Origin of the sequence: Orientia tsutsugamushi, assembly GCF_900327275.1 — a bacterium.
In the GTDB taxonomy this organism is placed as follows: domain Bacteria; phylum Pseudomonadota; class Alphaproteobacteria; order Rickettsiales; family Rickettsiaceae; genus Orientia; species Orientia tsutsugamushi.
Window position 1 is genome coordinate 2,076,169 of sequence record NZ_LS398548.1, and the last position, 57,671, is coordinate 2,133,839.

Below are 57,671 nucleotides of genomic sequence, written 5' to 3' on the forward strand. Positions count from 1 at the left end.
TGAATAGCATATCACTTACATCTGACAATTGTGGTACATTATTGATAACTAAAGTTTTAGAACTTAATAAGCTTGCAACTATAATTGGTAAAGCTGCATTTTTAGCGCCACTAATATTTATCTCGCCCCTTAATGATTTGCCACCTTCAACTAATATACTACTCACCGATTATTAATTATTTACAATTTTAACGTTATGAACTATTTATGCTTATAATTCTAACGTTATTAGATCAAACTTTACTTTGTATATAAACAAAAAAAGCATAAAAATTACATCGTTATTTTAGTTTTTGGCATTTTGCTGATGTAAAATTATATCAATAATACTTAGAACATTTAAACAATGGTAATATATTTTACTAGAAACTATGCAAAAAATATAGCTTTGGTGCAATAAGATATGCAATATGAAAATGCGTGAGAAGAAAGGATAAGCCTTTCAAATAAGAGCTATAGTATAGCAAAGAATGATATATTTTTTACGTTTTTGATTTTTTAAAATCATAACTCTAAATTATTTTTAGCATTATGAAGAAAGTATAATATCTGAAATTGCTATAATTTTATGCTCTATCTTAATTCAAAAAAAAAATCAAGGTTTTTATTCTATTAAGTTCAAGGTACACTTTTGAGTTTTCTTGAATTATAACTTTACATTGCTCTGTAGATTTGCAATACCTAACATCTAGAATCAGCATGCTTAATAATATTTATTGATAATGATTTTCTTTTTTTTGACTAATGCGAAAACCTTATACTATGCCTTTATGAGACTGTAATACAATCAGCTAGATATTTGCTAACAATGCATGATATTTCAAAAACTATCCTAAGTTACATAGAATATGTGTATTATTTATATAACATGTTATAGTACTTTTATGTATTTGTATATTGACATTGATATATATGCAATCTATATTAACTGAGTATAAATAATTGTTTATGTTTAGTTAATTAATATTAAAAGGTGTCTATGTCTTACTTTTTACGTAGAATTTTTTCAAGAGAAACATATAACTGTGTATCCAAAGCTGTTCAAGCTATACAAGAAGCAAAGCCTGTAGCGAATAGTGCTATAAATCATTATAGTAGCATACATAACGCTATTTATAGTTTTGAGAAAGTGAAAGTGAATCAGTTTGCTAAAAATAGTACTGAAAATAACCCTACTCAATCTATATCAGATTTAACAAAGTATGCTGTTGATTTAGCAGCTCCTATTATATTACAGCGTATTACGAATGCAGAAATTGCTGCAGTAGGAGCAGCAGCATTCGAATTATATAAACAAGATGGCGGTAAAAAATTAGGTGAAATTTTTTCACATGGCGCTAACCTTATATATGATGGCCTTAACCTTGTCTCAAAAGTAGCTCAGTTCGCATTTTATGGAGGGAAAGCAGGTATCAATGCTGCTGGTGATTATATATATACAAATGAACCATTGGATAACGAAATAGAAAAAGGATCGAATGGTGCTGAAAATTTCACAATGCGTGAGATGACAACAACAGAAGATACTGATTTCAGTAGCTTTATAGCAGTAGAGAAAATAATAGAAGATACTCACAATACATCAATAACTGAAAGTATAGAAAATAATTTTTCAATGGTGCTAGATGCTAACGATGTTCCTCTTGCAGGAAGCATGCAGGAAGTTGTTGTATAAGCATAATATAATTCAACATCTAATGATACTCTTTATTATTCCAGATAAAATAGATTTCTAAATGAAAAAATATCTTGCTTTTTAGTAAATATCTAGCTATCATCTTTTTTAGTTTATAAGTTGTTAGATGTTTAGCCCGTGTGATGGAATGGTAGACATAACGGACTTAAAATCCGTGGGACATTAGTCCTTGCCGGTTCAAGTCCGGCCATGGGTACCATAATATAAAATTGCTTAAGAGTAGTTATAGTTGATTCTTAGGTTTTAAGCTGCATCTTATAAATAATAATAATTGTTTTCTGATAAAGCTTATACGTCTTAAAAAGCATTATTTCATCAACTGTTAACCAATGATATATATTACTATATTGCAAGAAAGAAATGTTGCCATTATCTCCTTCCAATAAGTTAGTAAAGGCGCAGTAGTTTAGTTATCCAAGTTTCCATAACCAGCTATATCAAAATGTAACGTATGGATTTTCTGTATTACGCTTTCCGGATAACTTCATATAGCTAAACCACTATAAAACAGTTAGGTTATATATTTTTCGAAAAGTGTGTCTGTCACAGTGATATTTTGTTCTTTAATGGCGGTAACTTAAGTCTAAATGCTACCTTGCTATATCTATGCTAACTTTAAAGTTATTATCATAAAGATATTGTGCTAAGCCTTACCAGTAAATACATCTAAGCTAATATAAAACAGTTATATTATATACTTTTTGAGAAGTGTATCTAGGTCATAGTTATAGCCGAACTATTACAACTGTTTTATAGTAGCTTAGCTATAGCAGGTTATCAGAATTAGCTGATGTTATTCGCAAGAAGCAGGTAGTTGACTTAACTGTTATAAGCATAACAATAATGCTCGTTTCTTATTTTTTGTATGAAAGCGGTAAAACGAAAGAATCTATAGCCTTTTCAGAAAATCGTGAGTTAAGAGAAGAGATTTCTGGAGTAGAGCAGGTTGTAGATTTGAGAGCAAAATAGACAGATGAAATACTTGCTGAAGTCAAAACATTAAAAGATAGATTAGAGAGCGTAATAGAAAGCGGGTATTTAGAAACTACTGCAAAAATTAATAATTTTAACTAAAAACTTGAGATATTAGAGAGTCAGCATAAGCAGAGTATATATAGCCAAGCCACTATAAAACAGGTATGTTATATATTTTTCGAAAAACTTATCTAGATCATAGTTATAACCAGACTATTATAATTTTTTTTGTAGTAGTTTAGCTATACCAGCAGATTCTATACAAACATGTCGCTAGTTTGTAAGGACATTCAGCGCGTTATTATTAAATTTTTTTGTTTGAACTTTATTATTAATTAACATAGCCGTATCAAATGTGTCATTAGAAACATCAATCCCTAAAATTATACTATTCATAACCCGAGTTTGATATAAGAAATATGCCATACTACAGTAAAAGTAAAAATTACAGTACGTTTCACACTTATGTATATTGTGAAACGTACTGTAATTTTTACTTTTTATTGCAAAAAGCGTTCTATTAACTTAAAAATCTTTGCTATAGACATCATAATCGTGTTTCTTTTTATGGCTATAGGAGTTTTTAATATTACCTCTTTATTTTTGCTTTTTTATATTTTTTTTGCATTCAACTATTGGAAGTACTTACTCATTCTGTTCTCTGCTATATTTCTTATATCGAACTTTGGTTATTATAAGTATAGTCAATTAGTATTTGTGCCAATATTTTTTGCCATTTTTTTTCAGTAATTGATGATTAAATTCTGCTCCATATATGAAGATTATAGCTATTATATGAAAGAATAATAATGTAATAATTATGCTTCCTAAAGATCCATATATAAGATTTAATTGACTATAGTAAGCTGTAGATTTAGATAGCATTGTACCACTGAATATCCATAACATCACAGTAATTATTGCTCCTGGTACTACTTCTCTAAATTTTAAATTAGTATTTGGAACAAAATAGTAGATTGTTGATACAGTAAAAAACAGTGTTAGCACAATAAATGTATATCTTAATAAAATCCATATTGGACTTAATGTTTTGGTAAAGACAATTGTTGTTGGTATCTTTCTTAATATTATTGGAGTAAAGACAAATAGTACTATGGTTAAAAAAATGATAATACTTGTTATTAAAAACTGTGTTATACTTAATAGTCTCCGTAACCAATAAGGCGGTGGAGAATTTACTTGATGTACTCTATTCAATATTGTACGTATGCCTTCAACAAACGATGAAGATGTCCATATTGTGCCAAAGATTGCTAGAGTTAGCAAACTTTGGGGAGGATTTTCAAGTATTTCATGTATTCTTGGAACGATAGTTTCTGCAACATTTGCTGGTAAATTACTGAGTAATATAGCAATACCATTTTTTCCTAATTCCGATACCCCTAAGAAGCTACTGGAAGCTAAAAAAAACATCACAAATGGAAAAATTGATAACAATATCATAAAGGCCATATAACCTGCATGCTCAATACCATCATGCTCTATTGTTTTAAAGATAGCTTGTGCTAAACAGCGTATATAACGCCAAATCATAACATGTATTTCAAATTTTTAAATATAATTATATTTGATGAGATTATATATGAAAAAATGTATAACCGCCAGAACTTCTGCAAAAATGCTATAATAAAAAGATAGTACCATTAAACTACCAAAAATTGATGTGTGCTACGAAGCAGAGTATATAAGCTAGCTGTTGAAAGAACAGCATTAAAAATAGTGATATAAAATATTGTATAAAAAATCAAGAAACAAAATTACCATAAGCCTTTCAGGTATAAAAATTTTAAAAGTAATTGCGTTGTTAATATTTTGCCCATAAAAAAATAAGACTTTAAAAGCCTAATATGTGCTGCAATTACTGTTATGTCTGATCTTTTTCTAAGGTAATGATGATACTGAGATTTTACTATTTTACAAGCGGTAATTGCTGCATTACAAATAATAACAGTGATGATAATAGACATCTTTCGAAACTGGTTAAGGTAGTTCAAAATTATAAATGCCAGAGATCAAATTAAATCTAAGAGAGAATCTTTTACGTCTATTTCGATATTTGTCAGCAATAATTTTGAACCGTTTTAGCATACCAATAACGTTTTCACTCACAACTCTTTTTCCTGTCAGTCTAAGATTATTCTTTTTATCATTTCTAGTTAAAGGATTTTTCTTGCTTTTTTTCTTTGGTAATTCAGAATTATTGTGAATTTTTTGTATGCCTTGATATCCTGTATCAGTAATCACTTTTACCTTAGGATGGATAAGAATTTTGGATTTCTTAAATAATCTAAAGTCATGTTTTTTACCGTTAGAAAAATCTGTACATATTACTTGGCGCGTTTTCTTATCTACCACTATTTGAGTTTTTAGTGTATGCCTTTTCTTCTTTCCTGAATAATAGAATTTTTGTTTTTTTTAGGTCTTTCTATAGGAGTCTCAGTAGCATCAATCAAGACTACTTCATAATTCATATCACTCTTCATTATAGCTTTACGACCTGGAAGAGCAAAGTTTGGGTGTTTAACTAGGGTGTCTTCTACCCATTTTACAGCTTTATATGCTGAACTTTCACTAATTCCATAGTTTTGACCTATATGGAAATAAGTACGGTATTCTCTAAGGTATTCTAACACCATCAGCAACTGTTCCTCCAAATTGAGCTTATTTTTACGTCCACCTTTTGATTTCTTAAGACCATCAGCTTTCCTCAAAATATCCACCATCTTTGAAAATGTCCTCTTCCTTACTCCTGTTAATCGACGAAATTTTTCATCCTTTAACTCTTTAATATAATCTAATTTCATTATTACTTCAAATCAGATTTTTATAACACCATTCTACATCATTGTCTAGTTTCGAAAAAAGTCTAGTGATGATAATGTAATAGTTTCTTATCGTTTTGTTACACAAGTTTGATATAATGAGATAGGATAGAGATAGAGGAAATAAGGATTAGAGTAGCAGTTTAACAGGAATATGATAGAAAGAATAAAAAAAGAGAGTTGCAAAAAAGATAAGATAGAGTATAAAGATCTGAAGAATAAAAAATGAGTGCTGAATATGATTCCTCTGGTAGAGAATTTCTGCATAATAGATGATTTTTTGCAAGTTTTTTGAAGAATGAATAAAAAAATATATAGCTAAACTAGTATAAAACAGTTATAATAAGCTTTGCTGCCACTATAGATATACTTAAAAAGTATATTATACAGCTGTTTTATACTGTTTTAGCTATATTAAGCAATTTGCTTAACATTTATCTGATAGAAAAAACTCAAAACGCTTATCCTTACTGCTGTTATGTGTAAATTATTATTCCATACAAATACTGTTACAAATACTGTATTCTTTCCTATCTCAAAACGTTTTGACTATTTTTCAAAACTAATTTTCTCTCTTTCATTTATGTCCAGCGCCTTTTCCAAAATCTATAGTATATGTCATACTAATTACTTTTTCATTACATTTTAACATCTTATTATTATGATTATTTTATAGTAGTTTAGCTATATCATTTGCTTTTTTCCTTTAAAAGTCTCATCAAATTCTCTCGTAATAAGATACCATAACAGAAGTCTACTTACTTTTGTGTGGAATAGTGGTTCAACTCCTATCTATAGTCATTTACAACGAGGTTTAAGCATAGAAAGAAGCAATAAAAATTAATAGAATCCGTTAGTTATAAAGTTATTTTTTGCTACCTTATTCTCTAATTTTAATCTGATAGAAAAGTTTTGTGCTAATATGAAGATGTGAATAAGTATGATAGCTGATCTTTTGTAATAGTAAAGCTATTGATCCTTTTTTATTTGAATGTAATTGCAATAAAAGTGTTTTTGATGCTTATGTACAAGCTATATTAATCAAAGATGCAACCACTTAACAAAATTTAGACCTAATTAAGCATTACTTGTTTAAAGTTAAAAATGACATACGCAAAGTAGCTCACTTATTTAACTACTTTTTTGATGCTGCCTTTTACACTTAAAATATGTAACTACCTTTCAAAATCAAGCTATACTAGCTTCTCTGAACACACAACACTGCAAGTCAATTACTTCAACATAATATCTCAAAACTACAACATTTAGGTTTTAATTATTATTTAGTATCATTATAATTAAATTCAGATATACTTGTCATATTCTTGAGCCAAATATCTCTGAGTTATGTAGACTTAGAAGATTTTTGATTCCGCAAGGATTCTTCAAGTTTTTGCTTAGCCAGCTTAGAATCAAATAACTCAGGCCTATCCTTTGAAACTAGCTTATAGTTAACATAAGTTGCAACTGACATTAACACAAAAAACAACGAATATTTTAACCAAGGTTTTTGATTTATTACTTCAATTAACTTCATCAATTTTGTTTTCATTCCTGTATTCATTTTTGTTTCCATAAAACAATTATCATTTAAGTTCTAAAATTTGTTAAAAGTAGTATTACAATTGACAACATCTCTAAATTCCGCTTATAATAACAACTATATCTATAGTTAAGCTATTTTACACTTGAATCTTAGGTTGTTTTTATAAATGATATTATATAATTTAGTTTAGTTTACAATATTACAGCTTACGGGGCAATACATAAGATTAAATACAATGCTGCATTTGTTAACTTCATTAGAATATCTTCCTATAGTTATATTTTTTGCTATAGCGCTAGCTTTATCGTTTTTTATTATAATTTTACCAAAAATATTTGCTAGCAAAAAATACAATAAGAGTAAGCTAGAGAGTTATGAATGTGGATTTGATACTTTTAGTGAAGCTAGAAGTAAGTTTGATATTAGATTTTACCTAATTTCTATGCTATTCATAATTTTTGATCTAGAAATAGCATTTTTGATACCCTGGGCAGTGAATTTAAAAGAAACAAAAATGTTTGGCTTTTATTCTATGATATTTTTCCTACTGATATTAGTAGTCGGATTTATCTATGAATGGAAAAAAGGTGCGTTAGAATGGGAATAATTCAGGAGTTAAATGTCAGAAAATACATTTAGTGATACAACAAGTATCTATAATCAAAATTTATCTAATCAAGGATTTATCTTAGCTAATCTAGAAAATTTAGTTAGCTGGGCCAGAACACGCTCGTTATGGCCTATGACATTTGGGTTAGCTTGCTGCGCTATAGAAATGATGCAAACAGCAGGTAGCCGATATGACATGGATCGTTATGGAATGTTATTTAGACCTAGTCCACGACAAGCTGATGTAATGATAGTAGCTGGAACACTAACTAATAAGATGGCGCCAGCACTACGTAGAGTTTATGATCAAATGACTGAGCCAAAATGGGTGATATCAATGGGTAGCTGTGCAAATGGAGGAGGATATTACCATTACTCTTATTCAGTAGTTAGAGGCTGTGATAAAATTGTACCTGTAGATATTTATGTTCCTGGTTGTCCTCCTACCCCAGAAGCATTACTTTATGGTATTTTACAATTACAAAAAAAAATCAATAGAACTCAACAAGTCAAATTTAAAAGATAGAGTGTAGTTTATGCAATTACATCACCTTAAAGAACTAAAAGAGCTAGTAGAAAGTCAATTTGCTATATCTAGCATTAGCGCTAAGTTTAATATTACCAATCACGTTGAAGCAATAATCAATAAGGAACAGTTAATTGAGGTTTTAAAATTACTCAAAAATGACAAAGAATTAAAATTTACAATACTAACAGATATTTTTGCAGCAGATTTTCCAGATCGTAATAAGAGATTTGAGATCGTATATAATTTACTTAGTATAATAAAAAATATCAGACTAATAGTTAAGATTAATCTTAATGACAATGAACTAATTCAATCAGCAACACCAGTGTTTAGTAATGCAAACTGGTATGAACGTGAAATATATGATCTCTTTGGAATTAAATTTGCTAACCATCCACATTTAAAGCGTATATTAACAGATTATGGATTTGTTGGCCACCCATTAAGAAAAGATTTTGCTCTTAGTGGATATTCTCAAGTAAAATATGATGATAAGTTAGAAAAAGTTGTATATGAACCTGTAAAATTAGATCAGGAATATCGAAATTTTAACTTTTCTTCTCCTTGGCAAGGGCCAAAATCAACAATTCAAGACTAAGTGATATTATAATGGCATTAAAAAAAAGGTCCAAACACTCTAAAAAATTCAAGTTAAATCTTGGGCCACAGCATCCTGCTACACATGGAGTATTACGGCTAATATTAGAAATGGATGGCGAAATAGTTGAAAGGGCTGATCCACATATTGGTCTCTTGCATCGTGGAACTGAAAAGTTAATTGAATATAAAACATATTTGCAGGCAATACCTTATTTTGATAGGTTAGATTATGTTTCTCCAATGTGTCAAGAACATGCTTTTGCTTTAGCAATAGAGCATTTGTTAAAGTGTGAAGTGCCATTAAGAGCTCAATATATTAGAGTTATGTTTTCTGAGTTAACTAGAATACTAAATCATACCTTAAATATAGCTACTCAAGCACTTGATGTTGGAGCTACTACTCCATTATTGTGGATGTTTGAAGAACGAGAAAAAATCATGGAATTTTATGAAAGAGTTTCAGGATCGAGGTTACATGCTAATTATTTTCGCCCTGGAGGTGTATCGCAAGATTTACCTGAAGGTTTAATTGAGAATATCGCAGATTTTTGCGAACAATTTCCATGTAAAATAGCAGATCTTGAAACCTTGCTTACCGATAATCGAATTTGGAAACAAAGGACAGTAGATATTGGTATTGTGTCGAAGCAGCAAGCTATGGATTGGGGGTTTTCAGGAGTAATGCTTAGAGGATCTGGTGTTGCTTGGGATTTAAGAAAATCACAACCTTATGACCAATATGCTAATTTAGATTTTGATGTAGCTATCGGTAAAAATGGTGACTGTTATGATAGATATTTGATTAGAATTGAAGAAATGTATCAATCAATAAAAATAATTAAGCAATGCATTCAAAAAATGCCAGCAGGAGAAATTAAAACTCAGGATCCCTCTATTTCGCCTCCTAAAAGATCAGAAATAAAAAAATCAATGGAAGCCCTTATTAATCATTTTAAACTCTACTCTGAAGGATATAATGTTCCAGCAGGAGAAGTATATGCGGCAGTTGAAGCTCCTAAAGGAGAATTTGGCGTTTACTTATATTCTGATGGTACTAATCGGCCGTATCGGTGTCGCATTAAAGCCCCAGGCTTTGCTCATCTGCAAGGATTAGATTTTATGGCTCGAGGACATTCACTATCTGATATCATAACCATTATAGCAACACTTGATATAGTTTTTGGAGAAATAGACAGATGAATTCAGCTACAAAACAAGAATTTTCATTTTCCAATGAAACATTAGTGATAGCAAAAAAAATCATTAATAATTATCCAGCAGGGAAAGAAGCAAGTGCAGTTTTAGCAATATTAGACCTAGCGCAAAATCAAAATAATAATTGGCTTTCTAATAGTTGTATTGAATATGTTGCAAATTTACTTAAGATGCCATATATCAAGGTGTATGAAATTGCAAGTTTTTATACTATGTTTAATCTACAGCCAATAGGTAAATATCATATACAAATTTGCTGTACTACACCATGCTGGTTAAGAGGATCAGATGACATAATGAATTTCTGTAAAAAACTATTAAAAATTGAAACTGGCAAAACTTCTCATGATAAATTATTTACAGTAAGCGAAACTGAATGCCTTGGAGCTTGTAGAAATGCTCCAGTAGTACAAATTAATCATGATTATTACGAAAATCTTACTAATGATAAAATCAAAGAAATTATCAATAATCTGCATGCTAAAGATTTACAAAAAAAATCTGAACTAAAACCTGATAATAAAACTGACTTATAACTCAAGAGCAATTATAAATGTTAAATATTGAGGATAAAATTTTTACCAATTTATCTGGTTCTATGGCAGTTGACCTTGCCAGCGCTAAAAAGCGCGGTGACTGGCATGCAACGAAAGATTTGATATTAAATAGCAGAGAATGGATTATTGAAGAAATTAAAAAATCTGGCTTACGTGGTCGAGGTGGAGCTGGATTTCCTACAGGTTTAAAATGGTCTTTTATGCCTAAAAACTCTGAAAAGCCAAGTTATCTAGTTGTTAATGCTGATGAATCAGAGCCAGGTACATGTAAAGATAGGGATATAATTCGTTATGAACCTCATAAATTAATTGAAGGGTGCTTACTTGCAGCATATGCTATTGGAGCTCAAACATGTTATATATATATACGAGGTGAATATTATAATGAAGCTTTAATATTACAAAATGCAATTCAAGAGGCACATGATGCTAGGCTTATAGGGCTAAATTCATGCGGCACAGACTTTAACTTTAATCTTTATCTGCATAGAGGAGCTGGAGCATATATTTGTGGAGAGGAAACAGCTCTGCTTGAAAGCTTAGAAGGGAAAAAAGGGATGCCGCGTTTAAAACCTCCATTTCCAGCTAATATTGGATTATATGGATGTCCTACTACTATTAATAATGTTGAATCTATAGCTGTAGTTCCAACAATACTCAGAAGAGGTGCAAATTGGTTTGCGAGTATTGGCAAACCAAACAATACAGGAACTAAAATTTTTAGCATTTCAGGGCATGTTAATAATCCTTGTAATATTGAAGAAGCAATGGGAGTTCCGCTTAAATATCTAATAGAAAAATATGCTGGAGGAGTACGTGGTGGATGGGATAATCTTAAAGCTATTATTCCAGGTGGATCATCTGTTCCACTGATTCCTAAAAATATCTGCGATACAGTAGAAATGGATTTTGATAGCTTGAAATCAGTAGGCTCAGGATTAGGTACAGGCGGTATTATAGTAATGGATAATAATACTGATATCATTTATGCTATCGCTAGGCTAAGTAAGTTTTATATGCATGAATCATGTGGCCAATGTACACCATGCCGAGAAGGAACAGGCTGGATGTGGCGAATTATGATGAGACTAGTAAAAGGAAATGCATCAGTAAGCGATATAGACATGCTATTAGATGTTACTAAGCAAATAGAAGGAAATACTATATGCGCATTAGGTGATGCAGCAGCTTGGCCTATTCAAGGGTTAATAAAGCATTTTAGGCATGAAATTGAAGATCGTATAAAAAACTTTAATATTCAATAACATTACTGCTTAACTAAGAATTAAATTACTAAGAATAACAACTCTTTTGTGAATATAATTTACTACTTTTGAGAACTCATAAAGTAAGCTTTGTAATAAATGTAGATATTTTGCACTCTTTTTTAATATATAAACAGATAAACAAAATTTTCATCTAATGATTCATATAACTACCTACTTATGATGTATAAATTAGATAGGCAGATGCTAATACATCAAAGAATAGAAACCATCAGCACAATAAGCATATGGTTTTGATGCTTTTTGAATTCCTAAATTTACATTTTTATAAACAAACCTAGAAATCAACCCATACACTGCCTAATATGTTATAGCCATACAAATTATTTAACTTCATCTGACCTAATGATTGCGAGTCAATCTTTGAATTCTCTTTTACACTCAAGCTTGTATAATTACACTCAATACCAAAATGTATACGGCTTATATTAAGTGATACACCTCCTCCAACTAAAAAACCAGGAAAAACAGACATTGGCTCATGTGACATATTAAGACCATACATACTCAAACCTCCAGTAGCGAAAGCAGATACTATATCAAATACACTAATTATATTCCAGTACACCTTAATCATTCCGGCAATACCAGAGATACCGCCTTCTATATCAGAACCTATCTTATGATTACTAACTTTAATGTTTTGATCTACTGCCTCAATATCACCTCCAAATTGAAGATTCTTTATATACTGCCCTCCTACTTCTAATCTTATTGATTGAGTACAATGCATACCAAGAGACATTCCATAAATTGTACTACTTCTATTAGTAATAGCATCATTTATCATTTGAAGATTAGTACGCCAATCATTACCTAAGATATCTCTAGAATTCTCGATACTAAACTGCCCTGTAGGCTTAGTTATTCCCATAGATATTTTTAAATAATAATTTCTACCATAACATTCTATATCTGATGCTACAGATGGAAATGAATAAAGTGATAACATAGTAACAGCTAATAGTACCTTTTTAATTCTTGTATTCATATAATTATTTACTTGACTCTTTGCTAAGATTTTATGGACTAATTTCAAAGAACCTTATTGTACATTTAACTTAATAAAATAACAATCAAAATTTGATTTAATCATTGGCACTAAAAGGAGAATTATGCTTCAAAACACCATAAATAATATTGACTTTTTTATTGCTTTTTTATGCTCAAACTTCATTGCAAATGACTATAACTTCCTTTCAGCATTAAGATATACAGAAAAAGGTGTGAAATGTTAAGGAGTTGATAATTTGCATCCTTCAAAGAGAATTAATGTTATCCGAGCATTCATGCGCAAATATCTGCTAACCGTATCAATTTTTGACTGCAATGTTAATACTGCTATTTTACACTGTTGGATAGAACAGGACTTAATACCTAAATTACCTAATAATTCTGTAATTGTAATAGACAATGCAAGTTTTTATAAAAGCAAGCATTTAAAAACTATGATAAAAGAAGATGGATATATATTAGAGTATTTACTTTCTTATTCTTCTGATTTAAATATTAGACCTCTTTCGAAACTGGTTAACGTAGTTCAAAATTATAAATGCCAGAGGTCAAATTAAATCTAAGACCGAATCTTTTACGTCTATTTCGATATTTATCAGCAATAATTTTGAACTACGTTAACCAGTTTCGAAAGAGGTCTATTATTGAAAAAAATTGTTGCAAGCTAAATCGAGAAAATAAAATATCACTGTGACGTAAACACGCTTTTCGAAAAGTATATAACATAACTGTTTTGTACTTGGTCAGCTATGTAACCTCATATCGCACTATGTTAAACTGTACTTATAATGATTATTCTCATAATCATCTACCATATGCCTTGTATCAAATTGTAGGTTATAAGGCAATGATTTTATTGTTTTGCATAGCTATTAAAAATAAGAAATTGAGCTTTTGCCTCAGAGTAGCTAAATGTTGGTTAACGTTGTATACAAAATACAGATGTCTATATATTTATTTTAAGATAGCTTGATTTTGATTTTTAAATAAGAAATTTATAGATAAATTAATCTTAATTAACTACAATTCAGTTCTCATTCTCAGAATGCAAAAATATAAGGTATTAGCATTTGTTTGAAATCAGCTGTAGGAGTAAATCTTAAGTATGGCTATCTCCAAGATAAAGCTTTTTTTTTCTAGATTGGCTATTCATTTATGGCCTGTGCACCGCCATGAGCTGCAAAAATTTATTCCTACATCTCTTTTAATGTTTTTCATACTTTTTAATCAAAATATTCTGCGTATTCTTAAAGATAGCATTGTAATACCAGAAATAAGTGCTGAAATTACAAGTTTTATAAAAGCATATTGTGTTACACCAACAGCAGCATTGCTTGTAATACTATATGCATATATGGTTAATAATCTAAATTATGAAAAAATATACCGGTATCTAACATTAGCATTTTTATCATTTTTTCTTTGTTTTGCTTTTTGGTTTTATCCTAAAGCAAGTATATTTCACCTAAAAGTTGAAAAAGTTAACGAATTAATGTTAATTTATCCACATTTTAAATGGTATATAGCTCTTGCTGCTAATTGGAGTTACATAATTTTTTATGTATTATCAGAACTATGGCCTAATATATTCTATGCTTTATTATTTTGGCAATTAGTTAATGAAGTTACCACTACTGAAGAAGCTAAACGTTTCTATATGTTGTTTTCATTATTTGGCAATTCTTCTTTGATAGTGGTAGGATTAATTGTAATGCATCTAGCATCTAGCAACTCTATACTTCAGGGATATTTTTTAGGAGTATCAAATAACATATTACTTGTACAGTCTTCAATAGCTATAATGGCAGCTAGCTCTATATGCTCAATTTTTTTGGTACGATTTATTTGTTATAATGCTATACCAAAAACGCAGTTACAGCATAAAATGCAGCATGAAAGAGAAGCGAGGCCAAAAATGAATTTACGTGAAAGCTTCAAGTATATTATTTCATCAAGATATTTATGGCTTATTTTAATTTGTACTGCTTCTTTTGGATTTAGTATGAATTTAGTCGAAGGAATTTGGAAGGCTCAAATTAAAAACTTATACTCTACTACTAATACATATGCTGAGTTTAATGGTTCTTGTGTTGTATGGACAGGAGTAGTAATAATTTTCTTAACAATTATTGGCAATAGTGTACTACGCTACTATAGTTGGTTTGTAGTTGCTATTATTACTCCTATTATTATTATTACTACCGGTACAATATTTTTTATTTTTGTAGTCTTTGATAAAGACATATTATTATGGGTTAATATGCTAAGTTCCGCTCAGCCTATTGCTATAGCTGTAATGGCTGGCGCAATTCAAAATATTATTGCTAAAGGAGCTAAATACTCAATATGGGATACATCAAAGGAAATGTTATATATTCCGCTTGATAAAGAGCTAAAAACTAAAGGAAAAGCTGCTGTTGATATAATTAGTGCTAAAGTTGGAAAATCTTCATGCGGACTAATTCAGTCTTTTTTATTTGTACTATTTCCAACAGCAAGCTATATTTCGCTTTCTCCAGTTTTAATGCTAATTTTTATTGTGGTATGTATAGTATGGATTTTTGCTGTTAAGCAAATTTATTCAGAATATAAAAAAATAGCGTAATTTCTTGATTATTAAATATAGCAAAAGAGATACATTTGTTAATTGTAAGCAAGGCAGAAATAACGAATATTATAAGTTTATTGATTAAACAAGAAATTAATGTTATTTTTTTTGATTAATTAGTATCCAGAAGTTTATTCTAAATCACTATAGGTTATAACTATAAGTATGTTTTAGTATAACCAAGAGATATAATATATGGTTTATAACTTTATTTGTAATGTAATTTAGGAGAAAAATTATGAAGTTATTAAGTTTTAAACATAATTGTTATTTAAGGCCATTATTAATGGTAGTTTTTTTAATGCTTCTGTTGTTTAGTAGTATTGTTAGCGCTAAAGCAGAAGATTCTACTGATCCAATAGGTGAGAAGCTATGTAGTATAGTAAATACTCTAAATGGGAAAACTACAAAAGCAATATGTTTGGTTGCAATCATCTTCTTAGGAATATCAACATTTATGGGAAAGGTGAATTGGAGTACCGCTATGATTACTGTTTCTGCTATTATTATTATCACTCAATCTGCTAAGGTATATGATTTTATTGCTAAGGATAGTACTAATAGTAGTACTCAATGCAACGCAGCAAGTAGTTAACAAAGAGATGAATAGGTTATTTGTTACTTTATTGGAATGTAATGTTAAGAGAAAAAATTATGAATTTATTAAGTTTTAAGTATAATTGTTATTTGAAGCCATTATTAATGCTATGGTTTTTAATACTTATTCTTTCTAGTAGTATTGTTACCACTCAAGGCGCAGACGCTAAGGAGGATCCAATAGGTGAAAAGCTATGTGATATAGTAGGAACTCTGAATGGGAAAACAGCTAAAGCAATATGTTTGGTTGCAATCATCTTCTTAGGAATATCAACATTTATGGGAAAGGTGAATTGGAGTACCGCTATGATTACTGTTTCTGCTATTATTATTATCACTCAATCTGCTAAGGTGTATGATTTTATTGCTGGTAAGGAAGATGGTAGGCCTGCATGCGACAAAAAAAACACATAATTACAAAAAAAGATATATAATAAGTTATTTATTGCTTTATTTGAATATAATCTAGGAGAGAACTTATGAAGTTATTAAGTTTTAAGCATAATTGTTATTTAAGGCCATTATTAATGCTGTGTTTTTTATACTTTCTATCTACTAGTATAATTGTTAGCGCTAGTGGTTCTGCTGATAATAATGATGTAATAGGTAATAAACTATGTGATATAGTAGGAATTATGAGTGGGAAAACAGCTAAAGCGATTTGTTTGGTTGCAATCATCTTCTTAGGAATATCAACATTTATGGGAAAGGTGAATTGGAGTACCGCTATGATTACTGTTTCTGCTATTATTATTATCACTCAATCTCATGCAGTACTAAAGTTTGTATCTGGAAGTGAAGCTAATGATTGCAAAAATACTGTATCAAAGTAAGTTCTAGCAAAAGTGATTTGTGTACTAAACATAGCTAGCAGTAAGGTTGCAATTATTTAATTAATAAAGTTCAGCAAGCTCTCTAAGCGTAGGTACATCATTTACATATACAGAAAGCATATGTAAATGATGTGCTGTTTTTACTTGATGTTAATATTGTTGTGATAATTTTAGGAATAGATCCATCACTAGTAAGTACTGGTTGGGGGATAATCAGTATATCAGATAGCATGGTTAATTATATTGATAGTGGAGTAATAAAAACTGTTTCTAAAGATTCATTAGTACTAAAGCTAGGGCAAATTAGCTTAATGGTAGAAAAATTAATCACCAATTTTAATCCATTTCATATAGCAATGGAAGAGGTTTTTGTCAATAAAAACTATAGTTCTTCTGTTACTTTAATTCAAGCTAGAGGGGCTATAATGTCAGTAATAGGTCGTTATAATATTGATTTTAGCGAATATGCTCCTAATAAAATTAAGAAAGCAATTGTTGGCGCTGGAAAAGCAGAAAAGCATCAAGTTCAACAAATGGTGAAATTATTAATGCATATAAAAAAAGCCATTAGCAAAGATGAATCTGATGCTTTAGCTACTGCTTATACTGCATCAGTAAACCATCAAATTAAAATTATCTAACTATTGCTTTTGATTTATAATTTAATTAAAAATTTACAATTGGGTGATAATATTTATGACAATAAAAATTGGTAATATTGAATTATCTGCTCCAGTTATTTTGGCTCCAATGTCTGGAGTTACTGATCTGCCGTTTCGTAAACTAGTTAAACAATTTGGAGCTGGGTTAGTAGTTTCAGAAATGGTAGCTAGTAGAGCTATGATTCAAGAAACTCGTAGATCTATGATGAAATCTGCTATTATCGAGAATGATATTACTGGATCTTGTGTGCAGCTTGCTGGCTGTGAGCCAGATGTTATAGCTGATGCAGCTAAGATGAATCAAGATATGGGGGCACAAATTATTGATATTAATTTTGGTTGTCCAGCTAAAAAAGTAGTAGGAGGATATGCTGGTTCTGCATTAATGAGAGATGAGTCATTGGCAGCTAAAATATTAGCTGAAACCGTTAAGAGTGTTTCTATTCCAGTAACTTTAAAGATGCGTACAGGCTGGGACGAAAGTTGCCGTAATGCGCACATAATAGCTAAAATAGCAGAAGATTGCGGTATTCAAATGATTACAGTTCATGGGCGTACCAGATGTCAGTTTTATTCAGGTAAATCTGATTGGACATTTATTAGAAAAGTCAAGGAAAGTATTAAAATTCCTGTGGTAGCTAATGGTGATATTACTAGTGTTGATGATGCTATTGATTGCCTTCAAACATCTGGAGCTGATGGAGTTATGGTTGGACGTGGAGCATATGGTAAACCATGGCTATTATCACAAATTTCGCACTATCTAGCTTTTCAAGATTATTTACCATCACCTAGCTTAATAGAGCAAAAACAAATTATTTTAAATCATTATGAATCAATGCTAAGCTATTATGGTACTGAAGCTGGTATGAAAATGGCGCGCAAGCATTTAGGATGGTATAGTAAAGGACTGCCTAATGCAACTGAATTTAGGTCTAAAGTTAGTACTATAACAAGTATAGAGCAGGTGAAGGAGATTATTAATCAATTTTTTCAAATGTAAAATTAATATAATGTTTCATATTATTCACCTATAGATGGATACTTTTTAATTTACTTCTAATAAGATTAGAAATGTTGGCATTAGTATTTATTACTGATATAACTTTTAAGTTACTGTGCAAGCCATAAACTATCTTGATATTTGATCTGCATATTTCAAGCCATTGTGATAGAAATTTTATAATTGCTTGATTAGCTTTATTATTTTCAGGTATTGTATTAATGCTAATATATAAAAAGCTTTTGTTATTTATATGATATAATCCTATAATTTTATTGATTTTAGCTCCTGCTTTTACTTTAAGATTAATGAATATAGAATTTGTTATAGAATCTAAATACCAATAATGTCGAAGTGGATGTGACATATAAAGTAGCTATTTAACTTTTGTTATAGTTTTTTGCAAAGTCAGTATATAATATTTACCGTATTTTTTAAATTAATATTACTTTAATATAATTGATTCAACTGCATATTCCATATACCACTTCGAATAAAGATTCTTATGCGTAATAACTCAACAATAGATCAAGATGAAATAGAAAAGTTCAATACTATAGCCAATGAGTGGTGGAATCCTAATGGAAAGTTTAAGCAATTACATTTAATGAATCCAGCTAGAATTAGATTTATTAAGCAAAAAATACTATTGCATTATAATTTAATTGATAGTATAACAAAGCCTTTTCATGGGCTAAAAATTGCTGATATAGGTTGCGGAGGTGGAATAACATCAATACCAATGGCTAAACTAGGTGCTACAGTTACAGGTATTGATGCTAGCAGTAAGAATATAGTAGTCGCAAAAATGTATGCTAATAAAATAGGAGTGCAAGTTAATTACATTCATAGTTCGATTGAAGAGTATGTAAAAATTAGCAATGAAAAATACGACGTAGTTTTATGTTTAGAAGTAATTGAACATGTAAGTAATATTCAGAGTTTTATTTTATATTTAAGTAAAATTTTAAAGCTTGGAGGTATGCTTATCATCTCAACTATTAACAAAACTTTGAAATCTTATGTTTTTGCTATAGGTTTAGCTGAATATTTGTTAAGATATCTACCAATAGGTACTCATGATTTTAATAAATTTTTGAAACCATCTACTATTAATAATATTTTACTTTCACATAACATGACTTTAAAAGAAATTCAAGGATTATCATACAATCCTATATTGCAGCAATGGCGCTTAACTAATGATATAAGCGTTAATTATATCATGTATATTACTGCAATTTAAATTTTAAGCATCTGCAATAACCATTAAAATCATAATATTTATTCTCAAGTATTAAGCCATTTTTGAAGCAAATTGCACATACCATTTCTGCTTTATTATAACTGCACTCTAAGTATAACCTTCCATTTGAATTTAAAAAACTAGGAATCATAGGAGCTATTTCTTGATAGGACTGAAGCCCATTATTATTACTAAATAAAGCTATATGTGGCTCATGCAACAATGTTTCACGTGATAATATTCTTAATTCAGAATCAGATACATAAGGTGGATTTGCGATAATGATATCATATTTTTCGCCTACATCTAATCCACTGAACCAGTTACTTTGTACTAAATTTAATGACTTTTCCAATTTATATTTTTGGCAATTACGACTAGCAATATTTAAAGCTGATATTGAAATGTCTGATCCAACTCCAATAGCATTACTTAGCTCAAGAAGTAGAGTAATAATTAAGCATCCACTACCAACTCCCAATTCGAGGATTTTTATTGGTGCTGAAGGTTGATAGTTAGCTATCTTGCTATAATCTTGGACTACTGCATCAATTAAAGTTTCAGAATCTGGTCTAGGAATTAATACTGATTTATCAACTATAAAATTCCGACTGTAAAATTCTTTATATCCTATCAAATAAGCGATAGGTAAGTACTTAGTGCGTAATTTTATCAATTTTAAAAATTGATTGTAGTCGCTATTTAATAACAAATGATCGGAATGAAAAAGTATATATTCTTGGCTTTGACCAATTATATGAGCTAGCAGTAGTCTAGACTCAAAAGCAGAATTTGGTATTTCATACTGTGATAGTAAGTTGTTGCCGATCGCAAGAGCATCTTTAATACGCAAACTAGTAATCTACCTTAACAAAATATAAACCTGAAGATGGTGCTGTAGGTCCAGCCATTGCTCTGTTTTTTGCAAATAAGATTGTTTTGATAGCAGCTGGAGATATTTTGCATAAACCAATATAAACTAATGTACCCACTATATTTCTTACCATGTGGTGTAAAAATGATGGAGCTGAAAAATAAATTTGTATTTCTGGATAATTAGTAGTATCTACTTCAATTTTAGTTAAAGTTTTTAATGGGGATTTTGCTTGGCATGCAGAAGATCTAAAAGATGTAAAATCATGCTTGCCAATCAGATGCTGAGATGCATCAATCATATCAATAACATTTAGCGGAGTCTTAATCCACCAAGTGCGATTTTGTTCGATAACTGAAGGAACTGCGCGGTTTATAATTCTATATTTATAATGTCTAGCTTTAGCAGAAAATCTAGCATGAAATTGTAAAGTAGTTATCTCGCAATTTGTTAATATTATACGGTGAGGTTTTAATAAATAATTAACTGCTGACATTAACTTGTAAGCATTATAGCGGCATGGAAGCATTTTTAAGCTGTCAATTGTAGCAGTATTATTCTGCTTGCTTACTTCTTTGTAATCGGTTTCTTTGTTAATATAAGCAAGATCTTTGCTATTATTAGGAGCGATTAAGTCAAAATGTACTACTTGACCTAAGGCATGTACACCAGCATCAGTGCGACCAGCAGCAATAAGATTGACAGTTTGTTTAGTAAATGTTGATATTTTATCTTCAAGTAATTGCTGTATTGATAATCCATTTTGTTGTCGTTGCCATCCAACAAAATTAGTGCCATCATACTCAACAATAGCTTTGTAACGCAACATCAGAAATATGAAATATTTAAAATAATATTCATATATATAACAAATATAAATAAAGTAAATAAAAAACCTTTAATTTTGTTGCATTATAGAGCATTTTATGCTATTAATATAGTTAAATTTCTAATTTAAAATTTATATACTGTGAAAACATATTCAGCTAAGCCTGCAGAAATTAGCAAAAAATGGATTTTAATAGATGCAACAAATTTGGTTTTAGGACGCTTAGCTGCTAAGGTAGCTGTGGTATTGCGTGGTAAAGATAAGCCTACTTATACACCACATATGGATTGCGGAAATAATGTAATTATAATTAATGCAGAACAGGTAAAATTGACTGGTGATAAGTCTAATGCTAAAAACGGTAAATTTTACTATAGACATAGTGGCTTTCCAGGTGGAATTAAAGTTACAACTGCTGGAAAAATACTCCAAAGTAATTATCCTGAACGAATAATACAACTTGCTGTAAAAAGAATGCTGCCTTCTAATAAATTAGGAAGAAAGCAGTTTAGTAATTTATATGTTTATAAAGGGCAAACTCACCCACATGCAGCTCAAACTCCAGTATTATATGATTTTGCTGGCAAGAATAGTAAAAATATTAGAAATCAAAATATAGTTTAATTTATGTCTGACACACTAATTCAAGATGTACATTTATCAGATTTAAGTGCTAGCTTAACTACTGAGCCTAAGATAGTAAAACAACCAGTATTACCTAAAAAGGATAAGTTGGGATATAGCTATGGAACTGGCCGTAGAAAATGCGCAGTTGCAAGAGTTTGGATAAAACAAGGAACAGGTGTTACTACTGTTAATAAAATACCAATAACCAGTTATTTTAAGCGTTTAGCTCATTCTCAAATAGCATTAAGTGCGTTAACTGTTACTGATGCTGCTCAACAGTTTGATGTAAAATGTACAGTAAAAGGCGGTGGACTTTCTGGGCAAGCTGGAGCAGTACAATTGGGCATATCTAGAGCTCTCAATAACTTCAATCCAGAGCTGCATTCTGTATTGAAGAAGCATAAATTGCTAACTCGCGATTCGCGTATTGTTGAGCGTAAAAAATATGGTAGACATAAAGCCCGTAAAAAAACGCAATTTTCTAAGCGTTAATAATTTTATTAAGCTTGTTTTTTACTATTCATCATGTAAACGAGCAGTAGCCTATAGTAAGTAAAGCTTGATGGGTAGCTCTAAATAAAAAAGGATAATTTAAGGATAATTTTAAGTCAAAATGCTGACTTATTTAGGGCGAGGTAGCTCAGATGGTTAGAGCAGTAGAATCATAATCTACGGGTCGGGGGTTCAAGTCCCTCCTTCGCTACCAGTACTTTATTTGCTGTTATCTGCAATTTATATAATGTTATTTTAAAGCTTGCTACAGTTAAAGAATAATCGTATCAAATATATGCTAAGGCAAATTTATTGTTGCCAATTAGGCAATTGCTATTATGAACGATAATGATATTGACCTTGTTAAAAAATTTTGTCTTTATACTTTATCAAATGACAGTGCTAAAATGCAACTATTGCTTTTCAGTGAATTTGAGAAACAATTGTTGTCAATTATAGCTAATAGTAAAACTGCTTTTTCTGGATTAATAAAACTTAGTTGGTTTTACGAACAAATACAGATATCTAAGCATAAAAAGTCATATCTTGGCAATAAATTCATGAATAATATTAATGAAATATATGATCATAACCAAAAAATCATATTATTAGACTTTGTTCGGTTATTTGATTTAGTAGTAGAAAGAAAAATTTTTGATTCACTAGAAGAGTTAAATAATCAAATATTATTGCCACTAGCTAGTATTTACACAAGATTTTTTTTAACTTTAGAGCCTCAAATTGATGCATATTTAAGCATCAGGCAAGTATTTTATATTTATGCAGCACTAGTTTTTATAAGGTTACAAAAATATTTCATTTTTCACCAATGGTATTGCTTTGGTCAGAATCTTAATTCTGACCTTTATGATACATACTTTAACAACCTAATTACAAAGTTATATTCTATACATAAATTATATAATTACAGCTTCAAATTACCAAAGTTGTTAAAATTTTTACTAAAAGCGAATAAGATTTATCTTATTCATTACTTACTGCATATTAGGAAGTATGGCTATAACTGTCCTGATATTAACCAAGGTATTGTTAGAATAAAATTAGCTTTAGCTGTTATATTCTAAGTTCTAGAGATCTAATAGCATTTTCTAGTTATAATAGACTTCTTTCGAAACTAGACAATGATGTAGAATGGTGTTATAAAAATCTGATTTGAAGTAATAATGAAATTAGATCAGATTAAAGAGTTAAAGGATGAAAAATTTCGTCGATTAACAGGAGTAAGGAAGAGGACATTTTCAAAGATGGTGGATATTTTGAGGAAAGCTGGTGGTCTTAAGAAATCAAAAGGTGGACGTAAAAATAAGCTCAATTTGGAGGAACAGTTGCTGATGGTGTTAGAATACCTTAGAGAATACCGTACTTATTTCCATATAGGTCAGAACTATGGAATTAGTGAAAGTTCAGCATATAAAGCTGTAAAATGGGTAGAAGACACCCTAGTTAAACACGCAAACTTTGCTCTTCCAGGCCGTAAAGCTTTAATGAAGAGTGATATGAATTATGAAGTAGTCTTGATTGATGCTACTGAGAGTCCTATAGAAAGACCTAAAAAAAACAAAAATTCTATTATTCAGGAAAGAAGAAAAGGCATACACTAAAAACTCAAATAGTGGTAGACAAGAAAACCAACCAAGTAATATGTACAGATTTTTCTAACGGTAAAAAACATGACTTTAGATTATTTAAGGAATCCAAAATTCTTATTCGTCCTAAAGTTAAAGAGATTACTGATACAGGATATCAAGGTATACAAAAAATTCACAATAATTCTGAATTACCAAAGAAAAAAAGCAAGAAAAATCCTTTAACTAGAAATGATAAAAAGAATAATCTTAGGCTAGCAGGAGAAAGAGTTGTGAATGAAAACGTTATTGGCATGCTAAAACGGTTCAAAATTATTGCTGACAAATATCGAAATAGACGTAAAAGATTCTCTCTTAGATTTAATTTGATCTCTGGCATTTATAATTTTGAACTACCTTAACCAGTTTCGAAAGATGTCTATTATATTAAATTCAGTATCAATTAAGAAATATAGCTTAATTTAGGAATGTAGTTACACACTGCAAAGTGTAAAAAGCAACATCAAAAAAGTAGTTGAATAAGTGATCTACTTTACGTATGTTATTTTTAACTTTAACAAAGTAATGCTCAATTAGATTCAAATCTGAAGAATAAGTTAGTAGATATAACAATTTGCACACTATGGATTCTATTAGCTAAATATTTGCTAATCCTGGATCTCAGATAATACCAAGCGTACAGTATAATTTTAATTTTTATCAGTGCATAACATTCTGCAATATTTCTGAAAAAGTTTTTCATATTTTTAAAAATAGATGCAAAAATATCGCATTATTAGTTATAATTGAAAAATTTTATCTAAAAAAATTATCCAAAAAGATGCTGTAACAGAAATTATTACTGACTTTAAGGCATATTTTCTGATCTAACTAGTAGTAGAGATTTAACTAATCAGAAGTCTTGTGTTAATAGCAATTGCTAATAAGCCAAAACCTTTTCTTAATTAGATTAGAGGCAAAAGGAGGATTGTTAATGAATTAATAAATCATCTTCCTTATATAGTCATCTACAATTAGGTTTGAGCATAGAAAGAAGTGATAAAATAGTTAATAGAATCTGTAGGTTGTAAAGTTATTTTTCTGCTACCTTATTCTCTAGATTTAAATCCGATAGAAAAGTTTTGGGATAATATGAAGATGTGGATTAGAAATCAAATTACTCAATTTAGTAAATTTTATGAATAGACCTCTTTCGAAACTGGTTAAGGTAGTTCGAAATTATTGCTGACAAATATCGAAATAGACGTAAAAGATTAGGTCTTAGATTTAATTTGATCTCTTGCATTTATAATTTTGAACTACTTTAACCAGTTTCGAAAGAGGTCTAATCTATTATCGCTTCTTTCTATGCTCAAACCTCATTATAAATGACCATAGCTAAACCAGTATAAAACAGTTATGTTATTACTTTTCGGAAATGGTGTCTACATCACAGTAATATTTCATTTTTCTTGATTTAGCTTAAAACTATTTTTTTCAATAGAATTTAAATCATAAGAATAAGGAGATAAATACTCTAATATATGTCTATTCTTTTTCTATCATACTTTTTTTTAAATGAGTACTGTTATGAAAACTTGCATTGTTGATTACAACTACAGAATTATTAGGTAATTTCAGAATTAATACTGTTCTACCTAACAGTTAAAAATAGCAGTATTAACTCCAATTTAGGATAAGGGATTAGAAGAGAAAGAATATGAGATAAGATAGGAATTAAGCTTGGAGATAGGATAAGTTGTAAGAGAAGCAATTATATGAACAAAAAGAAATTAATAGGAGAACGATGTCTAATATGCTCTAAGTTTAGTTACTAAAGCAGTATAGTATTAATTATAGTTCTTTAAAGGGTGATTATTTAGAGATGGAAGCGAAGGTAAACTATAAGTTAACAATCTATACTGCTTTGTAAGTAAGTTATCATTCAACATTATGCAACTTTAGAATTAATTAACTTACTTAACCACTTAATCTATACCTTTGCATAATAATTATCTATAGTTTTACGACATAAGTTAAATATATAAGCTATAAATAACTTCAAGTTGTGTTAATTAAGCAACTATTAACTTAAAATTATATTTATACAAAAATGTGCTTATTGCATCTTAATTCTTGAATTAACTAGAGTTTGATATAAAGAATAGATCAGAGAAAAGCATAATAGCTGCTAGTGAGCGATGTAAGATTATGTATATAATTTGTTTGACTACGAGAAAGTGAGACATAAGGTTGCTCAAAGAGAGAGTACAGAGATGTAGCAAGGTAGCATTTAGACCTAAGTTACTGCTATTAAGGTGCAAGATTAGCAAGTGGAATGTACTAAGAGCGATAAGATTAACTAAAGTACTGATCTGGATAGGAATTGGTTATACGAAAGTGAATCTTCGTATGGAAAATATCCTAAATGCAGAAGCAGATACCCAAGATAAAGGCTGTTATAGTGATAAAGCTGAAAGGCTTAAGATTTCTTACCTTCTTTTACCTAAGGTATGTGCAAGTGAAGGTGTGGTAGTTTAGTTATCAACGCTTCCATCACATACAATATCAAACTTAGCGTACGGATTTACTGTATTACGCTTTCATGATAATTTCATATCATTGCCTATAGCATATCAGAAGTTATTGTTTTCAAAGATCCATAATATCAAATTTGGTAATCATTAGACCTCTTTCGAAACTGGGTAAGGTAGTTCAAAATTATAAATGCCAGAGATCAAATTAAATCTAAGGCCGAATCTTTTACGTCTATTTCGATATTTATCAGCAATAATTTTGAACTACCTTAACCAGTTTCGAAAGAGGTCTATTATATAATCCTATTTTCTCATATAATTCTCTTCTACTCTACCTTTTCCAACCTAAGCCTTTCAATCCATGTGATTGCATTAGATGACATCTTGATTTCTTCTCTTTAGTTATATCATTGAATATTTGGTCAATATCATTCCTTTAAATCTTGCTTATCTTTTTTGATTATAAGATGAAGCTCAAAGCCTAAGAACAAGCCATAACTACTTTTACCAATTTTAGAAGTTTTGTTAAAAACTCTATTGCTGGGGGTACGTTTATTATGACAAATTGCTAACTTTGTAGAATCGATGTAATATATACCAGTTTATTCTTCTTTCAAATGATGCATTAATACAGCTAATGTAGCAATATTCTAGGCCACAGTTGTATTATCCTACTATAGCTTGGTAAACAAAAGTATCTTTTATACTTATGACTCAAGTAATATAGATAATAATTTTTATAATCCTTACATGAAGACAAATAAAAATATATCACTACTGTTAATAACTCAGCTAAGGACAACTTTCCATCTCTGTTCCTTTGATTACTACTTGGTATTAATCTCTTTCTCTCCCACTCTTGATATATCTTGTAAAAATTGTCTATTAAATAGTATGCTGTTATAATACATTTTTTCATGTTGGGTTATTCCTTGTTTATTTAAATTTTTTGTATAACTCAACATTCTCTCTTTGTATACCTTTTATTCTCTACATTTCATATTTCCACTTATCCTAATCTGGCGTTTAAAAAGCAAACGACACTTAGTCGAAAGACTATAGAAATTAATAACTGAGTGTATAGGCATTTATAGTCATATACAATGAGGTTTATAGTTATTTACAATGAAGTTTGAGCATAGAAAAAAGAGATAATAGAATCATAAGATTTAGCAAATTGAGTAATTTGATGTCTAATCCACCGCTTCATATTAGCCAAAAACTTTTCTATCGGATTTAAATCTGGAGAATAAGGTGGAAGAAAAATAACTTTACAACCAACAGATTCTATTAATTCTTTAGTTTTTTAGACTTATGAAACGCAGCATTATCTATTACTACAAACTGAGCAGGCTTTAACTCATTAATTAATACCTGTTGCACTCAAGTTTCAAATAATCTTGTATTACATGCACCATTAAATATCATAGGTGCGATTGATTGATTATTAACATAACCAGCTATAATATTTGTGCGCTCGTAATATTTACTGCTCTTTTTGCTGCTTACATGAGTTCCTTTTTTGCTCCACACTCTATCCTTGCATATAGACATTTCAATGCCACTTTCATCTGTGTATATAGTCATTTACAATGAAGTTTGAGTATAAAATATCATGTTGGTAAACTATTGTTGCTTTTTCTATGCTCAAACTTCATTATAAATGACTATACCAAGTTTTCCTTAGGTATAGAACTTATTACTTGTTGATATTTTTCTCTTATTTCTGGTTTTGCTTCTATGTAGGTAAACGTTTTTTTTTGTAACTATAGCCGAACTTTTTCATGTAATAACTCGCTACTCTTATTGAAATTCCAAAATGTTTTCCTGTTTGTGCTAGAGTTAGATTTTAATTTAACACATTTTATTACTTTCTCCCGAAAGTCTTAGCCATATGATTTTGGCATTCTCTTTTCAGAATACTATACTCAAACTTCATTGTAAATGACTATAAGCATAGAGAGAAGCGAAAAATAGTTAATATAATAGAATCTGTTAGTTGTAAAGTTATTTTTCTGCTACCTTATTCTCTAGATTTAAATCCAAGAGAAAAGTTTTGGGCTAATATGAAGATGTGTATTAGAAATCAAATTACTCAATTTGCTAAATTTTAGAATCTATTATTGCTTCTTTCTATGCTTAAACCTCATTGTAAATGACTATAATTACTTTTTCATTACATCTTATTATTATAGTTGTTTAATAGTAGTTTTGCTATATAAGTACAAAACATTTCAAAATATAGCGCGAATGAGCAAGACATCTACAGAATTGTTTTTGAATGTAAGCTGCATATATAGTCATTTACAATGAAGTTTGAGCATAGAAAAAGCGACAATAGCATCATAAGATTTACCAACATGATATTTTATACGCAAACTTCATTGTAAATGACTATAGTTCATGATGGAGAAATTGTGAGCTTTGCTCTTATTCCTTGTAACGTTGATGATGGAACAGTAGTAGAATATTTAGTACGAAAACTTAAAAGATAGCTATTTGTTGATTGTGGGTTATTAGAAAAATGCTGTATCACTTACTAATCAAGGTTTAGAGCTAATCACAAAAATTAGATCCAACATTGAAAGAAAAAGTAATTCATCTTAACAAAAGGCACATTATAGAAACTATTAATGGTCAGTTAAAATATCTTTTCCGCACTGATCATACTTGCTATAGATGCTTTATGAATTTTTAAATTAATGCCTTGTCTCATTGCTTGCTTATGTTTTTAAACATAATAAAATTTCTGTTTCTTTTTCTCCAAGTTAAATTATTTTTCTAGTTCTTTATATTAGCTCTGATTTCTTAATTATATCGAATTCTGGTTAATATAGTGAAATTCTTATACTCTATTTATTAAAAGCATAGTTAGTATCTTTATAGCTAGTATCTTTTTTGGTACTAACTATAATAGATAGTAGCATTCCAATTGATATTAAAGCGGCACCTATACATAACATAGATATAAACGGACGATAATATATTTTAGCATAAACTACATCATCATCTACTTTGCTTAGAACTACGTATATATCATATAATAAAGTACTGTATATATCACTTTCAGGTACTATAATATCTTCAACATAATAATATCTATTCTCAGGCTTAAGTATAAATATTTCTTGTTTATCATTTTCAATCCAAAATTCAGCTATTTGCCTAAAGTAGTTGGCCCCCTTAGCATAGTTAGTATTTCTTAGAGTAATATGCAACCCATTATTGTGAATTGTACTACCGATTTTACCAATAAAATCAGTATCATGCTGAAGTTTAGCATTAAGGCTAATAGATAACATAAGAATACCGAATCCCAAATGGCTAATAGTAACAACTAATACTTTATAAGGAATTTTCACTGTAAAGAAATTAGAAGACTTTATTAAGTGATATAATGACTCTTGAATAAGATATACTGAACAAACTATTGCTAAACTACCAATACTTAAATCTCTATAACTAAAGTAAATAATTACTGCTGATATGCTGAGAGTAATTACAACGCTACAATAATTAGATTTTTGCTTTATCTTATAGATACTACCTGCTAATAAAGCTGTTGGTAGTATAATTGGAATAAAAGTACTAACAAAATAATTATACCCAATTGATATTTTACTACCATAAATTAATTTATAAAATATTGGATAAAAAATAGCAATGAAAATTACTATAAGTGCTGATAACCATAAAATATTACCTAATAATATCAGTAGTTCTCTTGCATTAACTTTTGCATCACTAGAAAATTTACTAATTCGTAAAGTATATAACACTAAACTAGCAAGAGATAAAATGACAAGAAAAATCAATACAAAATATGTTCTTAAACCACTCAAAGAAAAAGAATGTACAGAAGTTAATATATCACTCCTAACTAAAAATGTTCCTAATATGCAAAATAAAAACGTCATAATAGCGAATAAAATAGAACATCGCAGTAGTGTGTTATTGGATCGTGTATATAAAGATGAGTGATGATATATAGTCGCTGATAACCACGGCATCAAAGAAATGTTTTCTACTGGATCGAAGAACCAATATCCACCCCAACCAAGTTCTCGATAGGCCCACCAGCTTCCTAAAGCAATGCTGATAGTTAAAGATAACCATCCAATTTTAGAAAATACAACAGCCTTATCTATTAGTACTGAAGCTTGATTATTATATAAAAGAGCTATAGCGTTATAAACAAATGGTATTAAATAACAAGCATAAGCAAAAAAAAGAACTGGCGGATGAACTACTAATCCTATATCTTGTAATATAGGATTTAATCCTAAACCAATCTCATGACGAGGTAATTTACCTATAAAAGGATTAAAAGCAAAATAAACTAAACTAATAAATCCAAGTATGATAAAGCTTTGGCAAGCGATAATTAATTTTTTACACTGAAATTGAAAATGATATGTAACTAATGAATAAACGCTAACTATACTTATGAATGAAGACCATAATAACATTGATCCTTCATGGCTTGCCCAAGATCCAGAGATTTTATAAATTAATGGTGTAATTACACTAGAGTTTAATAATACATTTTGAACAGTAAAGTCAGAAATAACAAAGCTAACAACTAGCATACAAAATGCTAAAACTACATTTATACTAGCTACAATATGAATAATCTTTAATAAGTTAATATTGTTGCATAAAAAAAAGTATCCTAAATTTATTGAATAAAGCACCATTGCGATTATTAATAAATAAGAGCCAATACTAGCCAACATTAAGTAATTCCTTATTATCTATATTCACTGTTTCTACTTTAACCAATTGAATATAATGAGCATGCATCTTATCAATTAGTATTTTAAGGCCGAATAAATAATATACCTCTCCTTGCTGTGGAATTTTTTGAATATGATAAATTATTAATCCAGCAACAGTAGTTGCATCATCAGGTAAATTCCAATTTAGTTCCCTATTTACATCTCTAATTGAACTACTACCATCAATAATATAAGTTGTATTATTAACTTTAATGATATTATTAGGCGTATTATCAAAAACTGGGCCAACAATTTCTTCTAAAATATCTTGTCTAGTAATCATTCCCTGTAAGACTCCGTATTCATCAATTACTAATGCTATATTACTATATTTCTGCTTAAACTTACCTAGTTGATTAGTTACCAAAGCATTTTCCGGAATAAACCATGGATCAGCTATCAGCTCATTTAATTTGATATTTCGAACATCAAAATTATTAGCGTGCAATTCCTTTATTAAATCACGAACATATAATATACCTACAATATTTTCGCTACTTTCCTTCCATATAGGTATTCTAGAGTACTGTAGAGCAATTGCTTTAGCAACAAATTCTTCTATTGGTAAGTCAAAATTAATAGTACACATTTTACTTCTATGTACCATAATTTGTGATACTTCCATATCCTTAATATCTAATACTCCGCCAAGCATATCTCGATCCATTTTATCAAACACATTACCTTCCTGATGTTGGTGCTCAATTAATCCTCTAATTTCCTCTGTACCAGAAACCTTACTAACAAGGTTAATATTAAAAAGCCAACAAATAAAGTTAATAATACGAGACAAAGAGTAACTTACAGGAGCTAAAATTGTTGAAAGTACTTGAATAACATCAACGGCCAATAAAGCTATTGTTTCAGCTTTAGAAACTGCAATTGCTTTTGGGACCACTTCAGCAAATACTATTATTATGCCTGACATTACAATAGATGAAATAATAGTTCCTAGTTCTTTATAAATTGCTATTGCAATGCTAGTACCAACAGTAGTTGCAACTGTATTTACAATACTATTAGCAGTAAGCAACGTACTGATAACTTGCTCCTTATTTTTCATTAATTTTAGCAGTAAATCTGTTTTTAGAATACCTTTAGATTTTAGTTGCTGTACTTTACCTATAGATGTTGCAGTCACAGCTGTTTCAATAGCTGATAAAACTGAAGAAAAAAGAACTAATAAGATTACAATTATTGTTTCTAATATATACATAATTTTAATTAATTATCACAATACTTAATGGTTTGGTATATTTTATATTAAAAAATATTACATAAACACTTTAGCAAAAATTGCTACTTATATTTTTTAATGTTATAGAAGTTAATTTATCTCATAAACAATCTTGAATTACTACTTTTACTCTAATTTAACATTTATTTTTTATTTCATAATTAGAAATCTATAGTTAGGATAGCAGCATAGAGAGAAATTGAGATGTTGGAACCTATCGACAAACTTATAGAAAGGATAAGAGCGAATTGTCAAGCTACAACGAAAGCGAACACATATGTGGCTCTGAAAGTGATAAGTCCCAAAGGCTGAGCTAGTGACCGTATAGCGAAAGCAGAATGCTTAACTGAAAACTAACTGATACAGTTGAACACTGTAGCTGAGTGGCAGTGGTAGCATGATAATAAGAATATATTAAGTAACTGGAGAAGTTTTACTCATTCCAGAAAGAAAGATTCTAGAGCAATGTAGATTCTATACTAGTAAACTATGAAATAAATTGAAAATGAGAGGATGACGGAGTAGCGTGTATTAGAAATGAAGCATAGTAATGCCTGTAGAGCAAAGGCGCAATACTGATAACATTATTCTAACAACAAGGGAGATAATGACGAATGATAAAAACATCTATAGAATTACAAGATCTGAAAAAGAAAATATACATCAAAGCTAAAGCTGAAAAGTAATTGCAATTTTGTGGATTATATGTACATGTATATAAGATAGAAACACTTAGATAAGCCTACAAGATTGCTAAGAATAATAAGGGAGTGCTAAGAATAGATTGCGTTATCTTTGAAATGATAGAGTTAGCTGTGGTTGAAACAATTTCTAGAAAATATATAAACAGCATTGCAAGCCAAAAGCTATTATCTACAAAGGGAAAGAGTTAAGATAATCCCTAAAGATACTGGAAATAAAATGAGAAATCTATCTATACCAACTACCAAAGATAGAGTGGTAGAAGGAGCACTAAAGCTTATTTTAGAACCAATATTTAAAGCTAATTTTCAACCTGAATCATATAGATATTGCTCTAAACGAACTGCAGCTGAGGCTATAGAAACAGTTACAATATCAGCAATCAAATAGATACTTAATTTATAACAATTTATTGATATATTGATAGCAATAAGATGATATAATAATATTAATTATATCACATAAATAATATATGGAGTATTGTGTAATATGACTTTTTCTAAAACTGCTAATCAAATAGGTTATCCGTTTAAATTAATGGAGTTGCCATATTCTAAAAATTCAATGGAGCAATATATATCTAGTGAAGCATTTGATTACCATCATGGTAAGCACCATGCTGCTTATGTTAATAACTTAAATAGATTGCTTGAACATAAAACTGAACTACAGCAAAAATCGTTAGAAGATATTATCTTAACTTCCTTTAATTGCGAAGGAAGCAAAGCTATATTTAATAACGCAGCACAAATTTGGAATCATAATTTTTTTTGGCATTCGATATGCAATAATAATGCAACTAAACCTGAAGGAAATTTTTTACAAAAAATCAATCAAGATTTTGGTAGCTATGAAAATTTTACTAATCAATTTCAAGAGCTAGCACTTGCACAATTTGGTAGTGGTTGGGTCTGGTTGATATCTGAAAATGGCAAGCTAAAAATTATAACAACATCTAATGCTGAATTGCCAATAATTTATAATCAAATACCGTTATTAACTTGTGATGTATGGGAACATTCTTATTATATTGATTATCGTAATAATAGGGCAAAATATTTACAACAGTTTATAGAGCATTTAGCAAATTGGCGATTTGCTGAACAAAATTTTTTGAATTCTATTAAGTGAATAAAGTAAAAATAAATTAAGTAGATTAAAAGAGGGCTATGTGAGCAGCTGTAATTCTGTAAATCAAAGTTTTTTATTTAGACAAAATGCTGAGTATATTGAGAATTTATATCAAAAATATCTTAAAAATCCAGCTTCTATAGATAGCAGTTGGATTACTTTTTTTCAAGAATATTATCGTAATGAGTATGAACATCATATTGTTGTTACTGATAAATCTGAACTTAATTACAACAATTTTAGTTACAAGTTAGCATCTAATAATGGTGTAGGAAGTGCTATATCTTCAACCACAAACAAATTAGATGATTTTGATAGTGATAAGGATCTGCTTAAGTTGAAGCAGCTGCAAATTCAGCAATTAATTGCAGTTTATCGAGCTAATGGGCATTTATGCGCTAAACTTGATCCTTTGAATTTGCGTGAGCAAAAAACTAAAGAACAAGCTCATCTTAGTTTAAACTATTTTGGGTTATCAGAGTTTGATCTTGATAAAAACTTTCATTTTACACTATATAACAATTTTGCTCAAGTATCAAATTTAAGAACATTAATTAGTCAATTAGAACAAATTTATTGCGGTAATATTGCTGTTGAGTTTAATCATTTAACAGATCGTGATGAAATTGATTGGTTGTATGATCAATTGGAGCAAGCATCTTTAAATTTAAATGATAATATCGACAGAAAGTTATTATTAAAAAACTTAATATCAATTACAGGATTTGAAGAATTTTTGCACACAAAATTTGTAGGTGCAAAACGTTTTTCTATTCAAGGAGCTGAAGCATCAATAGCTGCAGTTATTGCAGCTATTGAACAAGCTATTGATTATTGTATAAAAGAAGTAGTAATTGGTATGGCTCATAGGGGAAGGTTAGTTACCTTAGCTGAGGTAGCTAAGAAACCGCATTATGCTATAATATCAGAATTTATGAATGAAGTTCATATAAATGATAAAAATATTTCAGGTGATGTTAAATACCATATGGGGTATTTTGGCGTATATACTGGTAAAAATAATAATATTAAAATATCATTAACTCCTAATCCTTCTCATCTTGAAGCAGTAAATTCAGTAGTTGCAGGTAAAGTTAGGGCAAAGCAAGACGATTTGAATGATATTAATCGTAAGCAAGTTATGGGAATTCTGATTCATGGTGATGCTGCTTTTAGCGGGCAGGGAGTTGTAGCAGAAAGCTTGCTATTATCAGCACTTAAACCTTATACTGCTGGAGGTATACTGCACTATATCATTAATAATCAGATAGGGTTTACTGCTAACACTGATGAAATTTATCCAGGGCAATATACCACTGAAGTAGCTAAAACTATTAAAGCGCCTATTTTCCATGTTAACGGAGATGATCCAGAGTCAGTCCTGAAAGTAACAGCAATTGCTATGGCATATAGGCAAAAATTTGCTAAAGATGTTGTTATAGATATAATTTGTTATCGTAAATATGGGCATAATGAAGGCGATGAGCCAATGTTTACTCAAGCTTCAATGTATAATGTTATTAAAAATAAAGTAAGTGTTACAGAACTCTATGCTCAAAACCTGGTTAATCAGAAATTCATACTTGAATCTGATTATCAAGATATGAAAAATCAATTTAAAAATTTCTTGAATGAGCAGTTTGAGCTAGCAAAAACTTATCAACCAACTCTACCGTTAAATGATAATAACAATACATACCAGACAACTGAGATTAATTCAGAAGAATATGGAAAAATACTAACTGGAGTAAAAAAAGAGATTTTATTAGCACTTAATCACAAATTATGTATTATTCCACCTGAATTTGCTGTTCATTCACGATTAAAAAAATTACTGAGTGACCGTTTAAATAAGGTAGCTACTAATGAACAAATTGATTGGGCAACAGCTGAGCAATTAGCTTTTGCTAGCTTATTGACTGAAAAAATTCCAATAAGATTAACTGGACAGGATGCAATACGTGGAACTTTTTCTCATAGACATGCAGTATTATATAGTCAATTGAATCAGAGTAATTATATTCCTCTTAATCATTTATCTTCAGATCAAGCATATTTTCAAGTAGCTAATAGTCCATTATCTGAATATGCAGTACTTGGGTTTGAGTATGGTTACTCGCTAGTTAATTCTATGCAGTTAGTGATATGGGAAGCGCAATTTGGTGATTTTGCAAATGGAGCTCAAATAATCTTTGACCAATTTATTAGCTCGGCTGAAACAAAATGGCAAATGAAGAGTAATATAGTTTTGTTATTGCCTCATGGATATGAAGGGCAGGGGCCAGAGCATAGTTCAGCTAGAATTGAAAGATATTTACAGCTAGCAGTTAATAATAATATTCAAGTAGTATATCCAACTACTCCGGCATCATTTTTTCATTTATTGCGCAGGCAAATTATTGGTAAAATTTTTAAACCTTTAATAGTTATGTCACCAAAATCATTATTAAGACATAAGTTGGTGTTATCAAGTCTAACTGACTTAGGACCTCAAAGCTATTTTCAGACAATAATTGATGAGATTGATCCATCTATTCAAGGAAAAATCAAGAAAGTAATTATCTGTAGTGGTAAATTGTTTTATGATCTTTATGAGTTTAGAAATAAAAATAAAATTACAAATGTCGCAATTATTAGAATAGAACAATATTTTCCTTTTCCAACTCAGTCATTATCTACAATTTTGGCAAAATATTCAGTATGTGACGAAATTATATGGTGTCAAGAAGAACCGCAAAATATGGGAGCTTGGACGTTTATTAAGCCTTATTTAGAAGATGTTATTGATAAAGCTAAAAAACATATTAAATTAAAGTATATTGGCCGAGATAGTGCTTCAGCTCCTGCAGTAGGATATAATAATCTTCATAATAAGCAGCAGCAAGAATTAATACGGTGTGCTTTTAGTATAGATATAGGAGAAAGAACATAATGAAAGAAACAAATCAGGACACAAATATAGTATTACCATCACTTGGAGAGTCAGTGTCAACAGGAACAATATCTAAATGGCATAAAAAAGAAGGTGATATAGTCGCACTAGATGAGAAAATAGTAGAGGTGGAAAGTGACAAAGTAGGAATAGATATTAACGCTAATGTACCTGGGAAAATAACTAAAATTCTAAAAAACGAAGGAGATAATGTTGAAGTTGGAGAAGTAATTTGCATTATTAGATCAGATGTTTCACAGAAAGAAATTTATAGCAGTAAAAGTAGTGATACTGATATAACTCTATCAAGTTGCGAAAATATTATTTCTTCTAATAAATTGTCTCCTGCGGTTGCTAAAATGGTAGCAGAGCATAAAATCAATCCTGAGAATATTAGTGGTAGTGGAAAAAATAATAGAATTACAAAAGGTGATATTATTAATGTTATAGATTCAAACTTAAATAATAACAATATAACATCAACAAATGATATACAAACTCAGCAATTACAGATACCAACATTAATACGTGATACATCAACGCAAACAGCATCAGTGTTAACTGCTGTAAAAGCTAGTAGAACAATAGAACGAGTAAAAATGACTAGATTGAGACGTACTATTGCTCAACGCTTAAAAGATTCTCAAAACAATGCTGCCATTCTATCTACCTTTAATGAAGTTGATATGTTTAATGTATCAGAATTAAGGAAAAAATATAAAGAAGAATTTGAAAAAAAGCATGAAATTAAACTTGGTTTTATGTCATTTTTTGTTAAAGCAGCAATTACAGCTTTACAAGAGCTTCCAATAATTAATGCTCAAGTTGATGGTAATGACATACTATATCATAATTACTGCGATATAGGAGTAGCAGTAAGTACTAGTTCTGGATTAGTTGTGCCAATAATAAGAAATGCTGAACATCTTTCGTTTGCTGAGATAGAAATGGAAATTTCTCAGTTAGGTAAAAAAGCTAGAGAAGGAAATTTATCGATTAATGAACTTAGTGGTGGAACTTTCTCTATTACTAATGGAGGAGTGTTTGGCTCATTGCTGTCAACTCCAATTATTAATCCGCCTCAATCTGCAATAATGGGAATGCATAAAATACAGGACAGGCCTGTAGTAATTAATGGCACTATACAAATTAGGCCAATGATGTATATAGTATTATCATATGATCACAGAATTATTGATGGTAAGGAAGCAGTGACATTTTTAACTAAAGTAAAAAGCTATATAGAATCACCAGAAAGGCTATTGCTTAATATTTAATTTTTATGAAAAAGAAAATAACTATTGTTATTATAGTATTAGTAGCTTTAATAACTGTTAATTTTGCTGCTGATGGATGCGGAGAAAAGTCTATGGTATTATCTAATTTTGAATTAGCAGCAAGTAGGCTAGGGTTTAATGGTTACAAAACGTTAAATTTAACAGTAAGTGCAACAGAACATCAAGAAGCTCTGTTGAATGTACTACAAATAGCTGGTTATTTTCATTCAGAACAATTGTGGCAAGCTATTAATGCTTTGAAAGTCAAAGATCCTGTGGCAACTTTTAAGCAGATATATTCTGTTGTAAAAGCGTCTGGAGCTAATCAAGATGATCCTAGTAAGTTTGACGCTAAAATATTACGTAAAAATTTTGGAGAAGGCACAGAGTTAGATGTACAAGATATTATGGACTTAATTCTTTATTTAGCCCAATATGCTTTTAATAGGAAATTTGGTCAAGAACGTGATGAAGTAGTTGTGCAGAATTGGATGACAAAGTATAAAGATGAGTATTTGAAAGAAGCCGAAATTTTACAACTCATAGATCGCGAGATTCCAAAATATAAAAATTATGATGTAGCTTGGATTGCTGGTGCATCTCGCTTCAATATGATAACACGTATCATAGACTACTACTATGCAATATCAAAGTATAATATTAAAATCAATAGTAATGTAGCAGTATTAACAGGAGATCGCGAATTGTGGGCTAATATTGATGGTGTTGTACCTACAGTTTCGGAAAAGCTAATACATGCTTATCAAACAAACTTAAATTTGGATCTGTTAAACATAGATAATTCAGACATAAAACGTGTTGATGAAGGCAAAGAATATATTCTTGGGTTAGCTAAAAAATATCACATAAAGTTAAATTCATCATCTCCTTTTATTCAATATACTAATTTAAGTGAATGTCCTGCTGGGTGTTTTCCAAATAGGCTATATCCGAATTATATAGAAAGTGGTGGTATAAGACTGAATGAGGCTTTAATGGTGCGTGATTTAACAGATACTATTTTTAGTTCTAAAGTTATTACTATAATTGATGAGACAGTTGGTGTAGATTCATATAGACCTACGACAGAAAGTACTGTACGTGATGCAACAGTAAAATTTCTTGAGAAGGTTATTAATACAAATGACTATGTAAATAAAAAAGAATTTATTATCTTGTTTCAGAGTAATAATCCGTTTATTTTACGGCAAACTATTGCTACACAAAGACAAGTTAATGAGGTAGTGGACTATTATAATAAGTTGTATGGTAAAGAGTATTCAATACAAGTTGATGGCATAGGCTATAAGTGTAAAGCAGATGTATCGATAATTCATTCTGAGTTTGCAGCACTGATATTAGAAAAATGGAAGGATGCTACTAATAAAAATAAAGGCCTGTCCTCAAAACGATCTATCAATGATTTACAATTTCAGACTCGAAGCCATTTCACAACAATTTTACCTATGCTTGCTATTTCTTAATAACCAAGTTGTTAGCTGTTAACATGACATCTTATGTAGTATATACAAAATAAGAAGTTGGTGTGTTAATACTTGACAATCTGACATATTCTGCCAAAATGCTGGTATATTCTTCTTAGGAATAAATGAAAGGTTACCATAATTTTACTTTATTATAATTTACTCAATTAGGGCAAAGTTTTGTCTTCTAAATATCAATGCATTATTTATTTTACAGAAATATTGACGATTACTTTCTATCATAATCATTGTAGATCAACAAATAATAGTTTAACAATTTGGTTAAAGTTTTATGTATAAAAATAAGTATAGGTTTGTCTTTCTTGCAGCAATATTTGGAAATATATTAGAGTATTTTGACTATACGCTATATACAATTTTTGTATTACAATTGGGGCAAGCCTTTTTTCCAAAAAGTTCTGAATTTGTGCAAGTAATCTCAGCCTTATCGCTATTTGCTGTAGGCTTTCTTGCTAGGCCTATAGGAGGAATATTTTTTGGTTATATTGGTGATAAGTATGGTAGAAAAACATCTTTAGTTATATCAATGTTAGGCATGACAATTCCTACTTTTATAATAGGATTAATTCCAACTTTTAGCCAAATTGGCTATCTAGCACCACTTACACTAGCATTATTGCGGTTAATGCAAGGGCTATGCTTAAGCGGTGAGGGAGCAGGAACAGCTATTTTTGTTCTAGAACACCAACATAATTTAAAACCAGGATTAGTTACAGGGTTGGTACATGGGTCCAATACTGCAGGGATGCTACTAGCTGCTCTGGTAGGAATAATAGTTGAAAATTATTATTCTGATATTGCGGATGCTTGGAGAATAGCATTTTTACTAGGTGGTATTTTGGGGTTAATAGGACTCTATATACGGGTGAAAGTTGCTGAAACTCCAGTGTTTTTAGAATTAGTCAAAAAGAGGAATATATTAAAATATCCACTAATTAATGTTATTAAAACTGCTAAACATAAAATGTTGATAACTTTCTGTGTTGGTGGAGTAACAAGTAGTATTGTATATCTTGTTAAGAGTGTTAATGTTTTCTATAAAACTATATTACATTTTAATAACAGCAGTGCTTTATATTATTTGTTTTATACTTCTTGTGTTTTAATGATTTGTATGCCAATATCTGGTGCTATTTCTGATTTTTATGGTCGAACTAAAGTAATGATATGCTCAGTTGCTGCTACAGTAATTGCAGCAGTTGCAGTTTTTTTTCTTATGTCATCAGATATTATGTGGCATCAACTTTTAGGATTGACTGGCCTTGGTATCCTTGCAGGAGGAGTATCAGGGGTATCTTATATATTTATAATTTCATTATTTACTCCTGAACAACGATTTACTGGTATAGCTTTTAGTTTTAACTTAGGTAATGCTATATTTGGTGGTACTGCTCCAACAATTACAACTTGGTTAGCCGGAACAATAAAACATAATTATGGTCCAACACTTGGGCATATTGCACCAGCTTTTTATATTATGACTACTTCAACAATTTTTTTGTTGATAATGTATTTTACATATCACTGGATCAAGGAGTATGATAATCAACAAAATTTCAGCAATAAGCATTAAAATTTGCACTTAGCAGTGTGCTTTCTTATATACAAGACCTCATGATTTAAAAAGCTAAGAGTATTGATGATAAGTAGTTACAATTTAGGAATATTAGCTGAATGGTTAATAATTGCTAGATACAGTGTTAGATTATACTCTTTCATAGCTCATAGAATGCGTAATAGTGCTGGTGAAATCGATATTATATGCACTAAAGGTCAAGTTATTGTTTTTATTGAAGTTAAAGCTCGTAGATCAAATTTTGATAATACTATATGTAATCATCAGCAAATTACTAGAATTAGGAAATCAGCTGAGCTGTACCTTTATTATAATAGGCAATATAGTAATTTTGATGTTAGATTTGATTTAGCGATAGTAAGACCAATGCGATGGCCATTAATTATTGAAAATGCATGGTAGCAACACAAAGCTAGATAGTTTCACATCATATTGCTCAAGCGTCTTTAAGTTTAATTTTCTTTGGTACTAATCTTTTTCTTTTTCAACTTTTGATATAATCTTGTAGAAATTATATATTATAAATAGTACACTTTATAATATACTTTTTCATGTTGTGTTATTCCTTTTTTATTTAAAATTTTTTTTATAACTCAACATTCTCTCTTTGTATGACTTTTTTTCATATACCTTTTATTTACTACTTTTCATATTTTCCCTTATCCTAATCTGGCGTTTTTAGTGTTAAACTACAGTTGTAATACTTACTCTTTTTGCATTTTAGAATGCTCATTATATCAAACTTAGGTTATTTAAAGGTATATATTTTTTAGCTGAAATAATTGTTAATATACCTAACTCAAGACATAAACAAATATAAAAAGAAATAACCATACAACATCAACAAAGTGCCAGTACCATACAGCAAATTCAAAATTTAAATGATTATTAGGTTTTATAAAATGTCCTTTTTTAGCTCTAAAATAACATACTGCTAAGAATAGAACTCCTAAAATTACATGCAAACCGTGAGCTCCAGTAATTATATAGAAGTTTGAAGCAAATATTCCATCAGTGAACTTAAATGGTAAATGTATATATTCAAAAATTTGCATCAGTATAAAAAATATACCTAATAATACTGTATAACCTAGAGTTTTAACAGTAATTTCCTGATTGTTTTCAATGATAGCATAGTGTGCACAACTAACAGTAGTACTTGATAATAATAAGATCATGGTATTCAACAGAGGTATAGTCCAAGGATTAGGAGTTATAATTCCATTTGGTGGCCATACTCCTTTATGTACTACCCAAACTTCTTCTAAAATACCAGCAGGAAAAAACTTGTTATAAAAGAGTGAACAGAACAAACAAGCAAAAAACACTATTTCTGATAAAATAAATAAGATCATACCTATTCGTAAAGAATGCTGAACCTCTTTGGTATGCTGCTTCTCAAGCATTGCTTCCTTAATAACATCATACCACCAACCAAACAATGAATACAATAAGCATACAACTCCAACTGCAAGAGCAACTTTACTAATAGTATAATAGTAGTTATGTATTAACATTGCAGCCGCAAGAGTTGACAATAATAAGGAAAATGATACTGCCAACGGCCATATGCTTAGATCTACAATATGGTATGGATGATTTTTTTTTATATACTGCATATTTTAGTTTGAATTTTTAACTTAATGTAGTTGTAAAACCAAATTAGTGTATAAAAATAGATTTAAATATAAGAAAAGTCTTAACATTATAAAATAACGCAGTTCTAGACTATGTTAAGAGATTTTGCTATTATTATTTTATACTGCATAGCATGTGTTATAGTCAAGATTTAAATGTGATTTAATGTAAATGTTTAAGAGCATTAGCAGTAATAACTCTGCCGCGCTGAGTTCGTTGTACGAATCCAATTTGGATTAAGTAAGGTTCTATCATTTCTTCTATAGTATCTCGTTGTTCTGATAAAGCAGCAGCAATAGTATCAATACCTACTGGTCCACCATCATAATTTTCAGCAATAAATCTTAAATATTTATGATCGCTGCTATCTAATCCTAATTTATCAATTCCTAACTGATTAAGTGCATAATCAGTTATTTGTTGATTTAATGGATTAATATTTTGATAAATTCCGAAATCTCGTACTCTTTTTAACAATCGTAATGCTATTCTTGGAGTGCCACGAGAACGATTGGCTATCTCTATTGCAGCATTAGTATCAAGAGCCACATTTAACACTTTTGCTCCGCGTTCAACAATTTGAGTTAGTTCTTCACAACTATAAAAATTAAGCTTTAGGTGAATACCAAACCTGTCACATAATGGTTTGCTGATAAGTCCTAATCTAGTTGTAGCACCTATTAACGTAAATTTTGGTAAATAAATTTTTACAGACCTAGCAGATGGACCTTCGCCAATCATAATATCAAGCGAAAAATCTTCCATAGCGGAATATAATATTTCTTCAACATGAATGTTTAGACGATGAATTTCATCAATGAATAAAACATCATTTTTTTGTAAATTAGTTAAAATAGCAGCAAGATCAGCAGCTTTGGATAATATTGGTCCAGCTGTAGATTTTAAATTAACATTTTTTTCTTTTGCGATAATTTGAGCAATGCTAGTTTTACCTAATCCAGGTGGACCATGTAATAGTGTATGATCCAATGATTCATCTCTTTCAATTGAAGACGTAATAAAGATTGTCAAATTACTCTTCATTTGATTTTGGCCAATAAAATCATTTAGCAAACTAGGTCGTAAAACTGTCTCCTGTTCTTCTGATGCTACTTTAGCATCTAATAATTGATTTTTCATTACTTAGCTCTTCGCTGCAATGCGGTTCTAACTAATTCATTAACTGATATACTAGGAGATAATGCATAAATATCAGACAGTATTTGAGTTGCTTCAGCTCTACTGATACCTAAAGCTATTAAAGCAGTAATAGCATCTGATAAAATATTATCGTGTGTATTACTATCAGTTGATAAAATAGCTAAACTAGTATTATTAGCTATGGTATTAATATTAGAAACCTTATCTCTTAATTCTATCATCAATCTATCAATCAACTTAGGCCCAACTCCTGAAATTGCTTTTAATTGATGCCTATTTTGTGAACTAATTGCTATTTGAAGCTGATGTGGAGTTAAATTGGATAGAATGTGTAATGCCATTTTTGTTCCTATACCACTTACGCTTTGTAGCATATTAAAAGCTACTTTTTCAGTATTGTCTAAAAAGCCAAAAAGGTGAATTCTATCTTCTCGAACATGAGTTTCAATAAATAGACTTACAATGCTACCTTCTTCTTTTATCAACTTCATTAAAGTTTTGCCTGAAGAATACACTTGATATCCTACTCCATTAATATCAATTATTAAATAGCTATCAGTTATTGAATCAAGTATACCTTTAAGTTTAGCTATCATGGAAATAGTACTAATTATTTGGCTACTAATAGTACAGTATTATAGACTCACATAAAAGTAAATATTAAATTTTATAGTTTTTGTTACTCTTTAACTTTATTGCTATGTTAGAGCTGTTGTATATAAAAGCATGGCATTAAATGCTAGTTAAAAACTAGCATTTATTAATTTTTATAGTTTGTATATATTTATAAGAATATATTTCAATGTATTACTTAATACTAACTCAGGCAAACATTAATTTTTATATAAGCCTAGACTTATTATTCTTCTTATGTGAAGTTGGTATAGCACTTAAATTAATCTGTTGATCTTTTGTCTGATGTATTTTAATATTGCCGTTTTGTATATTAGATATTACTGCATTGCCAAGCTTTATATCTTGATAGAGATTAAGATTATTCTTATAGTTTATTTGCTGTGCTGAAGCTTGTGAATTTTCACGATTATTATTGAGATGTTCACTTTTATACTTAGTAGTACTAAATTTAGATATTGCTTTTTTAATAGAATTTAGTACAGTATTTTTGATATTATCTATCTTATTTACAATTTTATGCCCAGGTGAATTAAATGCAATATAGTTTGTATCGGCTATAGCAGAAGGAGTCATACGACTTTTATATGGTGACAGAATGTGATCTTTTAACCCTGTAAACACTCCGCCAGCCTTCAATCCAGCAGCTCCTCTGCTACTACCATGATGTCCAGCTAGAAATTCTGAATGATTAGACATCATTACTGAATTAGCGATTTTAGAACTATCTTGATTTGTAGAACTGCATAGCTGTTGAAGGAAATTGTTTGTAGCTACCATGCCGGTACGATCTTTACCGCTTTTACACATAAGCCATGATATTTGATTTTTAGCTGCATTAGATCTTGATCTATCAGCTATTGTATCCAATGCTTCATTTTTGTGATATCTTGCGGCTCCGTTGGTAGCTGTAATGTTGAGCGTTGCTTTGCTTTTTCCAAGCTTATTAACTTCTACTGATTTAATACCTTTACGCAATAGATTGCAGATTTTTCTTTCTTCGCCCATTACAGCGGCCATAATATTATGGAATATACCTTGTTTGGGATTAAATTCTGTATTTAGGCATTCAATATTTAGATTTTTGTCACCAGATAGTTCAACTGCTCTTTTAAAATTAGAATTAGTTATGCGCTCAGCTTCATTTTTATCTGAGTATAAAAATTGAGCTAGTGTACCTGAACGACATTCTAAATGACTATTTTCTAACTTGCCATTTTCACTTATTCCTCTAACTTCAACATAAGCATTTCTTAGTCCTGGCAAATTACGAAGTGATGTAGGAAGAATATGCTTATTATCAGTAATTTTATCGAAGTGTTTTGTAATTAGGTCTTGCTCTAATGTGGATAAACCTTGAAACCACAGCGGAGTTTGTTTCAGTTTCTGAGTTAAAATTGGTTTATAAATATCTGAAATATTTTTATGGTGTTTAGATTTTAGCTTATTAAGTTCACCTATTTTGGAACACTCTTGAAGAATATCTTTAGATAATGGAGCAACGATCATTGAAGCAGTAACTGGGTGCTGCTTATCAGGGCTATTGCTAGTATGAACTTTACTGCCAACAGTTATAACATGTTCATGCTCGTCCTTAAAATTACAATAATCCCTAATTAAGGCAATATTCTTTTTGGATACAGCAACAGCGCTATTATTATATTTTGTTAAAATTTTAAGTGATTGCTCATTAAACTGACGAGATATACTTTCTAGCTTCTTTTCAGTAATGTTTTGCTGCATTATTTGATTTTTAGACTCCTTTAGCAACTTAACTATCTTCTCCTTAGCATGAGGTGCTAAATTCGAATCTATGTACATGTCAGTAAATTCAAAGCAAGCTCTAGCTTGATTTGCCATTACAGCTAACCAATGTTCTGGAATTGCTCCTGGTTTTTTATCTACTGGTATTCCTGCTTCTGAAATACCTTGCAATCTGCAATCTCTTAAGATTACTTTAGATGTATTAGATGATCCTAATACAGGTTGAGGAGTATTATATCTAAAATGCATAATACCTTGCTCTGCATCAGCTCTTTGACGACTCATTGTAATTATAGAACTAAAAGCTTGGTTATTAGAATTTGCATCTAATTGAGAGAATAAACGATCAACCAACTTATCTAGTAGCAAAAGATCAGTAATATGCTGTTCACGCAATCTATTTATGTCAGTTTTTTGAAAATGCTCATTAACAAAACTGTGAACTCCTTGCTGTACATCTTGCAGATTAGCAGAATGATTATTTGGTGCTGATTCTTGATATAGATTATCATGCTGGTTATGCTGCTGAGCAGTATTTATTATTTTATCGTCTGAAGAGTGATGATTAAATAAATTTTTATTATCCAAATTTGTTCTCCTTATTTTAATTTTTGCAGAACTATAGTATCTATGCAAATATTATGTTTTTTTTTAAAAAAAAGCAAAAAATACTCATTTTATGAACATATTTTACAAACTAATGTAACAATAACTATACTAAAATTTAAAAATCAATATGATTTTGATAGTTCTTTTATTGTACTATTTGACTGTTATAAAGATCTCAAAAATAAATAAAGGAAGTGTAATATGAGTCTATCAGAATTATGACAATAACAGTAATGTGTGTAATGTGTCAATAATATTTCAATTAAGTCATTATCTATATTAAAAGATTTTTATTTGTATTATCTATGTTAACTTTCTTATATTGAACTGTGATATTTAAGTACTTTTTTAAATGTTGTCTTTTACATTTTACAATAATGTGTAACTACTACTTTTGCGTATTATGCTATAACATTTAAGAATCAATAAAGAAGTTAATGAAGTTGCTATTATGAATAATAGAACTGGTAATATTGTTCCATGATAAAAATAGCCTGCCATTTCTACTCCTAATGAACCAAAAAGCATTTCTGCTGAACTTAGTAGTGCCACTGCAGCTCCGTAATTGGTAATTGTTGCTACAGATAGTGCTGCTGCATTACCTAAAATAAATCCAATTCCAAACGATGCTATTAGTTTGAGTAATAAAACTATATACAACTTTGCAGCAAAGTATGTAAAGCTAAAGGTTGATACTATGCCACCAAATAATACAAATATAACTCCATAAAATAACATTTTTTCTGCTCCATGCAATATCACTAACTTTTGATTAATTATAGAAGCTATCATAAAAGTCCCAATACATGCTATAATATAATACTCATAATATCTACTTGGAATATTCATGTCTTTAAAAATAAAAGGTAAAATTACCGAATCTGCCCATAGCCACAAAAATGTTAAAGATTGAATGAGCAAATAGCATACAAAATTTTTGTTAACAAGCGCATTCTTAAAGCCAACTTTAAGATTATTAAAATCAAATTTTTTAGTTATTACAGTTAAAGTTTCTTTAAATATAGTTATTAATAACAATAAAGCCGGAAAAGCAACCATAGGAACAACTGCTATTGGCAAATACCACCTATCATCATATGAAGATATTCTATTGCCAATTACTGGGCCAAGTACCGGCGAAAAGGCCATTATCATGTGTAGACGTGACATTATTTTTGCTTGTTCATTGCCTTTGTATATGTCGCTTATGGATGCAAAACTTACTGGTATAGCTGCTCCTGCTCCAATGCCTTGTAAAAGTATCCAAAATGCAACCAATTCAATAGACCTAGAGTATATGCAAAAGAAACTAGAAAAACAAAAAATAGTTGTTCCTAGTAATAAAGCTTTCTTACGACCTATTGCATCAGATAATGGGCCATATACTAATCCTGATAGTGATAATCCTATTAAATTTAAGCTTACAGTCCACATTACTTTATGTTCTGAAACGTTAAATGCGTTTGCTATTCTAGGTAATCCAGGTATATAAATATCAACTGCTAACTGTGTAATAAATATTAATACAGTGACTATTGTTAAATTATATTTCATTATATCATTCTGCATATTATGTCCTATAAAACTTAATTAACTAACAATATTTTATAAACTTTAACAACAATATGCAGTACACTTAAGTATTAATAGATTAGTTATACTATTTTATTCTGAAGCTAATGCACTATTATACATACTGAATATTTATAGCAATTCTTGTTAAGAAGGAATTAAAGTATTTCACCACATATAATATTGCTGGCACAAGCATAATAATTTTGGCAGTATAATAAATATTAAATTGTCAGTCAATCAACTTCTGTAGAATATATAATGATTTCTGTAAGTAGTATTTAAGTAGGATTATGATAAGGAAGAGTATGAAAGATATAGAATAAAAGATATAGAAAGAGAGAATAGACATCTTTCGAAACTGGTTAAAGTAGTTCAAAATTATTGCTAATAAATATCAAAATAGACATAAAAGATTAGGTCTTAGTTTTAATTTGATCTCTGGCATTTATAATTTTGAACTACGTTAACCAGTTTCGAAAGATGTCTAATGTTGAGTTATAAAGAAAAATTTAAATAAAATAAGCAGGAAACTAATAAGAGAAACAATGGAATATAAAAGCAAAATCAGAATATCAAAAAGGATATATTCATAGAGTAACTGACCTAATGGCTTTTAAAAAATTACTTCAAAATAATACAGATAAAACCAGCAAAAAATTAGCAAGTTTATGGCCTCAAAAGATTTCAAGTAGGACATACTAATGGTAATTAAAAAAACTTTGCTATAGCTATAAAAAAAGTTTTTATCATTCAAAAAACACCATGTTAAGGAATGAGTTCATAGAAATAATTAAGACAATACCAAAAGACAAGATAGTATTTATTGATGAGTTTGGAATAGAAGATAATGCATACCTTAACTGTGGATCTAGCTCTATAGATACCGTGTTAAAAATCAAGAAAAGAAATAATAATTTTATAAAAAAGATGTAAGTTTTTATAAAATTATTATTTTTGCTGGATTGAAAGATTGGGATTAAAATAGAATTATAGTCATTTACAATGAGGATTGAGCATAGAAAAAAGAGATAATAGCATCATAAGATTTAGCAAAATGAGTAAAATGAAATATTACTGTGACATAGATACTCTATTCGAAAAGTATATAACATAACTGTTTTATACTGGTTCAGCTATTATAATGCTGTTCATGCTCCATCGTGCCACTGAAGTCGCAGCCAACGTCGTCGTCATCGCTGCTAAGACTTGCTTCTGTGCTCTCATCATCAGGCAGCAGTTGCTCTGGCCACATGGTCATATATTCCTCCGGAATTTTACCAGCATTGTTAGTTGGAACATTTTGTAGAATATCATTATTACTGTCAAGCTTTTGCAAGAGGCGGTTAAGCGATCCTAGCATTGCAATAATATGTATTGGAGTACTGCCATTAAGTTTATCTTGTATGATGTAACTTGCTTCTAATTCAATTAATGTAATCATTGAATCAATATCTGAAACACCAGCTGATATATGCATGGCTGTTTCCCCAATACGATTAACTGCAGAATGAATTGCCCCATTCTCAACCAACACATGCATGACATTGCAATTTTTAAATGCAGCAGCAATATGCAAAGGTGTATATTGTGTATGTTGATGATCACTTATTGCTGTCAGTTTAGCTATTGACGTTCTGTCATTGGTTAACACCGCATCTGTTATCATCTGGTCTGTAATTTCCGTTTTCCCAGTAACTGGCTTATTCACGTCTGCGCCTAGCTTTATCAATAGATCTACAGCTTCATTGAAACACCATTGTATAGCTCTATGTAATGGAGTATATCCACCACAATCTACAGAGTTTACATCAATATACCTAGCTAAGAAATCGATTGTTTTTAATTTACCTCGCACGCCATACTTTTCGAACATGGGATGCAAAACTGCGTAATGCAATGCTGTTTGCCCATCATTAGTTTTTACGACTGGGTTTGCATGACATGATAACACCAAGTGTTTTACTACTTCAAATACACCAGATTTTGCGGCAGTAAAAATCACTGGTATATCTGATTCATCGTATACATTAACATCAGCATGATGACATGTTACGAGGTATTCAATATTGCGTATGTTCCCAGATTCTACAGCCTCCATAAGCCTTGCTTGTGGATTACTAATACTAATAGTGCGATCGAATACAGACATATCATAGTCGCCTGATGCCATCATTAATTCTAAGTCTGTATTATCTTCTTCACACGAATCTTCATTTGACGAATTTTCATTGGTAACTGATGCTCCAGCTGCAATTAATATATTAGCTATTTTGGGATTACGTTTACATATAGCAGTACGTAGTAGGCTTCCATCTTCATATGATGTCTCATTGACATCAGCTCCAGCTACAATTAATGCTCTCAGCATGAAGGCTTGATCTGTGTATTCTTGATTTATGTCTTTTATGTCTTTTATGCCTTTCGTTTCCAATACTAGACGCATAGGAGAGCATTTGTGACCATTTAATTGATTAGGATTTATATTATATGTGCCTCTTGCAGCTAACAATTCAATAAAGCTATCAATAGATCTACTTTGTATTGCATCGTGCAAAGGCCATTTATTTGACAATTGGAATAAGGGTGCCAGTGATCGCTCCAGTCCTGCAACACGTAATAATTCCGGTATTTTAGTATCACGACCTTCGTACGACTGTGCTAACTTTACATGATAATCTGCTTCATCGTCTGTGTAATCAAGCAGAGTTACATGTCTCAGCAACTCGACAACTACGTCAACATAGTTACCAGTTATTGCATGACACAGAGGTGTATCCAGCTTCCCTTTTATCAGCTTTCCTTTTATGTTTGCACCATGATCGATTAAAACCCTCATAACATCTGGAGATTGCACATAGTGCGTTGGTAGCAAAGAACTGTTGTTTAGAATATTTACATTAGCACCGCTGTTTATCCACAAAAGCGCAATTTTAGGAGCTGCACTAAATAACGCAATATGCAGTGGTGTATCTCCTTTGTTGTTCTGAATATTAATATCAACATCTGTCCCACTCGTTAGTAATGTTCTCGCAGAGTCAAAGTGCACATCTCCACTATCTGACAACATATGTGCAGCTGTATTAGAAGAATGCCTGCTCATAACATTAACAGGCACACCAGCTCTAATTAGGAGATACAATACTACTGGCAAGTATTGCTGATCTATCCACGCTATTGCGGCATGTATTGTAGTGCGACCACTCTCGGTTATCCTTGTTGAGCTCTCTGGATCAATATGAATCCTAGATACCAAGTTTTCAATATCATGAATATTACGACAATAGCGTATTAAATCAAATATACTATCATCACTATCATCACTATCACTACTTTTTCCTGAATTGCTACTACTTCCTGAATTTATACTTGATTCAATATCACTGTCATCAGTGTCATCAGTGTCATCAGTGTCATCACTGTTGCGCATAATGTATCCACCTCACTATAATTGTAAATTTAGTGTTCAAGCGTACAAGGTTTTATTATTCATTGCAATAGCTAATTTCTTACTATCATTAAAAATTTGAATAGATACCGTGATAAGAATCAAGAAAAGAAATAATAATTTTATAAAAAAGATGTAAGTTTTTATAAAATTATTATTTCTGATTGATTAAAACATTAGGATTAAAAGGAGAATTATGCTTTAAAACACCATAAATGATATGTAATAACTTACGCATAGCGGCAATAAGGATAAGCATTTTGGGTTTGCCAGTATCAGACAAACGTTGAGAAAATTGCTTGATAATACAATTATGTCTTAAGGCAGACATAGCAGGCATATAAAAAGACTTACGTAGATCTGAATTACCAGTTCTAGAGATTCTACTAGCACCCCGCACGGAACTGCCAGATTGACGATGCTTAGGATTAAGACCTACAAAAGCTACAACTTGTTTAGCAGAACTAAATTTCTCAATATCTGCTAAAAAAGCAAGAACTACAGCCTGTGTTTTTGCTCCTATGCCTGGTATTGACTCAAGCCTTATTATGAAGATCTGTGTTATTTTTAATATGGTCATTGATTAGTTGTTCAATTTCTTTAATTTGCGTTTCAAGAAATTCAATATGCATTTGAATATTATTAGCAATTGCTTTAGAAGCTCCTTCTAATCTATTTGTTTCTTGTGTTTTATGCTTAATTAAAACATTCAGGCGATTAACTAGCTGCTGTAGTTCTTGAATATAAAGAGGCTGTGGATACCATGCTTCCGGTTTCATTGCTTTGCAAAAATCTGCTATTAATACACTGTCTGCTTTATCTGTTTTTGTACGACTAAGTTTACTCATTGCAAAACCTTTAATACGGGCAGGATTTACTACGCTTACTTTATAACCATAATCGTACAGATATTTAGCTAAATTTTTCCAGTAGATACCTGTTGCTTCCATACAAACATGTCCAGTTCCTCTGCTTTTTAACCATGTTACTAATTTGTTAAACCCTTCAGAATTATTATTAAATTTTCTTGTTTGAACTTTATTATTAATTAACACAGCTGCATCAAATGTCTCTTTAGAAACGTCAATTCCTACAATTATACTATTCATAATCACCAAATTTTATGTTAAATATCTCAAAACCAACCTTGTAAATACAGGCTTTTTGCCTAAGAATACCGTCCGGTTTTTAATTAAAAAAGCTAGTTACTTATCTATAGAACAGGCTATTAGCCTTAGGAACGCTACTGTATACTAGCTTTCTTTTGTGCTATTGCTATAATCTTTTATTTTATTGCAATTTCACTTATTTTTATCATACAAGGTAGGATGTATGCTATGGCGAAAAAAGCTTATCAACACACACGAATGGTAGGTATGGTAGCTGGCCTTTCTAATGGTAAAGTGATTGCTCATTTTTTATTTGATGGTAATTGCAATAACAGTTTTTTTTGAGTCTTACGTGCAAGCTATATTGATTAAAGTGTTAACTCTTGGACAAACAGTAATATTAGATAATATAAGTTTTCATAAAATAGTTGTTGTTAAGTCTCTAATAGAATCCTTAGAGTGTGAATTATTATATCTTCCAACTCATTCTCCAGATTTGAATCTAATTGAGCATTATTGGTTTAAAGTTAAAAATGACATACGCAAAGTATCTCACTTATTTAACGACTTTTTTGATGAAGTATTTTTCATTTTACAATGTGTAACTTCCTTTCATGATAAGCTATACTCGCTAATTAAGTTAAATGAAATATTTTTACGCTTGCTGCAGTCTTTGAATAAGATGCTTCATTATGTTGAGCACCAGTAAAGCTTTTTATGCTAAGCTATGGAAGCTTTGCTACTAAAAGTATGATATTGACAATGCAAATATATTATATCACTAATTAATTAATAAGTAGTTATAGTTAATTAAAAAAAGATTTATATAAGATAAGAAAATCGTAAAACAATAGTGTCAAGTTGATTATATGGATCGTATGTTAGTTATAGTTAGTTGCAATTACAATATAGGAAAGGAGTAAGTTTTAAATGTTAGCATTGAATATAGATATAATTTTAGTAGGATTATTCTTGATATCTAATCTAGCTATAGGGTTATGGTATGGAAAGGAAGTAAAGTCTGTTAGAGATTATGCACTTGGAGGAAGAAATTTTAGTACATCAGCACTTACAGCAACACTTATAGCTACGTGGATTGGGGGTGGAACTTTTAGTTTGGGGTTGTATGAAATATATTCAATTGGAATACTTGCATTATTTTCTATTATAGGGCAAACATTGTGTCTACTTCTTTATGTTTATGTGTTAATTCCAAGAATGCAAGAATTTTTTGGAAAATTATCATCTGCAGAAGCAATGGGTGATCTTTATGGCAAACATATTAGAATTATTACAGCTATTTGTTCTATAATCAGATCATCAACAGGCATTGCTATGCAAATTAAAGTTTTTTCTACTATGTTTAATCACTTCTTAGGAATAGATAGTATGTATGCAACTTTAATTAGTAGTATGGTAGTTATTATATATTCTGCATTTGGAGGTATTAGAGCTGTAGTATTTACTGATGTTTTTCAATCGCTGGCTTTTGGGGCATTTATTCCAACTTTAGCAATACTTATTTGGGGAATGTTAGGTAGTTGGGAATCTATAGCAAATACTTTAACTACAAATCCTATATTTGATCCTAAAATATTGCTAGACTATAGTAGTCATAATACACTAAAATATTATGGTGTATTTTTTTATTGCATAATGCCTTGCTTTAATCCAGCTATATTTCATAGAGTTTTAATGGCTCGTAGTACAGTACAAGCAGCTAATGCTTTTAAAAGCATGACCTTTATGTATTTATTATTTTGTGTTTTTTCTGGATTTATAGGATTAACGCTGCTGTCATCACACCAGCATATAGAGGCTAGCAATTTAGTGCCATATATAATAGACAGCTATGCATATCCTGGATTTAAGGGGTTAGTAGTAATTGGAATATCTGCAATGCTTATGTCAACAGCTGATTCATATATCAATTCTGCTTCTATTATCTTTGTTAACGATTTATGTAAGCCTTTAGGATTATTCCAAACCAATGCAAAATTAGAGTTTAAAGCAGTTAGAGTATTCGCTATATTTATTGGAGTGTTGGGATTATATATAGCACTGTTACAAAAAAATTTGTTAGATATAATATTATTTGGAGCTAGTTTTTATACTCCAATAGTAGGAATACCATTGATGTTTACAATTTTAGGATTTAGAACTACTACTAGAGTTATAGTATCAGGTATGATTGCTGGAATCTCAACTACATTTATTTGGAACAAATTTTTTAATGCAGCATTACCAATAGGTGATTTAATGCCAGCAACTATAGCAAATTTTGTTGTAATGATGATAATGCACTACTGTCTTAGGGAGCCAGGAGGGTGGGTTGGGCCTAGTGATCGCAGGCCACTAAATGTTCTTAAAGAAAAACGCAAGCAACAGATTAATTCTATTTCAAGCTTCTTTAAGTCTTTATATCATAGTTTTAGCTGGGATAATATTTGTGCTTACTGTAATAATGAAACATTTCGTGGGAAGCACTATTATATTGAGTACTCCGTTATTACAGCTGTATCGTTAATGGTTATGTCATTATGTGGACAAGTAGAGCATAATGTAGCTTCAGCTTGGTTGATTACAAAAGTGTCAGTTATACTTTCAGGGTTAGTGATGACTACAGCTTTGCTATATAATAATAAATGGAATGCAGATTTTCGAACTAAATATTTAGGGCTGATTTGGCATATTACGATATTTTATACTTTAGTATTTAGCAATACTCTATTAACTATGATTGGTGGTTCATCTCCAATATTACTAATGTGTTTTATATCTAACTTAGTTGTAGCAGGAATATTATTACAATGGCATACAGCTTTGTTTATGATATTGTTAGGTGTACCAGTTGGGGCAAGAGTATTTAACATATTAGCTAGTTGGCGAGGTTACTTAGCTGATTATAATGAAGTTGATAATAATTTAGGGATGTATGTCATATGGGCATTAGCATTATTGGGCGCTATACTATTGTTCATTAGATTAAGACAAAATCAATTTGTAGATAACACTAGATCTATGCTAGAGCTAAAAAATGATGTTGATGTTCTTAATCTGCGTTTAAATACTAAAAGCCAAAAAATGGAAATACTTCTTAATACTGAAAAACATATACTTAATAATTTAAGTCATGAAATAAAGTCACCATTATCAGTCGTCCGCACTACTATTAATTTACTAAGCAAATTTTTACCAAAATACTATAAGGACACTGAGATGATTCTCAAAGAAAAAGAAAGAGTATTAACTATGGTGACATTAGCAAATTCTGGTATCGAGAGATTAGTAGCATATAGCAATAATTTGTTTGATTTATCAAAATTTGCACAAGGGCAGATGATATTTGATATAGAGCTTAATAACTTTCAATTAATGCTAAAAGAAATAATTGCTGAGTGCAACAAAGTAAATGTAGCTGAAAAACATATAATTAGTTTAAACTATGTTCCTCAAGCTGAGACAATGTTTGAATTTGATCATACTAGAATTAAAACTGTGATGCTGAATCTTATTTCAAATGCGATTCAATATTCTCAGTCTGGTTTGATTCTAATTACAGTAAAGCCATATAGATCTGGAGTAGAAGTATCAATTGAAGATGAAGGAGTTGGAATACCAGAAAATGAGCTAGAAGCAATCTTTGTACCATTTGAGGAAAGTAGCAGAACTAAATCTAAGGCTTGTGGCCGTGGGTTAGGGTTAACACTTGCTAGAGAAATTATATTAGCACATCATGGTGAAATTTGGGCAGAAAATCGACCTAATAATAGAGGAAGCAAATTTACTTTTAGATTACCATTACGACAGCCAGAAGGCGGCTTCAATAAAGCTG

The 57,671-nt window shown here is 30.2% G+C and carries 49 protein-coding genes, 2 tRNA genes and 7 pseudogenes (2 of these 58 only partly in view); 35 read left to right on the forward strand and 23 right to left on the reverse strand.

Annotation, left to right across the window (positions count from 1 at the left end; translation table 11 throughout):
* A protein-coding gene (gene murA, locus DK405_RS10790; protein WP_045912291.1) for a UDP-N-acetylglucosamine 1-carboxyvinyltransferase crosses the window boundary here: on the reverse strand, positions 1 to 166 show its 5' end (the start). 1,100 nt of this gene lie to the left of the window's left edge; the window shows 166 of its 1,266 coding nt (coding positions 1-166); its start codon is at positions 164 to 166; its stop codon lies beyond the left edge, outside the window.
* An 813-nt stretch (positions 167 to 979) separates the two neighbouring features.
* Between murA and DK405_RS10795 the strand changes: the two genes are divergently transcribed.
* From DK405_RS10795 to DK405_RS15220, 3 genes are all read left to right on the forward strand, one after another.
* A complete protein-coding gene (locus tag DK405_RS10795) occupies positions 980 to 1,675 on the forward strand; it encodes a hypothetical protein (RefSeq protein ID WP_045912290.1) in 696 nt (231 codons plus the stop codon).
* A gap of 134 nt (positions 1,676 to 1,809) precedes the next feature.
* A tRNA-Leu gene (locus DK405_RS10800) sits at positions 1,810 to 1,895 on the forward strand.
* Between the two features lie 644 nt (positions 1,896 to 2,539).
* On the forward strand, positions 2,540 to 2,665 hold the full coding sequence (locus DK405_RS15220; protein ID WP_258230582.1) for a hypothetical protein: 126 nt from the start codon (positions 2,540 to 2,542) through the stop codon (positions 2,663 to 2,665).
* A gap of 714 nt (positions 2,666 to 3,379) precedes the next feature.
* Here the strand turns inward: DK405_RS15220 and DK405_RS10810 are convergent.
* The 3 genes from DK405_RS10810 to DK405_RS10820 form a co-directional block, all read right to left on the reverse strand.
* A complete protein-coding gene (locus tag DK405_RS10810; protein ID WP_012461495.1) occupies positions 3,380 to 4,225 on the reverse strand; it encodes a YihY/virulence factor BrkB family protein in 846 nt (281 codons plus the stop codon).
* A gap of 447 nt (positions 4,226 to 4,672) precedes the next feature.
* Positions 4,673 to 5,496, reverse strand: a protein-coding gene (locus DK405_RS10815) for an IS5 family transposase (RefSeq protein WP_109510714.1) whose coding sequence is annotated in 2 segments (ribosomal slippage) — positions 4,673 to 5,109 and positions 5,109 to 5,496 — 825 coding nt in all. Because the reading frame shifts where the segments join, the coding sequence is not laid out codon by codon here.
* Between the two features lie 1,363 nt (positions 5,497 to 6,859).
* Positions 6,860 to 7,090 (reverse strand): hypothetical protein, encoded by a 231-nt coding sequence (locus DK405_RS10820; RefSeq protein WP_045912548.1) that lies wholly within the window; start codon positions 7,088 to 7,090, stop codon positions 6,860 to 6,862.
* Between the two features lie 205 nt (positions 7,091 to 7,295).
* Between DK405_RS10820 and ndhC the strand changes: the two genes are divergently transcribed.
* From ndhC to nuoF, 6 genes are read left to right on the forward strand one after another with little or no spacing between them, the layout of a single operon-like run.
* Entirely contained in the window at positions 7,296 to 7,667 is a 372-nt protein-coding gene (gene ndhC, locus DK405_RS10825) for an NADH-quinone oxidoreductase subunit A (protein ID WP_045912547.1), read from the forward strand.
* A 12-nt stretch (positions 7,668 to 7,679) separates the two neighbouring features.
* Positions 7,680 to 8,195: a NuoB/complex I 20 kDa subunit family protein gene (locus DK405_RS10830; RefSeq protein WP_011944977.1), complete on the forward strand. Its 516-nt coding sequence runs from the start codon at positions 7,680 to 7,682 to the stop codon at positions 8,193 to 8,195.
* Between the two features lie 10 nt (positions 8,196 to 8,205).
* Positions 8,206 to 8,796, forward strand: a complete 591-nt coding sequence (locus tag DK405_RS10835; RefSeq protein WP_045912546.1) for an NADH-quinone oxidoreductase subunit C — start codon at positions 8,206 to 8,208, stop codon at positions 8,794 to 8,796.
* Between the two features lie 11 nt (positions 8,797 to 8,807).
* The gene (gene nuoD, locus DK405_RS10840) at positions 8,808 to 9,998 is read left to right on the forward strand and encodes an NADH dehydrogenase (quinone) subunit D (protein ID WP_045912545.1); all 1,191 of its coding nucleotides are present in this window, start codon (positions 8,808 to 8,810) and stop codon (positions 9,996 to 9,998) included.
* On the forward strand, positions 9,995 to 10,549 hold the full coding sequence (nuoE, locus tag DK405_RS10845) for an NADH-quinone oxidoreductase subunit NuoE (protein ID WP_045912544.1): 555 nt from the start codon (positions 9,995 to 9,997) through the stop codon (positions 10,547 to 10,549). The genes nuoD and nuoE overlap by 4 nt, the downstream gene beginning before the upstream one ends.
* 17 nt (positions 10,550 to 10,566) lie before the next feature.
* Positions 10,567 to 11,835 carry an NADH-quinone oxidoreductase subunit NuoF gene (gene nuoF, locus DK405_RS10850; RefSeq protein WP_045912543.1) on the forward strand — a complete coding sequence of 423 codons (1,269 nt, stop codon included), beginning with the start codon at positions 10,567 to 10,569 and terminating at the stop codon, positions 11,833 to 11,835.
* A 298-nt stretch (positions 11,836 to 12,133) separates the two neighbouring features.
* Here nuoF and DK405_RS10855 read toward each other — a convergent pair whose 3' ends face one another.
* The gene (locus DK405_RS10855; protein ID WP_231967811.1) at positions 12,134 to 12,808 is read right to left on the reverse strand and encodes a hypothetical protein; all 675 of its coding nucleotides are present in this window, start codon (positions 12,806 to 12,808) and stop codon (positions 12,134 to 12,136) included.
* A gap of 298 nt (positions 12,809 to 13,106) precedes the next feature.
* Here DK405_RS10855 and DK405_RS10860 point away from each other — a divergent pair, with 298 nt between their 5' ends.
* Positions 13,107 to 13,427 carry a transposase gene (locus tag DK405_RS10860; protein WP_045912541.1) on the forward strand — a complete coding sequence of 107 codons (321 nt, stop codon included), beginning with the start codon at positions 13,107 to 13,109 and terminating at the stop codon, positions 13,425 to 13,427.
* On the opposite strand, the pseudogene DK405_RS10865 reads toward DK405_RS10860, so the two are convergent.
* A pseudogene (locus tag DK405_RS10865) lies at positions 13,387 to 13,482 on the reverse strand (IS5/IS1182 family transposase); the annotation flags it as partial. The gene DK405_RS10860 and the pseudogene DK405_RS10865 sit on opposite strands and share 41 nt — an antisense overlap.
* A 493-nt stretch (positions 13,483 to 13,975) precedes the next feature.
* On the opposite strand from DK405_RS10865, the gene DK405_RS10870 reads away from it, so the two are divergent.
* From DK405_RS10870 to dusB, 6 genes are all read left to right on the forward strand, one after another.
* Positions 13,976 to 15,475: an Npt1/Npt2 family nucleotide transporter gene (locus DK405_RS10870; protein ID WP_045912540.1), complete on the forward strand. Its 1,500-nt coding sequence runs from the start codon at positions 13,976 to 13,978 to the stop codon at positions 15,473 to 15,475.
* Between the two features lie 241 nt (positions 15,476 to 15,716).
* Positions 15,717 to 16,073, forward strand: a complete 357-nt coding sequence (locus tag DK405_RS10875) for a TrbC/VirB2 family type IV secretion system protein (protein ID WP_052691699.1) — start codon at positions 15,717 to 15,719, stop codon at positions 16,071 to 16,073.
* Between the two features lie 59 nt (positions 16,074 to 16,132).
* Positions 16,133 to 16,489, forward strand: coding sequence for a TrbC/VirB2 family type IV secretion system protein (locus DK405_RS10880; protein WP_080946454.1), 357 nt, complete (start codon positions 16,133 to 16,135; stop codon positions 16,487 to 16,489).
* Between the two features lie 65 nt (positions 16,490 to 16,554).
* A complete protein-coding gene (locus DK405_RS10885; protein ID WP_045912539.1) occupies positions 16,555 to 16,908 on the forward strand; it encodes a TrbC/VirB2 family type IV secretion system protein in 354 nt (117 codons plus the stop codon).
* A 131-nt stretch (positions 16,909 to 17,039) separates the two neighbouring features.
* A complete protein-coding gene (gene ruvC / locus DK405_RS10890; protein WP_231967813.1) occupies positions 17,040 to 17,549 on the forward strand; it encodes a crossover junction endodeoxyribonuclease RuvC in 510 nt (169 codons plus the stop codon).
* Positions 17,550 to 17,604: 55 nt separating this feature from the next.
* Entirely contained in the window at positions 17,605 to 18,573 is a 969-nt protein-coding gene (gene dusB, locus DK405_RS10895; protein ID WP_045912538.1) for a tRNA dihydrouridine synthase DusB, read from the forward strand.
* Between the two features lie 28 nt (positions 18,574 to 18,601).
* Here the strand turns inward: dusB and DK405_RS10900 are convergent, their stop codons facing one another.
* Positions 18,602 to 18,940 carry an A1G_07140 family DUF167 domain protein gene (locus DK405_RS10900; RefSeq protein ID WP_045912537.1) on the reverse strand — a complete coding sequence of 113 codons (339 nt, stop codon included), beginning with the start codon at positions 18,938 to 18,940 and terminating at the stop codon, positions 18,602 to 18,604.
* A gap of 138 nt (positions 18,941 to 19,078) precedes the next feature.
* Here DK405_RS10900 and ubiG point away from each other — a divergent pair, with 138 nt between their 5' ends.
* Positions 19,079 to 19,819 carry a bifunctional 2-polyprenyl-6-hydroxyphenol methylase/3-demethylubiquinol 3-O-methyltransferase UbiG gene (gene ubiG, locus DK405_RS10905; protein WP_045912536.1) on the forward strand — a complete coding sequence of 247 codons (741 nt, stop codon included), beginning with the start codon at positions 19,079 to 19,081 and terminating at the stop codon, positions 19,817 to 19,819.
* Here the strand turns inward: ubiG and prmC are convergent.
* Together prmC and truA are read right to left on the reverse strand one after the other, a co-directional pair.
* Complete coding sequence (prmC, locus tag DK405_RS10910) at positions 19,806 to 20,672, reverse strand: peptide chain release factor N(5)-glutamine methyltransferase (protein ID WP_045912535.1); 867 nt, start codon at positions 20,670 to 20,672, stop codon at positions 19,806 to 19,808. The genes ubiG and prmC overlap by 14 nt on opposite strands.
* A gap of 1 nt (position 20,673) precedes the next feature.
* Entirely contained in the window at positions 20,674 to 21,522 is an 849-nt protein-coding gene (gene truA, locus DK405_RS10915) for a tRNA pseudouridine(38-40) synthase TruA (RefSeq protein ID WP_045912534.1), read from the reverse strand.
* Between the two features lie 141 nt (positions 21,523 to 21,663).
* Between truA and rplM the strand changes: the two genes are divergently transcribed.
* The 7 genes and pseudogenes from rplM to DK405_RS10950 all read left to right on the forward strand — a co-directional run.
* Positions 21,664 to 22,146 (forward strand): 50S ribosomal protein L13, encoded by a 483-nt coding sequence (gene rplM, locus DK405_RS10920; protein WP_012461514.1) that lies wholly within the window; start codon positions 21,664 to 21,666, stop codon positions 22,144 to 22,146.
* Positions 22,147 to 22,149: 3 nt separating this feature from the next.
* Entirely contained in the window at positions 22,150 to 22,641 is a 492-nt protein-coding gene (gene rpsI, locus DK405_RS10925; RefSeq protein WP_045912533.1) for a 30S ribosomal protein S9, read from the forward strand.
* A 137-nt stretch (positions 22,642 to 22,778) separates the two neighbouring features.
* Positions 22,779 to 22,855 (forward strand) — tRNA-Met (locus DK405_RS10930).
* Positions 22,856 to 22,979: 124 nt separating this feature from the next.
* Entirely contained in the window at positions 22,980 to 23,726 is a 747-nt protein-coding gene (locus DK405_RS10935; protein ID WP_045912532.1) for a hypothetical protein, read from the forward strand.
* Between the two features lie 99 nt (positions 23,727 to 23,825).
* Positions 23,826 to 24,649, forward strand: a protein-coding gene (locus DK405_RS10940; RefSeq protein WP_109510715.1) for an IS5 family transposase whose coding sequence is annotated in 2 segments (ribosomal slippage) — positions 23,826 to 24,213 and positions 24,213 to 24,649 — 825 coding nt in all. Because the reading frame shifts where the segments join, the coding sequence is not laid out codon by codon here.
* Positions 24,650 to 25,298: 649 nt separating this feature from the next.
* Complete coding sequence (locus DK405_RS10945) at positions 25,299 to 25,433, forward strand: transposase (protein ID WP_410522061.1); 135 nt, start codon at positions 25,299 to 25,301, stop codon at positions 25,431 to 25,433.
* Between the two features lie 26 nt (positions 25,434 to 25,459).
* Positions 25,460 to 25,555, forward strand: a pseudogene (locus DK405_RS10950) (IS5/IS1182 family transposase); the annotation flags it as partial.
* Between the two features lie 363 nt (positions 25,556 to 25,918).
* On the opposite strand, the pseudogene DK405_RS16315 reads toward DK405_RS10950, so the two are convergent.
* Positions 25,919 to 26,058: pseudogene (locus tag DK405_RS16315) on the reverse strand (IS982 family transposase); the annotation flags it as partial.
* Positions 26,059 to 26,639: 581 nt separating this feature from the next.
* Here DK405_RS16315 and DK405_RS15225 point away from each other — a divergent pair.
* Positions 26,640 to 26,768 (forward strand): hypothetical protein, encoded by a 129-nt coding sequence (locus DK405_RS15225; RefSeq protein WP_269459349.1) that lies wholly within the window; start codon positions 26,640 to 26,642, stop codon positions 26,766 to 26,768.
* A gap of 143 nt (positions 26,769 to 26,911) precedes the next feature.
* Here the strand turns inward: DK405_RS15225 and DK405_RS10960 are convergent.
* The 6 genes and pseudogenes from DK405_RS10960 to DK405_RS10985 form a co-directional block, all read right to left on the reverse strand.
* A pseudogene (locus DK405_RS10960) lies at positions 26,912 to 27,028 on the reverse strand (IS5/IS1182 family transposase); the annotation flags it as partial.
* A gap of 194 nt (positions 27,029 to 27,222) precedes the next feature.
* A pseudogene (locus tag DK405_RS10965) lies at positions 27,223 to 27,683 on the reverse strand (transposase); the annotation flags it as partial.
* Positions 27,684 to 27,884: 201 nt separating this feature from the next.
* Complete coding sequence (locus DK405_RS14680; protein WP_081257837.1) at positions 27,885 to 28,055, reverse strand: transposase; 171 nt, start codon at positions 28,053 to 28,055, stop codon at positions 27,885 to 27,887.
* Between the two features lie 92 nt (positions 28,056 to 28,147).
* Complete coding sequence (locus tag DK405_RS14685) at positions 28,148 to 28,351, reverse strand: transposase (RefSeq protein ID WP_275248593.1); 204 nt, start codon at positions 28,349 to 28,351, stop codon at positions 28,148 to 28,150.
* 1,265 nt (positions 28,352 to 29,616) lie between these two features.
* Positions 29,617 to 31,500 carry a heme lyase CcmF/NrfE family subunit gene (locus tag DK405_RS10980; RefSeq protein WP_045912223.1) on the reverse strand — a complete coding sequence of 628 codons (1,884 nt, stop codon included), beginning with the start codon at positions 31,498 to 31,500 and terminating at the stop codon, positions 29,617 to 29,619.
* Positions 31,490 to 32,758, reverse strand: coding sequence for an HlyC/CorC family transporter (locus tag DK405_RS10985; protein WP_045912224.1), 1,269 nt, complete (start codon positions 32,756 to 32,758; stop codon positions 31,490 to 31,492). Before DK405_RS10985 ends, DK405_RS10980 begins: the two co-directional genes overlap by 11 nt.
* A gap of 942 nt (positions 32,759 to 33,700) precedes the next feature.
* On the opposite strand from DK405_RS10985, the gene DK405_RS12915 reads away from it, so the two are divergent.
* The 7 genes from DK405_RS12915 to DK405_RS11015 all read left to right on the forward strand — a co-directional run bounded on the left by DK405_RS12915 (position 33,701) and on the right by DK405_RS11015 (position 42,304).
* The gene (locus tag DK405_RS12915; protein ID WP_157866413.1) at positions 33,701 to 33,871 is read left to right on the forward strand and encodes a hypothetical protein; all 171 of its coding nucleotides are present in this window, start codon (positions 33,701 to 33,703) and stop codon (positions 33,869 to 33,871) included.
* Positions 33,872 to 33,970: 99 nt separating this feature from the next.
* Positions 33,971 to 34,612 carry a superoxide dismutase gene (locus DK405_RS10990; protein WP_045912225.1) on the forward strand — a complete coding sequence of 214 codons (642 nt, stop codon included), beginning with the start codon at positions 33,971 to 33,973 and terminating at the stop codon, positions 34,610 to 34,612.
* A gap of 40 nt (positions 34,613 to 34,652) precedes the next feature.
* Entirely contained in the window at positions 34,653 to 37,544 is a 2,892-nt protein-coding gene (locus DK405_RS10995; RefSeq protein ID WP_045912226.1) for a 2-oxoglutarate dehydrogenase E1 component, read from the forward strand.
* Positions 37,544 to 38,821, forward strand: a complete 1,278-nt coding sequence (odhB, locus tag DK405_RS11000) for a 2-oxoglutarate dehydrogenase complex dihydrolipoyllysine-residue succinyltransferase (RefSeq protein ID WP_045912227.1) — start codon at positions 37,544 to 37,546, stop codon at positions 38,819 to 38,821. Before DK405_RS10995 ends, odhB begins: the two co-directional genes overlap by 1 nt.
* A gap of 5 nt (positions 38,822 to 38,826) precedes the next feature.
* The gene (locus DK405_RS11005; RefSeq protein ID WP_045912228.1) at positions 38,827 to 40,305 is read left to right on the forward strand and encodes a hypothetical protein; all 1,479 of its coding nucleotides are present in this window, start codon (positions 38,827 to 38,829) and stop codon (positions 40,303 to 40,305) included.
* Between the two features lie 292 nt (positions 40,306 to 40,597).
* A complete protein-coding gene (locus tag DK405_RS11010; RefSeq protein ID WP_045912229.1) occupies positions 40,598 to 41,899 on the forward strand; it encodes an MFS transporter in 1,302 nt (433 codons plus the stop codon).
* A 66-nt stretch (positions 41,900 to 41,965) separates the two neighbouring features.
* A complete protein-coding gene (locus DK405_RS11015; protein WP_045912230.1) occupies positions 41,966 to 42,304 on the forward strand; it encodes a YraN family protein in 339 nt (112 codons plus the stop codon).
* 392 nt (positions 42,305 to 42,696) lie between these two features.
* Here DK405_RS11015 and DK405_RS11020 read toward each other — a convergent pair whose 3' ends face one another.
* From DK405_RS11020 to DK405_RS11040, 5 genes are all read right to left on the reverse strand, one after another.
* The gene (locus DK405_RS11020; RefSeq protein WP_045912231.1) at positions 42,697 to 43,521 is read right to left on the reverse strand and encodes a cytochrome c oxidase subunit 3; all 825 of its coding nucleotides are present in this window, start codon (positions 43,519 to 43,521) and stop codon (positions 42,697 to 42,699) included.
* Between the two features lie 181 nt (positions 43,522 to 43,702).
* Entirely contained in the window at positions 43,703 to 44,680 is a 978-nt protein-coding gene (gene ruvB / locus DK405_RS11025) for a Holliday junction branch migration DNA helicase RuvB (RefSeq protein WP_011944917.1), read from the reverse strand.
* Positions 44,680 to 45,297, reverse strand: coding sequence for a Holliday junction branch migration protein RuvA (gene ruvA, locus DK405_RS11030; protein WP_045912232.1), 618 nt, complete (start codon positions 45,295 to 45,297; stop codon positions 44,680 to 44,682). Before ruvA ends, ruvB begins: the two co-directional genes overlap by 1 nt.
* A gap of 244 nt (positions 45,298 to 45,541) precedes the next feature.
* Complete coding sequence (locus tag DK405_RS11035) at positions 45,542 to 47,686, reverse strand: hypothetical protein (RefSeq protein WP_045912233.1); 2,145 nt, start codon at positions 47,684 to 47,686, stop codon at positions 45,542 to 45,544.
* A 390-nt stretch (positions 47,687 to 48,076) separates the two neighbouring features.
* Entirely contained in the window at positions 48,077 to 49,276 is a 1,200-nt protein-coding gene (locus DK405_RS11040; RefSeq protein WP_045912234.1) for a multidrug effflux MFS transporter, read from the reverse strand.
* Between the two features lie 377 nt (positions 49,277 to 49,653).
* Here DK405_RS11040 and DK405_RS11045 point away from each other — a divergent pair.
* Positions 49,654 to 49,749, forward strand: a pseudogene (locus tag DK405_RS11045) (IS5/IS1182 family transposase); the annotation flags it as partial.
* A gap of 662 nt (positions 49,750 to 50,411) precedes the next feature.
* On the opposite strand, the gene DK405_RS11050 reads toward DK405_RS11045, so the two are convergent.
* Together DK405_RS11050 and DK405_RS11055 are read right to left on the reverse strand one after the other, a co-directional pair.
* Positions 50,412 to 52,709, reverse strand: a complete 2,298-nt coding sequence (locus DK405_RS11050) for an ankyrin repeat domain-containing protein (RefSeq protein ID WP_064612868.1) — start codon at positions 52,707 to 52,709, stop codon at positions 50,412 to 50,414.
* A 172-nt stretch (positions 52,710 to 52,881) separates the two neighbouring features.
* A pseudogene (locus DK405_RS11055) lies at positions 52,882 to 53,842 on the reverse strand (IS110-like element ISOt5 family transposase).
* A gap of 310 nt (positions 53,843 to 54,152) precedes the next feature.
* Here DK405_RS11055 and DK405_RS15915 point away from each other — a divergent pair.
* Positions 54,153 to 54,545: a transposase gene (locus DK405_RS15915; protein ID WP_064612867.1), complete on the forward strand. Its 393-nt coding sequence runs from the start codon at positions 54,153 to 54,155 to the stop codon at positions 54,543 to 54,545.
* Positions 54,546 to 54,766: 221 nt separating this feature from the next.
* Positions 54,767 to 57,671: the 5' portion of a hybrid sensor histidine kinase/response regulator gene (locus DK405_RS11065; RefSeq protein ID WP_064612866.1), read on the forward strand. 533 nt of this gene lie beyond the right edge of the window; the window shows 2,905 of its 3,438 coding nt (coding positions 1-2,905); it begins with the start codon at positions 54,767 to 54,769; the stop codon falls past the right edge of the window.

Excerpts from the sequence above, each read along its gene's own strand:
- DK405_RS10935 (WP_045912532.1), top strand. The coding sequence starts at position 22,980 with ATGAACGATAATGATATTGACCTTGTTAAAAAATTTTGTCTTTATACT.
- DK405_RS10870 (WP_045912540.1), top strand. The coding sequence starts at position 13,976 with ATGGCTATCTCCAAGATAAAGCTTTTTTTTTCTAGATTGGCTATTCAT.
- DK405_RS10810 (WP_012461495.1), bottom strand. The coding sequence starts at position 4,225 with ATGATTTGGCGTTATATACGCTGTTTAGCACAAGCTATCTTTAAAACA.
- dusB (WP_045912538.1), top strand. The coding sequence starts at position 17,605 with ATGACAATAAAAATTGGTAATATTGAATTATCTGCTCCAGTTATTTTG.
- DK405_RS10830 (WP_011944977.1), top strand. The coding sequence starts at position 7,680 with ATGTCAGAAAATACATTTAGTGATACAACAAGTATCTATAATCAAAAT.
- ruvB (WP_011944917.1), bottom strand. The coding sequence starts at position 44,680 with ATGAAAAATCAATTATTAGATGCTAAAGTAGCATCAGAAGAACAGGAG.
- DK405_RS10820 (WP_045912548.1), bottom strand. The coding sequence starts at position 7,090 with ATGGAAACAAAAATGAATACAGGAATGAAAACAAAATTGATGAAGTTA.
- DK405_RS10985 (WP_045912224.1), bottom strand. The coding sequence starts at position 32,758 with ATGTATATATTAGAAACAATAATTGTAATCTTATTAGTTCTTTTTTCT.
- ubiG (WP_045912536.1), top strand. The coding sequence starts at position 19,079 with ATGCGTAATAACTCAACAATAGATCAAGATGAAATAGAAAAGTTCAAT.
- DK405_RS10980 (WP_045912223.1), bottom strand. The coding sequence starts at position 31,500 with ATGTTGGCTAGTATTGGCTCTTATTTATTAATAATCGCAATGGTGCTT.
- DK405_RS10900 (WP_045912537.1), bottom strand. The coding sequence starts at position 18,940 with ATGTCACATCCACTTCGACATTATTGGTATTTAGATTCTATAACAAAT.
- nuoF (WP_045912543.1), top strand. The coding sequence starts at position 10,567 with ATGTTAAATATTGAGGATAAAATTTTTACCAATTTATCTGGTTCTATG.
- DK405_RS11040 (WP_045912234.1), bottom strand. The coding sequence starts at position 49,276 with ATGCAGAATGATATAATGAAATATAATTTAACAATAGTCACTGTATTA.
- DK405_RS14685 (WP_275248593.1), bottom strand. The coding sequence starts at position 28,351 with ATGACTATATACACAGATGAAAGTGGCATTGAAATGTCTATATGCAAG.
- ruvA (WP_045912232.1), bottom strand. The coding sequence starts at position 45,297 with ATGATAGCTAAACTTAAAGGTATACTTGATTCAATAACTGATAGCTAT.
- DK405_RS11010 (WP_045912229.1), top strand. The coding sequence starts at position 40,598 with ATGTATAAAAATAAGTATAGGTTTGTCTTTCTTGCAGCAATATTTGGA.
- truA (WP_045912534.1), bottom strand. The coding sequence starts at position 21,522 with ATGTTGCGTTACAAAGCTATTGTTGAGTATGATGGCACTAATTTTGTT.
- DK405_RS10880 (WP_080946454.1), top strand. The coding sequence starts at position 16,133 with ATGAATTTATTAAGTTTTAAGTATAATTGTTATTTGAAGCCATTATTA.
- DK405_RS10795 (WP_045912290.1), top strand. The coding sequence starts at position 980 with ATGTCTTACTTTTTACGTAGAATTTTTTCAAGAGAAACATATAACTGT.
- DK405_RS11005 (WP_045912228.1), top strand. The coding sequence starts at position 38,827 with ATGAAAAAGAAAATAACTATTGTTATTATAGTATTAGTAGCTTTAATA.
- odhB (WP_045912227.1), top strand. The coding sequence starts at position 37,544 with ATGAAAGAAACAAATCAGGACACAAATATAGTATTACCATCACTTGGA.
- DK405_RS15915 (WP_064612867.1), top strand. The coding sequence starts at position 54,153 with ATGGTAATTGCAATAACAGTTTTTTTTGAGTCTTACGTGCAAGCTATA.
- DK405_RS11020 (WP_045912231.1), bottom strand. The coding sequence starts at position 43,521 with ATGCAGTATATAAAAAAAAATCATCCATACCATATTGTAGATCTAAGC.
- DK405_RS10875 (WP_052691699.1), top strand. The coding sequence starts at position 15,717 with ATGAAGTTATTAAGTTTTAAACATAATTGTTATTTAAGGCCATTATTA.
- DK405_RS15220 (WP_258230582.1), top strand. The coding sequence starts at position 2,540 with ATGCTCGTTTCTTATTTTTTGTATGAAAGCGGTAAAACGAAAGAATCT.
- DK405_RS15225 (WP_269459349.1), top strand. The coding sequence starts at position 26,640 with ATGGAAAATATCCTAAATGCAGAAGCAGATACCCAAGATAAAGGCTGT.
- DK405_RS12915 (WP_157866413.1), top strand. The coding sequence starts at position 33,701 with ATGAGAAATCTATCTATACCAACTACCAAAGATAGAGTGGTAGAAGGA.
- DK405_RS10990 (WP_045912225.1), top strand. The coding sequence starts at position 33,971 with ATGACTTTTTCTAAAACTGCTAATCAAATAGGTTATCCGTTTAAATTA.
- DK405_RS10835 (WP_045912546.1), top strand. The coding sequence starts at position 8,206 with ATGCAATTACATCACCTTAAAGAACTAAAAGAGCTAGTAGAAAGTCAA.
- ndhC (WP_045912547.1), top strand. The coding sequence starts at position 7,296 with ATGCTGCATTTGTTAACTTCATTAGAATATCTTCCTATAGTTATATTT.
- DK405_RS10855 (WP_231967811.1), bottom strand. The coding sequence starts at position 12,808 with ATGTTATCACTTTATTCATTTCCATCTGTAGCATCAGATATAGAATGT.
- DK405_RS11050 (WP_064612868.1), bottom strand. The coding sequence starts at position 52,709 with ATGCGCAACAGTGATGACACTGATGACACTGATGACACTGATGACAGT.
- DK405_RS11015 (WP_045912230.1), top strand. The coding sequence starts at position 41,966 with ATGATAAGTAGTTACAATTTAGGAATATTAGCTGAATGGTTAATAATT.
- rpsI (WP_045912533.1), top strand. The coding sequence starts at position 22,150 with ATGTCTGACACACTAATTCAAGATGTACATTTATCAGATTTAAGTGCT.
- nuoE (WP_045912544.1), top strand. The coding sequence starts at position 9,995 with ATGAATTCAGCTACAAAACAAGAATTTTCATTTTCCAATGAAACATTA.
- nuoD (WP_045912545.1), top strand. The coding sequence starts at position 8,808 with ATGGCATTAAAAAAAAGGTCCAAACACTCTAAAAAATTCAAGTTAAAT.
- DK405_RS10885 (WP_045912539.1), top strand. The coding sequence starts at position 16,555 with ATGAAGTTATTAAGTTTTAAGCATAATTGTTATTTAAGGCCATTATTA.